63 protein-coding genes, 1 other RNA gene and 1 other annotated feature (2 of these 65 cut by a window edge) are annotated in these 57,671 nt (G+C 37.5%); of the genes, 11 read left to right on the forward strand and 53 right to left on the reverse strand.

What is annotated here, in order from left to right; translation table 11 throughout:
• From hrcA to gpr, 5 genes are all read right to left on the reverse strand, one after another.
• Positions 1–801, reverse strand: partial view of a heat-inducible transcriptional repressor HrcA gene (hrcA, locus tag ACK3CR_RS22390; protein ID WP_019391422.1) — the 5' portion only. Its footprint begins 231 nt before the window's first position; 801 of the gene's 1,032 nt are visible here — the first part of the coding sequence; it begins with the start codon at positions 799–801; the stop codon falls past the left edge of the window.
• A gap of 85 nt (positions 802–886) precedes the next feature.
• Complete coding sequence (hemW, locus tag ACK3CR_RS22395; RefSeq protein WP_243517575.1) at positions 887–2,026, reverse strand: radical SAM family heme chaperone HemW; 1,140 nt, start codon at positions 2,024–2,026, stop codon at positions 887–889.
• A 71-nt stretch (positions 2,027–2,097) separates the two neighbouring features.
• On the reverse strand, positions 2,098–3,927 hold the full coding sequence (gene lepA / locus ACK3CR_RS22400; protein ID WP_243517572.1) for a translation elongation factor 4: 1,830 nt from the start codon (positions 3,925–3,927) through the stop codon (positions 2,098–2,100).
• 105 nt (positions 3,928–4,032) lie between these two features.
• Positions 4,033–4,368, reverse strand: a complete 336-nt coding sequence (locus tag ACK3CR_RS22405) for a YqxA family protein (RefSeq protein WP_019391419.1) — start codon at positions 4,366–4,368, stop codon at positions 4,033–4,035.
• Between the two features lie 179 nt (positions 4,369–4,547).
• Entirely contained in the window at positions 4,548–5,672 is a 1,125-nt protein-coding gene (gene gpr, locus ACK3CR_RS22410) for a GPR endopeptidase (protein WP_243517569.1), read from the reverse strand.
• Between the two features lie 244 nt (positions 5,673–5,916).
• Between gpr and rpsT the strand changes: the two genes are divergently transcribed.
• Positions 5,917–6,183 carry a 30S ribosomal protein S20 gene (gene rpsT / locus ACK3CR_RS22415; RefSeq protein WP_061802041.1) on the forward strand — a complete coding sequence of 89 codons (267 nt, stop codon included), beginning with the start codon at positions 5,917–5,919 and terminating at the stop codon, positions 6,181–6,183.
• Positions 6,184–6,221: 38 nt separating this feature from the next.
• Here rpsT and holA read toward each other — a convergent pair whose 3' ends face one another.
• Entirely contained in the window at positions 6,222–7,220 is a 999-nt protein-coding gene (gene holA, locus ACK3CR_RS22420) for a DNA polymerase III subunit delta (RefSeq protein ID WP_488976124.1), read from the reverse strand.
• A gap of 312 nt (positions 7,221–7,532) precedes the next feature.
• On the opposite strand from holA, the gene ACK3CR_RS22425 reads away from it, so the two are divergent.
• Positions 7,533–7,667 carry a YqzM family protein gene (locus ACK3CR_RS22425; protein WP_019391415.1) on the forward strand — a complete coding sequence of 45 codons (135 nt, stop codon included), beginning with the start codon at positions 7,533–7,535 and terminating at the stop codon, positions 7,665–7,667.
• An 84-nt stretch (positions 7,668–7,751) separates the two neighbouring features.
• Here the strand turns inward: ACK3CR_RS22425 and ACK3CR_RS22430 are convergent, their stop codons facing one another.
• The 4 genes from ACK3CR_RS22430 to ACK3CR_RS22445 all read right to left on the reverse strand — a co-directional run bounded on the left by ACK3CR_RS22430 (position 7,752) and on the right by ACK3CR_RS22445 (position 11,383).
• Positions 7,752–8,003, reverse strand: coding sequence for a ComEC/Rec2 family competence protein (locus ACK3CR_RS22430; RefSeq protein WP_488976125.1), 252 nt, complete (start codon positions 8,001–8,003; stop codon positions 7,752–7,754).
• A gap of 17 nt (positions 8,004–8,020) precedes the next feature.
• Entirely contained in the window at positions 8,021–10,051 is a 2,031-nt protein-coding gene (locus tag ACK3CR_RS22435; protein ID WP_488976126.1) for a DNA internalization-related competence protein ComEC/Rec2, read from the reverse strand.
• 63 nt (positions 10,052–10,114) lie between these two features.
• Entirely contained in the window at positions 10,115–10,669 is a 555-nt protein-coding gene (locus ACK3CR_RS22440; protein WP_243517560.1) for a ComE operon protein 2, read from the reverse strand.
• A gap of 99 nt (positions 10,670–10,768) precedes the next feature.
• Positions 10,769–11,383 (reverse strand): helix-hairpin-helix domain-containing protein, encoded by a 615-nt coding sequence (locus ACK3CR_RS22445; RefSeq protein WP_243517556.1) that lies wholly within the window; start codon positions 11,381–11,383, stop codon positions 10,769–10,771.
• 89 nt (positions 11,384–11,472) lie between these two features.
• Between ACK3CR_RS22445 and comER the strand changes: the two genes are divergently transcribed.
• Positions 11,473–12,294 (forward strand): late competence protein ComER, encoded by an 822-nt coding sequence (gene comER, locus ACK3CR_RS22450; protein WP_243517554.1) that lies wholly within the window; start codon positions 11,473–11,475, stop codon positions 12,292–12,294.
• Positions 12,295–12,366: 72 nt separating this feature from the next.
• On the opposite strand, the gene ACK3CR_RS22455 is transcribed toward comER, so the two are convergent.
• From ACK3CR_RS22455 to ACK3CR_RS22490, 8 genes are read right to left on the reverse strand one after another with little or no spacing between them, the layout of a single operon-like run.
• Positions 12,367–13,110, reverse strand: coding sequence for a class I SAM-dependent DNA methyltransferase (locus tag ACK3CR_RS22455; protein ID WP_243517552.1), 744 nt, complete (start codon positions 13,108–13,110; stop codon positions 12,367–12,369).
• Positions 13,110–13,463, reverse strand: a complete 354-nt coding sequence (gene rsfS / locus ACK3CR_RS22460) for a ribosome silencing factor (RefSeq protein WP_019391409.1) — start codon at positions 13,461–13,463, stop codon at positions 13,110–13,112. Before rsfS ends, ACK3CR_RS22455 begins: the two co-directional genes overlap by 1 nt.
• Positions 13,464–13,476: 13 nt before the next feature.
• Complete coding sequence (yqeK, locus tag ACK3CR_RS22465; RefSeq protein WP_243517549.1) at positions 13,477–14,031, reverse strand: bis(5'-nucleosyl)-tetraphosphatase (symmetrical) YqeK; 555 nt, start codon at positions 14,029–14,031, stop codon at positions 13,477–13,479.
• A complete protein-coding gene (locus ACK3CR_RS22470) occupies positions 14,021–14,590 on the reverse strand; it encodes a nicotinate-nucleotide adenylyltransferase (protein WP_243517545.1) in 570 nt (189 codons plus the stop codon). The genes yqeK and ACK3CR_RS22470 overlap by 11 nt, the downstream gene beginning before the upstream one ends.
• Before the next feature lie 21 nt (positions 14,591–14,611).
• Positions 14,612–14,902 carry a ribosome assembly RNA-binding protein YhbY gene (gene yhbY, locus ACK3CR_RS22475; RefSeq protein WP_019391406.1) on the reverse strand — a complete coding sequence of 97 codons (291 nt, stop codon included), beginning with the start codon at positions 14,900–14,902 and terminating at the stop codon, positions 14,612–14,614.
• Between the two features lie 21 nt (positions 14,903–14,923).
• Positions 14,924–15,766: a shikimate dehydrogenase gene (gene aroE, locus ACK3CR_RS22480; RefSeq protein ID WP_488976127.1), complete on the reverse strand. Its 843-nt coding sequence runs from the start codon at positions 15,764–15,766 to the stop codon at positions 14,924–14,926.
• 22 nt (positions 15,767–15,788) lie between these two features.
• Positions 15,789–16,880: a ribosome biogenesis GTPase YqeH gene (yqeH, locus tag ACK3CR_RS22485; RefSeq protein ID WP_206765278.1), complete on the reverse strand. Its 1,092-nt coding sequence runs from the start codon at positions 16,878–16,880 to the stop codon at positions 15,789–15,791.
• Between the two features lie 19 nt (positions 16,881–16,899).
• Positions 16,900–17,415 (reverse strand): YqeG family HAD IIIA-type phosphatase, encoded by a 516-nt coding sequence (locus ACK3CR_RS22490; RefSeq protein WP_019391403.1) that lies wholly within the window; start codon positions 17,413–17,415, stop codon positions 16,900–16,902.
• A 458-nt stretch (positions 17,416–17,873) separates the two neighbouring features.
• On the opposite strand from ACK3CR_RS22490, the gene ACK3CR_RS22495 reads away from it, so the two are divergent.
• Complete coding sequence (locus tag ACK3CR_RS22495) at positions 17,874–18,014, forward strand: sporulation histidine kinase inhibitor Sda (protein ID WP_019391402.1); 141 nt, start codon at positions 17,874–17,876, stop codon at positions 18,012–18,014.
• Between the two features lie 9 nt (positions 18,015–18,023).
• Here ACK3CR_RS22495 and ACK3CR_RS22500 read toward each other — a convergent pair whose 3' ends face one another.
• Positions 18,024–18,806, reverse strand: a complete 783-nt coding sequence (locus ACK3CR_RS22500; protein WP_243517537.1) for a phosphatidylserine decarboxylase — start codon at positions 18,804–18,806, stop codon at positions 18,024–18,026.
• 125 nt (positions 18,807–18,931) lie between these two features.
• Between ACK3CR_RS22500 and pssA the strand changes: the two genes are divergently transcribed.
• Complete coding sequence (gene pssA, locus ACK3CR_RS22505) at positions 18,932–19,471, forward strand: CDP-diacylglycerol--serine O-phosphatidyltransferase (protein ID WP_243517533.1); 540 nt, start codon at positions 18,932–18,934, stop codon at positions 19,469–19,471.
• Between the two features lie 81 nt (positions 19,472–19,552).
• Here the strand turns inward: pssA and ACK3CR_RS22510 are convergent, their stop codons facing one another.
• Both ACK3CR_RS22510 and ACK3CR_RS22515 read right to left on the reverse strand, forming a co-directional pair.
• Entirely contained in the window at positions 19,553–19,711 is a 159-nt protein-coding gene (locus ACK3CR_RS22510) for a hypothetical protein (RefSeq protein ID WP_488976128.1), read from the reverse strand.
• A gap of 77 nt (positions 19,712–19,788) precedes the next feature.
• A complete protein-coding gene (locus ACK3CR_RS22515) occupies positions 19,789–20,367 on the reverse strand; it encodes an MOSC domain-containing protein (RefSeq protein WP_430237774.1) in 579 nt (192 codons plus the stop codon).
• A gap of 352 nt (positions 20,368–20,719) precedes the next feature.
• On the opposite strand from ACK3CR_RS22515, the gene sigK reads away from it, so the two are divergent.
• Positions 20,720–21,448 (forward strand): RNA polymerase sporulation sigma factor SigK, encoded by a 729-nt coding sequence (sigK, locus tag ACK3CR_RS22520; RefSeq protein ID WP_488976221.1) that lies wholly within the window; start codon positions 20,720–20,722, stop codon positions 21,446–21,448.
• A gap of 15 nt (positions 21,449–21,463) precedes the next feature.
• On the opposite strand, the gene ACK3CR_RS22525 is transcribed toward sigK, so the two are convergent.
• Positions 21,464–21,694: a YrhC family protein gene (locus ACK3CR_RS22525; RefSeq protein WP_243517526.1), complete on the reverse strand. Its 231-nt coding sequence runs from the start codon at positions 21,692–21,694 to the stop codon at positions 21,464–21,466.
• A 95-nt stretch (positions 21,695–21,789) separates the two neighbouring features.
• On the reverse strand, positions 21,790–22,482 hold the full coding sequence (gene mtnN / locus ACK3CR_RS22530) for a 5'-methylthioadenosine/S-adenosylhomocysteine nucleosidase (protein ID WP_061802058.1): 693 nt from the start codon (positions 22,480–22,482) through the stop codon (positions 21,790–21,792).
• A 136-nt stretch (positions 22,483–22,618) separates the two neighbouring features.
• Here mtnN and ACK3CR_RS22535 point away from each other — a divergent pair, with 136 nt between their 5' ends.
• Positions 22,619–22,828, forward strand: coding sequence for a DUF2536 family protein (locus ACK3CR_RS22535; RefSeq protein ID WP_019391394.1), 210 nt, complete (start codon positions 22,619–22,621; stop codon positions 22,826–22,828).
• Positions 22,829–22,855: 27 nt separating this feature from the next.
• Here ACK3CR_RS22535 and ACK3CR_RS22540 read toward each other — a convergent pair whose 3' ends face one another.
• The 15 genes from ACK3CR_RS22540 to ACK3CR_RS22610 form a co-directional block, all read right to left on the reverse strand.
• The gene (locus tag ACK3CR_RS22540) at positions 22,856–23,599 is read right to left on the reverse strand and encodes a YrrS family protein (RefSeq protein ID WP_243517519.1); all 744 of its coding nucleotides are present in this window, start codon (positions 23,597–23,599) and stop codon (positions 22,856–22,858) included.
• 100 nt (positions 23,600–23,699) lie between these two features.
• Positions 23,700–25,454 (reverse strand): peptidoglycan D,D-transpeptidase FtsI family protein, encoded by a 1,755-nt coding sequence (locus ACK3CR_RS22545; RefSeq protein WP_328122447.1) that lies wholly within the window; start codon positions 25,452–25,454, stop codon positions 23,700–23,702.
• Positions 25,455–25,511: 57 nt separating this feature from the next.
• A complete protein-coding gene (greA, locus tag ACK3CR_RS22550) occupies positions 25,512–25,985 on the reverse strand; it encodes a transcription elongation factor GreA (protein ID WP_019391391.1) in 474 nt (157 codons plus the stop codon).
• Between the two features lie 190 nt (positions 25,986–26,175).
• Positions 26,176–26,811 (reverse strand): uridine kinase, encoded by a 636-nt coding sequence (gene udk, locus ACK3CR_RS22555; protein WP_019391390.1) that lies wholly within the window; start codon positions 26,809–26,811, stop codon positions 26,176–26,178.
• A 1-nt stretch (position 26,812) separates the two neighbouring features.
• Positions 26,813–28,075, reverse strand: coding sequence for a peptidase U32 family protein (locus ACK3CR_RS22560; protein ID WP_243517514.1), 1,263 nt, complete (start codon positions 28,073–28,075; stop codon positions 26,813–26,815).
• A gap of 17 nt (positions 28,076–28,092) precedes the next feature.
• On the reverse strand, positions 28,093–29,022 hold the full coding sequence (locus tag ACK3CR_RS22565; protein WP_243517511.1) for a peptidase U32 family protein: 930 nt from the start codon (positions 29,020–29,022) through the stop codon (positions 28,093–28,095).
• A 5-nt stretch (positions 29,023–29,027) separates the two neighbouring features.
• Positions 29,028–29,669, reverse strand: a complete 642-nt coding sequence (locus ACK3CR_RS22570; protein ID WP_243517508.1) for an O-methyltransferase — start codon at positions 29,667–29,669, stop codon at positions 29,028–29,030.
• 156 nt (positions 29,670–29,825) lie between these two features.
• The gene (gene mltG, locus ACK3CR_RS22575) at positions 29,826–30,920 is read right to left on the reverse strand and encodes an endolytic transglycosylase MltG (RefSeq protein ID WP_243520709.1); all 1,095 of its coding nucleotides are present in this window, start codon (positions 30,918–30,920) and stop codon (positions 29,826–29,828) included.
• A 233-nt stretch (positions 30,921–31,153) separates the two neighbouring features.
• Positions 31,154–31,432: a DUF1292 domain-containing protein gene (locus ACK3CR_RS22580; protein ID WP_019391385.1), complete on the reverse strand. Its 279-nt coding sequence runs from the start codon at positions 31,430–31,432 to the stop codon at positions 31,154–31,156.
• Between the two features lie 21 nt (positions 31,433–31,453).
• Positions 31,454–31,873 (reverse strand): Holliday junction resolvase RuvX, encoded by a 420-nt coding sequence (gene ruvX / locus ACK3CR_RS22585; protein WP_061802065.1) that lies wholly within the window; start codon positions 31,871–31,873, stop codon positions 31,454–31,456.
• A 1-nt stretch (position 31,874) separates the two neighbouring features.
• On the reverse strand, positions 31,875–32,144 hold the full coding sequence (locus ACK3CR_RS22590) for an IreB family regulatory phosphoprotein (protein ID WP_019391383.1): 270 nt from the start codon (positions 32,142–32,144) through the stop codon (positions 31,875–31,877).
• Positions 32,145–32,221: 77 nt separating this feature from the next.
• On the reverse strand, positions 32,222–34,852 hold the full coding sequence (gene alaS, locus ACK3CR_RS22595; protein ID WP_488976129.1) for an alanine--tRNA ligase: 2,631 nt from the start codon (positions 34,850–34,852) through the stop codon (positions 32,222–32,224).
• Positions 34,853–35,179: 327 nt separating this feature from the next.
• Positions 35,180–36,244 carry an AI-2E family transporter gene (locus ACK3CR_RS22600; RefSeq protein ID WP_328122450.1) on the reverse strand — a complete coding sequence of 355 codons (1,065 nt, stop codon included), beginning with the start codon at positions 36,242–36,244 and terminating at the stop codon, positions 35,180–35,182.
• A gap of 95 nt (positions 36,245–36,339) precedes the next feature.
• Positions 36,340–36,480, reverse strand: coding sequence for a YrzQ family protein (locus ACK3CR_RS22605; protein WP_019391380.1), 141 nt, complete (start codon positions 36,478–36,480; stop codon positions 36,340–36,342).
• A 15-nt stretch (positions 36,481–36,495) separates the two neighbouring features.
• Positions 36,496–36,687: a hypothetical protein gene (locus tag ACK3CR_RS22610; protein ID WP_040056833.1), complete on the reverse strand. Its 192-nt coding sequence runs from the start codon at positions 36,685–36,687 to the stop codon at positions 36,496–36,498.
• Between the two features lie 304 nt (positions 36,688–36,991).
• Between ACK3CR_RS22610 and ACK3CR_RS22615 the strand changes: the two genes are divergently transcribed.
• On the forward strand, positions 36,992–37,720 hold the full coding sequence (locus ACK3CR_RS22615) for a ZIP family metal transporter (protein WP_328122451.1): 729 nt from the start codon (positions 36,992–36,994) through the stop codon (positions 37,718–37,720).
• Between the two features lie 41 nt (positions 37,721–37,761).
• On the opposite strand, the gene recD2 is transcribed toward ACK3CR_RS22615, so the two are convergent.
• From recD2 to cymR, 5 genes are all read right to left on the reverse strand, one after another.
• Positions 37,762–40,125: an SF1B family DNA helicase RecD2 gene (recD2, locus tag ACK3CR_RS22620; RefSeq protein WP_243517494.1), complete on the reverse strand. Its 2,364-nt coding sequence runs from the start codon at positions 40,123–40,125 to the stop codon at positions 37,762–37,764.
• Between the two features lie 14 nt (positions 40,126–40,139).
• Positions 40,140–40,796 (reverse strand): tetratricopeptide repeat protein, encoded by a 657-nt coding sequence (locus tag ACK3CR_RS22625; protein ID WP_243517492.1) that lies wholly within the window; start codon positions 40,794–40,796, stop codon positions 40,140–40,142.
• 103 nt (positions 40,797–40,899) lie between these two features.
• The gene (mnmA, locus tag ACK3CR_RS22630) at positions 40,900–42,012 is read right to left on the reverse strand and encodes a tRNA 2-thiouridine(34) synthase MnmA (protein ID WP_243517490.1); all 1,113 of its coding nucleotides are present in this window, start codon (positions 42,010–42,012) and stop codon (positions 40,900–40,902) included.
• A gap of 17 nt (positions 42,013–42,029) precedes the next feature.
• On the reverse strand, positions 42,030–43,172 hold the full coding sequence (locus ACK3CR_RS22635) for a cysteine desulfurase family protein (protein ID WP_328122454.1): 1,143 nt from the start codon (positions 43,170–43,172) through the stop codon (positions 42,030–42,032).
• Positions 43,173–43,200: 28 nt separating this feature from the next.
• Positions 43,201–43,620: a cysteine metabolism transcriptional regulator CymR gene (cymR, locus tag ACK3CR_RS22640; protein ID WP_019391373.1), complete on the reverse strand. Its 420-nt coding sequence runs from the start codon at positions 43,618–43,620 to the stop codon at positions 43,201–43,203.
• Positions 43,621–43,884: 264 nt separating this feature from the next.
• Here cymR and ACK3CR_RS22645 point away from each other — a divergent pair, with 264 nt between their 5' ends.
• Positions 43,885–45,162, forward strand: a complete 1,278-nt coding sequence (locus ACK3CR_RS22645) for a replication-associated recombination protein A (protein WP_328122455.1) — start codon at positions 43,885–43,887, stop codon at positions 45,160–45,162.
• 13 nt (positions 45,163–45,175) lie between these two features.
• Positions 45,176–46,030 (forward strand): SDR family oxidoreductase, encoded by an 855-nt coding sequence (locus ACK3CR_RS22650; protein WP_243517482.1) that lies wholly within the window; start codon positions 45,176–45,178, stop codon positions 46,028–46,030.
• 19 nt (positions 46,031–46,049) lie between these two features.
• On the opposite strand, the gene ACK3CR_RS22655 is transcribed toward ACK3CR_RS22650, so the two are convergent.
• The 5 genes from ACK3CR_RS22655 to ACK3CR_RS22675 form a co-directional block, all read right to left on the reverse strand.
• Positions 46,050–46,814, reverse strand: a complete 765-nt coding sequence (locus tag ACK3CR_RS22655; protein ID WP_243517479.1) for a tRNA threonylcarbamoyladenosine dehydratase — start codon at positions 46,812–46,814, stop codon at positions 46,050–46,052.
• A gap of 116 nt (positions 46,815–46,930) precedes the next feature.
• A non-coding RNA gene (gene ssrS / locus ACK3CR_RS22660) (6S RNA) lies at positions 46,931–47,115 on the reverse strand.
• A gap of 58 nt (positions 47,116–47,173) precedes the next feature.
• On the reverse strand, positions 47,174–48,946 hold the full coding sequence (gene aspS / locus ACK3CR_RS22665; protein ID WP_243517477.1) for an aspartate--tRNA ligase: 1,773 nt from the start codon (positions 48,944–48,946) through the stop codon (positions 47,174–47,176).
• 11 nt (positions 48,947–48,957) lie between these two features.
• Positions 48,958–50,229, reverse strand: a complete 1,272-nt coding sequence (gene hisS / locus ACK3CR_RS22670; RefSeq protein ID WP_019391368.1) for a histidine--tRNA ligase — start codon at positions 50,227–50,229, stop codon at positions 48,958–48,960.
• A 56-nt stretch (positions 50,230–50,285) separates the two neighbouring features.
• Positions 50,286–50,518 (reverse strand) — a binding site (T-box leader).
• Positions 50,519–50,597: 79 nt separating this feature from the next.
• Positions 50,598–50,765 (reverse strand): hypothetical protein, encoded by a 168-nt coding sequence (locus ACK3CR_RS22675; RefSeq protein WP_019391367.1) that lies wholly within the window; start codon positions 50,763–50,765, stop codon positions 50,598–50,600.
• A 115-nt stretch (positions 50,766–50,880) separates the two neighbouring features.
• Between ACK3CR_RS22675 and ACK3CR_RS22680 the strand changes: the two genes are divergently transcribed.
• Entirely contained in the window at positions 50,881–51,747 is an 867-nt protein-coding gene (locus ACK3CR_RS22680) for an N-acetylmuramoyl-L-alanine amidase family protein (RefSeq protein ID WP_243517474.1), read from the forward strand.
• 21 nt (positions 51,748–51,768) lie between these two features.
• Here the strand turns inward: ACK3CR_RS22680 and dtd are convergent, their stop codons facing one another.
• The 5 genes from dtd to secDF all read right to left on the reverse strand — a co-directional run.
• Positions 51,769–52,215, reverse strand: a complete 447-nt coding sequence (gene dtd, locus ACK3CR_RS22685; RefSeq protein ID WP_243517472.1) for a D-aminoacyl-tRNA deacylase — start codon at positions 52,213–52,215, stop codon at positions 51,769–51,771.
• A gap of 15 nt (positions 52,216–52,230) precedes the next feature.
• Positions 52,231–54,438: a RelA/SpoT family protein gene (locus ACK3CR_RS22690; RefSeq protein WP_243517468.1), complete on the reverse strand. Its 2,208-nt coding sequence runs from the start codon at positions 54,436–54,438 to the stop codon at positions 52,231–52,233.
• 187 nt (positions 54,439–54,625) lie between these two features.
• Complete coding sequence (locus tag ACK3CR_RS22695; RefSeq protein ID WP_019391363.1) at positions 54,626–55,147, reverse strand: adenine phosphoribosyltransferase; 522 nt, start codon at positions 55,145–55,147, stop codon at positions 54,626–54,628.
• Positions 55,147–57,504 (reverse strand): single-stranded-DNA-specific exonuclease RecJ, encoded by a 2,358-nt coding sequence (recJ, locus tag ACK3CR_RS22700; RefSeq protein WP_488976130.1) that lies wholly within the window; start codon positions 57,502–57,504, stop codon positions 55,147–55,149. Before recJ ends, ACK3CR_RS22695 begins: the two co-directional genes overlap by 1 nt.
• A 111-nt stretch (positions 57,505–57,615) precedes the next feature.
• On the reverse strand, positions 57,616–57,671 hold the end of the coding sequence (gene secDF, locus ACK3CR_RS22705; protein WP_243517463.1) for a protein translocase subunit SecDF. It continues 2,182 nt past the right edge of the window; the window shows 56 of its 2,238 coding nt (coding positions 2,183–2,238); its start codon lies off the right edge, out of view; it ends in the stop codon at positions 57,616–57,618.

The following is a 57,671-nucleotide window of genomic DNA, read 5'->3' on the forward strand; positions in this document are numbered from 1 at the left end:
TAAAGGATAAAAAGGATCTCCTTTTTCCATCACTTCAAGCAGAGAACGCATTTTAGACACATCGTGAAATTCAGGCTGTGTCAAAATATTAGTTTTGCCCCCAATATAAATCTTTTGAGAACTTGGAAACGTTAAAATACCATCAAGCATTTCGATTGTTTCTTCGTAGTTTTCCAAGTGCGATTTTAACAGAGTAGCAACTTCTTTGTAAATCTTATCATGCAATTCACTAATTGGAACATCAACAAGTCGTTCATTTAAAATATTTACCATCTTTTCTAAATCGCTTGAGTGAACAGCAGAAGGTAATGTAATAGTTTTACTTTCTACATATCCTGTATCCGTTACAATAATTGCAACAGCCATTCCTTCTGAAAGAGGTAAAATCTGGAGCTGACGCACTTTGTGACTCACTGCACTAGGTCCTAAAGCAATGGACGTTAAATTCGTCATCTCTGAAAGAATTGTTGCTGCATTTTGAACTACTTTTTCAAGTTCAAAAACTTGCTCAGCAAAGAGCGATTTAACAACTTTCATCTCTGATCCTGTTAAAAGCTGTGGAGACAGCAGATGATCAACATAATAGCGATAGCCCTTCTCACTTGGAACCCGCCCAGATGAGCTGTGGGTCTTTTCAATAAATCCAAGCTCCTCTAAGTCAGCCATTTCATTACGAATCGTTGCAGAACTAAATTGAATAGTATCTTTCTTAGAAAGAGTTCTTGATCCAATTGGCTGAGCAGACTGAACAAAGTCATCAACAATTGCTTGTAGAATCAATAATTGACGCATTGTAAGCACTTGACATCACCTCTGTTAGCACTCTAGTTAGATGAGTGCTAAATCTATTATTAAGTTACCAAATCAGATTGGGGCTGTCAATAATTTAGATAACACCAATAAATTGTGAAAAAACTTCGTTACCAAGAAGTTTTCCTTGACGAGTCAGAAATACGCGTTGTTCATCTTCTTCAAGAAGCCCTCTCTTTTTCAAATCTTCAATCTGTTCATGGAAAATGCTATCCATTGAACGAGAAAACTTTGTTTCGAAAATGGCTTTGTTCACGCCCTCACCTTTTCTTAACCCAAGAAACATTTCTTCTTCCATCTTTTCAGCTTGTGTTACTTTATGCTCTTCAATATAAGCATGTCCTTTTTCTTCCACAGCATGAATATATTTTTTTAAAGGTCCTGCATTTGCTCGGCGTACCTCATTCATATACCCATGTGCACCAGCACCTATTCCGAAATATTCGTTATTCTCCCAATACGTTAAATTATGTTTGCTTTCAAAGCCCTTTTTCGCAAAATTACTAATTTCGTATTGCTCATATCCTTCACTTGCTAGTGTATCCATTAAGTATTCATACATTTCGGCTTCTTTTTCTTGAGGAAGCAAGTGAAGCTTTCCTTTTCGATGCAAATTATAGAATACAGTCTTCGGTTCTACAATAAGTGAGTAAGAAGAGATGTGAGGAACATTAAGTGAAACGGCTTTTTCAATAGACTGCTTAAAGTCTTCCATTGTTTGACCTGGTAAGTTATACATGAGATCAATACTTATATTATGAAACCCATGCTCTTTTGCTTGTGCAATTACTTGTTCAACCTGACTGTTAGTATGCACACGCCCAATTTTTTTTAAAAGCTCTTCGTTAAATGTTTGTACCCCGATGCTTAATCTATTTACTCCATACTTTTTCATCAGTTGAAGCTTTTCTACTGTTAATTCATTTGGATTTGCCTCAAATGTATACTCTGTTTCTTCATCAAACGGTAAGTATTTTTTTACTCCTTGTAAAAATACTTCAAGCTGCTCTCCTGTTAAAGCCGTTGGTGTTCCTCCTCCAACAAAGATCGTTTTAAAATAATCTGTTGGAAAGTTTTCCATTGTTTTTTGCATCTCTTTATTTACAGCTTCTAAATATTGTTCAACAGGCTGATTTTCAAAAAAGACTTTATTAAAATCACAGTAGTGACAAATGTGATGACAAAATGGAATATGCAAGTATGCAGCGTGAATCATACGGTTTCACCTCTTTATATGATTAAAACATAGCGAATACCGCAGAGCAGGCTCTGCGGTATTCGTCTTTCTTATTTATCGTCTTCGTCCATTTGAAGTACAGCCATGAAAGCTTCTTGTGGTACTTCAACAGATCCGATTTGTTTCATTCTCTTCTTACCTTCTTTTTGTTTCTCTAACAGCTTACGCTTACGAGAAATATCTCCTCCGTAACATTTAGACAATACGTTTTTACGAATTGCTTTAATGTTTGAACGAGCTACAATCTTTTGACCAATGGCAGCTTGAATTGGAACTTCAAACTGCTGGCGAGGAATTAATTTTTTTAGTTTTTCAACGATGACTTTTCCACGTTCATATGCAAAGTCTCTATGCACGATAAAGGATAGAGCATCAACATTTTCACCGTTTAACAAAATATCCATCTTCACAAGCTTAGATTCTTTATATCCAATCAACTCATAGTCAAATGAAGCATAACCTTTTGTATTTGACTTAAGCTGATCAAAGAAATCATAAACAATTTCAGAAAGTGGAATTTCATATACAACGTTCACTCGGTTTTCGTCCAAGTATTGCATATCAATGAAATCACCACGTTTACGTTGACAAAGTTCCATAACTGGACCAACATAATCGTTCGGGACCATAATTGTCGCTTTCACATAAGGCTCTTCAACATGATTGATTTTCTGCGCATCAGGCATATTAGATGGATTGTCAATGATTAAACGCTCATCACTTGTTGTATGCACTTCATAAATTACGCTTGGCGCTGTTGTAATTAAATCAATGTTAAATTCACGCTCAATACGCTCCTGAATGATCTCCATATGAAGAAGTCCTAAAAATCCACATCGGAAACCAAACCCTAACGCTTGTGATGTTTCAGGCTCAAATTCTAGCGCTGAGTCATTTAATTCAAGCTTCTCAAGTGCATCACGAAGGTCGTTGTATCTTGCAGAATCAACAGGATAAAGCCCACAGAACACCATTGGCTTTAAGCGACGGTAACCTGGCAGAGGTTCCGATGCCCCGTTTTTCACGTGAGTAATCGTATCCCCTACGCGTGTATCTCCTACATTTTTAATGGCTGCTGTCAAGAATCCTACGTCTCCAACGCTTAGCTCATCTTTTGCAATAGGTTTTGGATTAAAAACTCCAAGCTCTGTTACTTCAAATTCCTTGCCTGTTGCCATCATTTTAATTTTGTCTCCTACTTTAACAGAACCTTCTACGATTCGGATGTAGGCCACAACCCCTCTGTAGGGATCGTATAATGAATCAAAGATAAGAGCTTGTAACGGACCGAACGGATCTCCTGTTGGTGCAGGAACTTTTTTAACGATTTCTTCTAAAATTTCTTCGATTCCGATTCCCGCTTTTGCGGAAGCAAGAACAGCTTCTGATGCATCTAAACCAATTACATCTTCTACTTCTTGGCGAACGCGCTCAGGCTCTGCACTTGGCAAATCAATTTTATTAATAACAGGTAAAATTTCAAGATCGTTATCAAGTGCTAAATAAACGTTCGCTAACGTTTGAGCTTCAATTCCCTGTGCTGCATCTACAACAAGAATGGCCCCTTCACAAGCAGCTAGGCTTCGCGATACTTCATATGTAAAATCGACGTGTCCAGGCGTGTCGATTAAATGGAAGATATACTCCTCACCATCGCTAGCTTTATATGTTAACTGAACGGCATTCAACTTAATTGTAATCCCGCGTTCACGTTCTAAATCCATTGAATCTAAAAGTTGTTGCTTCATTTCACGCTGTGACAGCGCATTCGTTTTCTCTAGAATCCGGTCTGCTAGCGTCGATTTTCCATGATCAATATGAGCAATAATGGAAAAGTTTCGAATGCGTGACTGACGCTCTAGCTTTGCTTGTTTATCCATACGTATCCACACTCCTACTAAACTACACAATACACTAGCATAAATTATAACAGTGTATTGGTAAAGATTCAATCTTATTCAACGTAGGGTGCACTGTTTTGCATCTTATACAATTCCATCAATAAAATTAAAAAAGGCATCAACTCCGCCTTTTACCATTTTTGATAGATGCTGACCTGTAGAAGAAAAGATGTTGAATGCTTTTCGTTCTTCAAGCATTCTTTGCTTCTCTTCAATGTCAAGAAGCTCTACATTCTCTCCTAACACTTCGGCTTCTGCATATCCTCGGTCGTTTTTCTCTACGGTTAAAGCGTTTGAGAAGTTAGGATCATCATAGCCCTTCATTTTGATAAGCCCTTCATTAGACACCTGCATTCCAACTAATACTCCAAAAGCAAGCAAAAGCGTGATAAAAAAACATTTTATAAAAAAACGAAACATTTTTTCGCCTCCACTTTTTTGATTTACTTTCCATTATGACTAATCAACGGTTTTTTCATACAAAAGCATGAGAGGATAGCAGGGTGTTATCACCTTAAACATACCAAAATGTTCTACTCTCTCATTTTCTCTATCATAACTATGTGAGAAATAGAAAGAGTAGAACATCTCATAGATTTTTAATGGGTATACGAGCCGAAGTTTTCTTGATCAATCTTTTCATGTAAAGCTGCATTCAGTCCACCTGCTAATACATTAGCCATTGATCCAATAAAAGAATCTACTTCCTTTGGCGTGACCATTAAATTGTGCCCAAGTGGGGAAAGAACTTCATGAATAAGGCGACGCTTCTCTTCTTCTTCAAGTGTCCCTACAACTCCCATATACGTTTGTCGTTCTTGTTCACTTGGCAAATCTTCATCTGTTAATGTTCTTTTTTCTCCAAATGTCATACCAGCTGGAACGAGCGATTTAGACGGTTTTCCTTGTTCACTTTGTTCGCGCCCTAAATGCTTCAGGATAAAATCAATTGTATCGCTTGTAATAGAAACAGCATCAACAACCGTTGGAATGCCGATTGCAATTACAGGAATACCAAGCGTCTCATAGCTAAGCTCTTTTCGTTTGTTGCCAACCCCAGAGCCTGGATGAATCCCGCTATCAGCAATCTGAATGGTTGCATTCACTCTTTCAAGCGAACGTGCAGCAAGTGCATCAATAGCCACAACAAAATCAGGATTTACCTTTTTTATAACTCCATCAATAATGTCGCTTGTTTCAATTCCCGTCACTCCCATTACTCCTGGAGTTAGCGCACTTACTGATCTAAATCCTTCTTCAACACTTTCAGGCTCGATTTTGAATAAGTGACGCGTAATGACGAGGTTTTCTGTTACAAGAGGACCAAGCGCATCAGGAGTAACATTTCGGTTTCCTAAACCAACGATAAGACAGCTCATTTCCTTTGTGACTCCAATTCCTTCTAAGAAATGATGAAACTCTTTAGCAAATACCCTCTCTATTTCTTCCTGAAGTTCTGTATCTTGATTACGAATTCCAACTGTTTCAAGTGTCAAATATTGCCCTTTCTTCTTTCCCATTTTTTCAGCGCCTTCTTCTGTAATCTCTACAGAGGTAATTTTCACGCCGCCATCTTCTCTTTCTTTGATAATAACTCCTTCTATTGCACCTTCACTTTCTTTAACATTTGCTTTTGTTTCTCGTTCTTGAACAAGCATCTCATGTTCTTCAATAGCTAAATCCGTTCTGACTCCATATTTACTTAAATCTAATTTTTCGCTCACTTTTTTTCCTCCTTCTTGCGAATCATACGGATAGTTTCACCTATTAGAATCTGTTCATGCACTTCTCCTCCTTTTTTAAGACACCCTTTTTACAGTTTGAAACCCTTTTTTAAATAAATTTCTTTCTTTCCATTTTTCTTTCTATTGCATTCTAATGCGGTGTTTGATAGAATATCACTTGTTCTTATTGCAATAACATCGAGCGGTTAAACCTCGATTTTTATCTTTCTAGGAGGTGAAAAGATTGGCTAATATCAAATCTGCTATTAAACGTGTTAAAACAAACGACGCTCGTCGTGTTCATAATGCACAAATTAAATCTGCTATGCGTACTGCAGTGAAAAACTTCGAAGCTCTTGTTACTAACCAAGACGCTGACAACGCTAAAGCTGCTTATGCAACAGCATCTAAAAAAATTGACAAAGCTGCACGTAAAGGAATCATCCATAAAAACGCGGCTGCTCGTCAAAAATCTCGTCTAGCAAAACAATTAAACAGCATCTCTGCATAATTGTAAAAAAACCCCCAACATTCGTGTTGGGGGTTTTTTTAGGCTTCATATTTTTTCATAAACAAAAGCTCAAGTAAAAGAGCTTTATCCATTTTTCCCGTTTTCATCTCGAAATCAGCTCGTGCTAAATCTTTTAACAAATTCAGAAGATGATCTGTAGAGAAGCTTCGACCTTGTCCAATAGCTAATTTAACTCGGAAAGGATGAACTTTTAAAGCTTGACTAATTTGTTTTTGGCCGTAGCCTTGATTCGATAAGCGCTTTGAGTGATAAACAAGTCGGATTTGCGATACAAGCAAAGCCAAAATCTTAATTGGCTCCTCATTATTACGAAGTAAATCTCTGTAAATTGTAATAGTGTCAACAGTTCGCCCATGAATGAATGCTTCAACTAGCGCGAATACATTTTGTTCAAGCGACTTTGAAACAAGCTGATGAACAAGCTCTTCTGTAATTTCCTCCCCATATAAGAGGAGTTTTGCAAGCTCCATATGTACAATTGTTAGCTTCATCCCTGTTAGCTCTATAAATTCCGCAAGAGCTTCATCCGTTATGGTTAGTCCAGCCTGTGCTACTTCTGCTTTAACCCAGTTTTTAAGCTCACCTTCTGTTAATTCATTTGCTTCAAGATGAGTGCTTTTCGTTTTTAGCTTCTTCGTTACTTTCTTTCGCTCGTCCAATTTCTCGTAAGGTGCTACGATAATAAGAACACTGAACGGGGCAGGTTCTTCTAAATAGCGGATAAGAACATCTACATTATGCTCAATTTTTTGCTTTTCAGCTGTCAAAAAGGTCGCATTTTCTGCTATAACCACTCTTTTTTCTCCTAAAAAAGGCAATGTTTCCGCATCTTCTATAACCGTTTCAATTGGTGTTTCCTCTAAATCAAATGAGGCTAAATTAAATTCCTGTTCTTCCTCTGTAAGTGTTTTTTCAATGATTTTCTGCTTTGCATCCTTCAATAAGAAGGAATTAACTCCCTGTAGCAAATAAACCGGTGATAGTGAATTTATTTCTTTTAGTTCTTGTACTTTCACACTTTTGTCTCCCTTATTTTCTACGTCTCCTTCTATCTTAGCTTTGTCCTTTTAAATTGACAACTGTTACAATATTCTTGCATAAACTAAGTGAGAGCACCTCAAAAAGGTGCTCTCAAATCTATAGTAAACATTAACCGAAAAGCCCTAGGTTACTTTTTAGTTAATGAGAATTCTTACTACATATCATGACCTTTTGCAGGGAAAGTATTTGTGACAACTCTTTCTAAACGTGGAAGCTCGGTATGTGAGAAAGGTGTAGATTTTTTCCAATTTAATGTTTATACTTAAATTAAATTAGGAGGGGGTACAATGAATAAATTTGAACAAAGTGTTCAAAGTAAACGAAATGACGCTGTTGATTCAGCTGTTGGTTTTGTTGTTTCTTTCGGCTTCTTTGCAACCATATTTATTATTGGCACTCTAATTGATTACTTTGCATCTTAAAAATTGAAAACGCTTCTATTTCTAAAACATCTCAAGCCGTTGTAAATGTACAGCGGCTTGAGGCTTTTTATATTGTACTACATACTATGGTAAAGTCATCTGAAACGTTCCAGCTTTCCTTGAAAAACGGTAAATAAGTGCACCTTGTTTATCTGTTCTAAAAATTTTCACATGATTTTGTTCTAAGCGTTCTAAAACTTCATGATGCGGGTGATTATAACGGTTATCTTCTCCTGCTGAAACTAGTCCGTAAGAAGGTTGTATCTCCTCTAGAAAAAAGGCTGATGTTGAAGTTTTGCTACCATGATGTCCGACTTTTAGAACATCAATTTCCAAAGCGGGGAACGTTTCTATTAATTTTGCTCTCCTTCCTCACCTAAATCTCCTGTAAAGAGCCAACGGTGATTTCCGAATACTGTATATATAACGATTGACTGCTCATTTGTGTCCTCCTCCATTCCAAAAGGAGCAAGCACATTAAAAGTATGTTCTCCTTCTTTCCAAACATCACCACTTCCTACAAGAGTTAATGGAGTACCTCTCTTCATAGTTTCTCTTACCAATTCTTGTTCAAGCTCTGAAAACAATTTTTTCTTTCCAAGAACAAGCTCTTTTACGTCTACAAGATCTAACAATTCTAACGCGCTTCCTCCATGATCATGATCTCCGTGCGTTATGATAAGTTTAGTAATTGAAGTAATACCCTTTGATTTTAAGTATGGATGAACAATGTCTTTTCCGACGCTAAATGTTGTTTGGCGCTTCTCCCATTCTTCTTGTTGAAATGAAATTGAGCCCCCTGTATCAATTAAATAAACGGCTTTGCGAAATGGAAGCTGAATTAAAATGCTGTCTCCTTGCCCAACATCAATGACAGAAACCTCTCCGTTTGGATTCATGTAAGGCATAAAACAGTAAAAACTTAAACAAATTACAAGAAGTAATGAAGAAGGTAGGATATCTTTTAATCTTTGTGCTTTTTCAATTTGAAAGCAAACGTAAAAGATAACTACATAAAGAAGACAAAACTGCCATGCATTCAGCTTTCCTGTTGTAATGATCGAAAAATGAACATTCCCTGCACTGCGAAGCAGTTCTGTACTCCATTCCACAAAGAAGAGAGTAACGGTTTCAACAGCTTGAGGAATAACAGGCACTATTCCACTTGTAAAAAAAAGAAAAAGACTTGCTGGCAGCAGTATAAAAGAGAAAAAAGGTACAAAAAAAAGATTTAAGAAAAAACTAAAAAGCGAAAATTCATAGAAATGATAAAGTAAAAGAGGAATGGAAGCGAGCTGAGCTATGAGAGATAGAGCAATAATCTGCCATAGAAAGTGAGAGGATTTGGAGATAATACGATGTGATAATAATATAAAAAAGGTAACAACAAAAGATAATTGGAAACCTGCATTAAATACAGCATATGGGGAATTCATTGTAAGGGCTAGAAAACAGAGAGCTAGAACATCCACTCCGCTCAGCTTACGTCTCCATCCTGTTATATATAAAAAGAGCACAATCATACTCATCACAACTGATCTTACAACAGATGGAGAAGCTCCTGTTAAGATACTATATATTGGTAAAGTAAAAAGGAGACAGAGCGCACTATGCTCTCTTGTTAAACCGAGACGAAGTAAAATTAAAAAGGCTCCCCCAACTAAAAGGCCAACATGCAAACCTGAAATGGCCAAAAGGTGTACAACTCCTTGGGCTTCATATAACATAATTGTTTCTTCATTAAAGTCTTCCCGACTCCCGAAAATAAGTGCATTAACGAATGCATTAAGAGGTGTGCTAATATGTGTGTTCATACGTTGGATTCCTGATTGTCTTAGCCCAGTAAAAAACATCGTTCTTTGTTGATACTGACATTCTTTGATGTCGCTTACAGTCATTGTCCAATGGATTCTTTGAAAATACAAATATTCTCTATAATTAAAAAGGCCTGGATTTCGATTTTGCTTCGGAATTTCTAATGCACCTTCTACCCTACAATTCATTCCTACCCTTAACTGTTTTAGTAATTTTTGCTCCTGTTCATTTCTTATTTTGTAATAAGACTGAACTGTTTCACCTTGTTCTGTTTGAAAAGAAAAAGAAAGAACATTACCGTTTATGCGAGGAATAGAAGAAAGCTTTCCATTGAAAGTCGTCTGATGAGGAGAAAGAACAGAGTTATTTCTACTTTCAGTATAGAAGTAATAAAAAATAGTAAGAAAAAAAGCGAGGAAACAAATCACAGCAGTCGTGGAGCTTGTTCTTTTTATAACAAAGATACTAACCATTATAAACACTATATAAAGGGTGATTTCATTATAAAAATGGCTAATAAAAAGAGCTAGACTTACAAACAACGATACATAAATCCACTGTCCTTTCACAAAAACTCCTTTCTTTTAAAAAGGAGGAGCAAAACGCTCTCTCCTCCTTTTATCAAAGTTATATTAAAATTTTGCCGCAAAAAGTTTTTTTGCTTTTTCAAGTAGCTCTTTTTGTTCCTTTTCATCAGCTTTTTGCAATAACTGTTGAATAAATGCTAGCTGCTCGTCGTTATAACTATTTAATGAGCTCGTATCAAATTCTACCTTTTCAGTTTTTACACCTGACTGTTCAAAAAGCTCGACAGCATGAGGGTGGTTTTTGTAATCATTTGCGTAATACACCGTGCTGATGCCAGCTTGAATAATTCCTTTACAACAGTTTAGACAAGGAAAATGTGTTACATAAATATCTGCTCCCTCTGTCTTCACTCCAAATTTTGCACATTGAATGATAGCGTTCATTTCGGCATGAATCGTTCGTACACAGTGACCGTCTATAACGTAGCATCCTTCATCAACACAATGAACCCCACCGCTAATTGATCCGTTATATCCGCCTGCAATAATGCGCGTATCTCTAACAATTGTTGCCCCAACAGACAAGCGCTCACAGGTGCTTCTAGAGGCTAATAAGTGGCTTTGAGCCATAAAGTATTGATGCCATGAAATTCGTTCCATCTCTTTCCCTACTTTCTCGTTATACAAGTTCTTTCTATAAGTGTAGCGAGAAAAGTTGAGAAACGTCAACAGCCTTTTCAATTGTTGATATACTTCTCGTTATACAGTAATTTGTTCTTTAATTTTTTCAAATGATTTCTCTCCAAATCCACTAACATTCATAATGTCTTCAGGAGCTTTAAATGGACCATTTTCTTCTCTATAAGCAATAATTGCCTCTGCTTTTGAAGGGCCCACACCGTTTAACTTTTGCAATTCTTCACTTTGAGCATTGTTGATGTTGATAAGGGCGCTCTCCTCTGTATCAGTTCCTCCAACCGGAATAGAAGTTAATTCTTTCTCACCTTCAGAAGGTACGTAAACAACCATTTCGTCAGCTACTTTTTGAGCTAGATTAACAGCTGTTACTTCTGCATTTTTTGTAAATCCACCTGCTTTATTAATGGCATCATCAATTCTTTCTCCATTTTCCATTGTATAGATACCTGGGTTTTGCACGCTCCCTTTTACATCAATTACAATCGGAAGTTCAGCTTCCTCTTTCTTTTGATGCTCTTCATTTTTCTCTTCTTTCGAAAACACTAGGCTTTCACTGCCTGTTGCTGGTTTTTTCGCTTCTTTGTCTCCACCTAACACAATAGACAACAAGAGAAGCAGGCAAACAAGACCTCCACAAATAGCAGACAACCATTTATGGGTTCGTAACCATTCCATTGAGTCCACTCCTTTTTAATACATATTCATAAGACAAGGGATGATCACATATCGTTTAGGAGATAAAGTTTTGAAGGAGAGATGAAGTGATGAATATCGGATTTATCGGAACAGGAAACATGGGGCGTATTTTAATCGAGTCTTTTATTGAGTCAAACGCTGCAAATCCTTCTGACATTACCATTACAAATCGAACTCGTGCAAAAGCCGAAAGTTTACAAAAGAGCTATCCTTCCTTACATGTAGCTTCAGATGCTTCAGAAGTCATTCATAAATCAAATATTATTTTTCTATGTGTGAAACCATTGGATATTCACCCCCTTTTAGAAAAAGTACGTCCATTATTAAAGCCACATCATTGTCTTATATCTATTACAAGCCCTATTTCTGTTAAACAGCTTGAGGAGCTTGTAGACTGCCAAGTAGCTCGGATTATTCCAAGCATTACAAATCGAGCGTTCAGCGGTGTTTCTCTTGTCACGTATGGCGAAAGTTGTAAACAGCATTATCGCTTATTTTTAGATCACTTATTATCAAAAATATCGACACCTTTATCAATTGAAAATAATATTACTCGTGTTTCATCTGATATTGTAAGCTGTGGTCCTGCTTTCTTTAGTTATTTACTGCAGAGATTTATCGACTCTGCTGTTGAAGAAACAGAAATTACAAAAGATCAAGCAACAAAAATGATTAGTGAAATGGTTGTGGGGTTTGGGAAGTTGTTAGAAACAAATCTCTATACATTACCAACTCTTCAAGAGAAAGTATGTGTAAAAGGCGGCGTTACTGGCGAAGGAATCAAAGTGCTTGAGGAACATGTTGGGAAGATGTTCAATAAGGTATTTCAACAAACACACGCAAAATACGATGAAGATTTAGAAAAAGTCGGCTATCAATTCAATAAATAATTCGCTCTTTAAAGTAAAACTCCTTCTAAAAATAAAAAACCTACCAACAATAAGTTGGTAGGTTTTTCTCATTTACTTCTTAAAAGAAAAGAAAAGACGTTCACTTTCTTCAGAAGGCGGGCAATTTTTAAAATCACTGCTTACTTCCATAGAGGTGAAACCAGCTTCTTTTCCCCACTGCATATATTGAGAAATGGAAAATGTGCGCTGATAGTGTTCTTCTTCAAAGCGCTCATATGCCTGTTTATTCTCATTCCAAGCAAAAAAAGTGAGCTCATGAACGACAGAGTGAGGATATTCTCCTTCAAAACTGTTCCAAATGTAAGCATTCTCTATTCCATCATAAGCAAATGTTTGACCAATAAAAAGCTCGTCTATTTTAAAGATAGAATGAACGTCGAAAAGAAGAAGTCCTCCCTCTTCAAGGTGACTATACGCTTGCTTAAACGTTTGTCTTACACGTTCTTCATCTTGTAAATAATTAAGAGAATCACAATAAATTACAATACAGTTAAACATTTGACCGAGATCTAACTCGCTCATATCTTGTTGGAAAAGCTCCGGTTTAATGCTATGTTTTTCTAGTTTTTCCTTAGCCATCATAAGCATCTCATCTGAGAGATCCACGCCAACTGCATATAGCCCATGCTTTGCAAATTGAAGTAGCATAGACCCTGTTCCACACCCTAAATCTAAGATTTTTGGGGATTGTAATCCTGCTTTACTTATTTCGCTTTTCGTATATTCCACCCATTTATCATAAGGAGCATCGCTCATTAGCTCATCATAGATAGAAGCAAAGCGCTCATAACTCATTATTTTGATTCTTCTCCAAGAGAAACAAGCGGTGCATCGCCCCAAAGGCGCTCTAGATTATAATAGCCGCGTTCATCTTTATGGAAGACATGAGCTACAACATCTCCTAAATCAATTAAAATCCAGCGAGCTTCGTTAAATCCTTCAAGACGCTTTACTTCAATTTCATGCTCGTTTGCTTGTTCTTTAATTTCTCGCGCAATTGCTTGAACTTGACGATCTGAATTTCCGTGACAGATCATAAAGTAGTCAGCAACAAGGGAAATTCCTTTCATATCTAAAGCTATTACGTCTTCAGCTCTTTTGTCATCTGCTGCTTTCGCAACAAGGGATAGTAGTTCTAGTTCTTTCATATCAATGACCTCCTCATTGTACTACACTATTGTATGTGTTAATTGTCATTGGGTAGATTGGCTGTTTGCGTCCAATTAGAAATACAATGGTATTTCTAAGACATAAAAACAAAGCTTCATCCAAGCTGTTCTCAGCAGACTGTCTTACTTCCTCAACACCAGGGAAACTACGGCCTGGTTCAATGTAATCCGCAACATATACAATCTTCTCGAGCATTGTCATGTTTGGACGTCCATACGTGTGATACTCAATAGCACGTAAAACAGCTTCATCTTCTATTCCCACTTCTTTTTGAACAAGATAAGCACCAACTGGCGCATGCCAAAGTGAGTGATGATGCTCTAATAAATCTTTACTCATATTTTGCTCTATAATAATTTCTTTCATTTCATCTTTAGGACGAAACTTTGCGTAATCATGAAAAATAGCTGCAAGTTCAGCCTTCTTTACATCCTCCCCATATTTCTCAGCAAGCTTAATGGCTGTTTCCATTACGCCAACTGTATGAGTATAGCGAGCTTCGTTCAGCTGTGCTTTTACGATTTCTAACGCTTCTTTACGATTCATACAACCCCTGCTCCTCTATGTAGTTTCGGACATTTTCTGGAACAAAATAGCGAATGCTCTTCTGCTTCTCGTATTTCTCGCGAATAAGGCTTGATGAAATCTCAATTTGAGGAACGTCCGCTTCTAAAATAGAATATGGTGTGCTTATCGTATGATGAGGTCTTTTCACCCCTATAAATGTGACGAGCTCTAGCAGTTCCTCAATGTTATACCACTTTGGCAAGTATTCAACCATATCTCCACCAATAATAAAATAAAACTGTTCGTCTCGATACCGGTCTTTTAAAAGCTTCATTGTCTCAAAAGTATAGGACGTTCCTTCTTTTTCAAACTCAATCGGCTGCAATTTAAAACAAGGATTGTCTTCAATTGCTAGCTCAGTCATTCTCAAGCGGTGTTTTGAATCTGTAACCTTCTTTTTTTCTTTATGAGGAGGGGAGTATGAAGGCATAAACCATACCTCATCAAGCTGGTATTGTTCTAATGCCTCATTGGCAATAATAAGATGCCCTAGATGCGGCGGATTAAAAGTCCCTCCTAATATTCCCACTTTTTTCATACTCGCTACCTCCTTTCATCTTTATGGTAAAGAAATTTGTTTGTTTTCTGTTGATTCCTTATAAAGAACAATCGTATTTCCAATCACTTGTACAAGCTCAGCATGTGTACCTTTGCTTAGCTTGTCTGCTACTGTATCACGATCTTCCAAACAGTTTTGAAGAACACTTACCTTTAAAAGCTCACGCGCTTCTAAAGCATCTTCAATTTGAGTAATCATATTATCATTAACACCACTTTTTCCTACTTGAAAAATAGGGTTAAGATGGTGTGCTTTTGAACGTAAAAAACGTTTTTGTTTCCCAGTTAACATTATATTCCTCCTGTAACATCTTTACTTCTTTTGTAGATGACGTAAAACAACATCTTCCATCACTTTTACATTTGGCTGCACTCCTGTCCACTTTTCAAAAGCAAGTGCACCTTGCATAACAAACATTCCAATACCTGTATGAGCTAAAGCTCCACGTTCTTTAGCTTCACGCAGGAGCTTTGTTTCAAGTGGGTTATATATAATATCACTAACTGTTGCGCCTTTTTTTACATGTTGAAGAGAAAGTGGACTCTCCTCAACGTTTGGACTCATTCCAACAGCAGTCGTATTAATGATAATATCATAACGTCCAAGGTTTTCTTCTGCTTCTGTTATTGACAAAACTGTTCCCTCATTATCAATTGGACAAGAAGTGATAAGCTCTTGTGCTTTAGAAAGCGTGCGATTTGCTATGTCGATGCAATTCGCTTGACCTTTTGCTGCAATAGTAAAGAGAAGTGCTCTTGCTGCACCTCCAGCGCCTAAAATAAGCACACTTTGGTCTTGAAGCGACGGTCGCTCTAAAAATGTTAAAAGCGATTGAAGATAACCATCACCATCTGTATTATACCCAACATAGCGACCATTTTCATTGACAACCGTATTTACGGCTCCAATTTCACGTGCCAATTCATCAATTTCATCAAGGAAATCCATCACTTTCACTTTATATGGAATTGTGACATTAAATCCTTTTATATTTAATGCTTTCAGACCTTTTATTCCTTCTTCAACCTTCTCTGGTGCTATCTCAAACGCATGATAATAACCGTCAATAGAATGATGATCCAGTACAGCATTTTGCATATGTGGAGACAGCGAATGCCCGATTGGATAACCAATAACACTGTAAAGTTCTTTCATACGTACCGTATCCCCCTTGCCCTTAAATTAATGATGGACGAACAAATACACCAACGCCCTTAGGCGCATGAGCAACAATTTTAGCTCCCGGATCGTTTATTGTTACCCAGCCAAGTCCAGAGAAAACAACATCTATTTTTGGCTCTTTAATCGTAAATGAATGTGCAACAAGCTCTGGGAATTCATCAAGCTGCTCACGACGAGGTGGTGTGAGCATTTCTCCTGCGTGATCTTCATATAGCTTGTCTGCTTTCTCAAGCTTTGTACGATGAATATGAAGCTCACTCGGAATATAGCACGTAAAGGAGCGTCTTCCACCGCTCACATAGTCAAAACGAGAAAGCCCACCAAAGAAGAGCGTTTGTTCCTCATTAAGCTGGAATACTTTTGGCTTGATTTCTTTTTTTGGCATAATAATTTTCAAGTCACGTTTATCAACATAGTGAGCCATTTGATGATGGTTAATAATTCCTGGTGTATCATATAGCGTTGAGCCATCATCAAGCGGAATTTCAATTAAGTCAAGCGTTGTTCCTGGATACTGAGATGTTGTAATAACGTTGTCTTCTCCGCTAAATTGTTTTAAGATATTATTAATAAATGTTGACTTTCCAACATTTGTACACCCTACAACATACACATCTTTTCCATTACGATAACGATCAATAATTTGAGCTACATCCTCAACACCTTGTCCTTTTACAGCACTAATTAAGCAAACATCAATAGGTTTTAAGCCATTTTCTTTTGCTTCTTTTTTCATCCAGTTAATTACTTTGTTTTGTTTTACAGACTTCGGAAGCAAGTCAACTTTATTACCAATTAACAATACATCATTATTGCCAACAAAACGCTGCAGCCCAGAAATCCAGCTCCCATTAAAATCAAAAATGTCTACAATTTTAACGATCAGGCCATCTGATTCTCCAATTCCATGAAGGATTTTTAAGAAATCGTCATCTGTTAAGGAAACATCTTGAATTTCATTATAATGTTTCAAACGGAAACAGCGTTGACAAATAATTTGCTCTTTCTCAAGTGCAGATGGCGGCGTGTACCCTAGCTTTTTTGGATCTTCTGTTTGGATATCAACACCGCACCCTACGCAGTACATTTCTTGTTCACTCACCTAATTATTCCTCCCAATTTATCATGCCTTTTTTCTTCATCCATGTTAAAATTCTTCGTTCCATTTGACGGTTAAATTTTGTGAAAAATCCGTCTGTTTGAGCAACTGGAACAACAAGAATGGTATATAATTTCATACGATTTCCACCTAGGACATCTGTCATTAGCTGATCTCCAATTACAACGATTTCATTGCGGTTTACATCCATGTTCCGAATTGCTTTTTTAAATGCTCGTCCCATTGGCTTACGCGCTTTATAAATAAACGGAATGCCAAGCGGATCTGAGAAAAGGCGAACTCGTTTTTCTACATTATTAGAAACAATAGTTACTTGAATATTATGTTGCTGCATGTTTTCAAACCATTCAATAAGTTTTGGAGTTGCATCAGGTCGATCCCATTCGACAAGGGTATTATCTAAATCTGTAATAATCCCTTTAACTCCTCTTTCTTTTAAATCTTCAGGTTTTATTTCAAATACACTTTTCACATGCTGATCTGGCAAAAATAACTTTAACACAGCTTATCACACCTTTAACGACTAGTTCACTTCCATTTTGCTATTATACTCAATATACTGCCCTACTTTAAAGAGCAAATCATCTTTTTCTTCTTATTCCTCCAACTCACAAGACAACTAACAAGAAAACAAACACTTCGACAATATCCATTAATACCCAAAAAACTTTTCGACAAAATTCAAGCTACTTCAAATTTGTGGATAACTTTATTCACACTATACATCCTGTTTTTTCAACAATCTTAAAAGTTACGAACATTATACCCACAACTTATCCACTCTTTTTTGTGGATAACGGAACGATTGTTCTAACATTTAAAACATGATAGATTAAGGTTACACAAATTCACATAACCTACTTATCTATGCCTGAAAACGTTTATATAGAACAACCTAATTTTTTTTAAACGATAAAGTCTTTTTTTGAAAATGCTCTCATACTATAGGAGGTGACAGGAGTGGAAAAGCTGTCAGATAAGGTATTAGTTGAATCATATTGCAAAGCAAATGAATTAAAATTAAGTCCTGAATTTATTAAGCTTATCGAAAAAGAAATTGAAAGACGTTCTCTTCATGCTAAAATCAAAATTTCTTCCTAAGTTATTACTTCACGATTGAAATCGACCGAGCGTTTGGCCAACCTTTACTTTTTGACCTTTTTGAATCGATTCATCTGTTACAAAAGAATCTTTTTCAAAAAGTAAAATGACAGTTGAGCCGAATGAAAAATACGCAATTTCGTCTCCTTTGTTAATAGACTTCTCATCATGAGTCATTGTAATGCTATTTACAAACATTGCGCCAACTTTTACTAATAAAAAACGATGCTCATTGTAAGCAAGTTCTGTTAACTTGCGATAATTTTTCACTAACGGTGCTTTGCCGTATTTTAAACCAAGCTGATTTACTGGATATGACTTATTTCCAAGAGTCCATGTCTTAATAATATTAGCATCAGCCGGACTATGAATTCGATGATAGTCACTCGGACTCAAATATAGGATAAAATAAGTACCGCCTATATACTTTTGCAGTTCGTACTCATTTCCAACAAGCTCTTTTACAGAATACGGCTTTTCTTTTACAATCATTTCTGTCTTATGTGTTAAAGTACCGTATTGTTCGATTTCCCCATCTACAGGACTAATAATCACCTCTTTTTGTAAAGAAAATGGGCGAGCTTGATCTTTTAGCTTTCTAGTAAAAAGTTCGTGTAGCGTTCCGTATTCACTAAGTTCCTTGCTCATTTCTTCCTGTTTAACATTATAAAGTTTTGCATATGATCGAATGAATTTTCTGCTAAATGGAGAGCACGAAAAACGCTCTATTAACTTTGAAGTAAAAGGTTTATTTGTTAATTCTATAAAAGATTGATAAAGGATTTTTTTCATAAATTTCCTCTCTATCACAATTTTTCCCACTGTTTTTCTTTACTATCCTACTTTTTAGATTTACAATAATTTTATCTGTATAATTTCTTTATTTTTATGAGTCAGCTCTTTAAGGAGTGAAAAATTTGTTTTTATTAGATTATCTTGATCATACTTTTAAAAAGCTTAAGACCCATTCTGCAAATTGTTTAACGTTAATAAATCTGTCTTTAGGAACTTTTGCTCTTATCTCTATTTTTCATCATGAATTTCGATTAAGCTTGTTTCTCATTTTTCTTGCGGCATTTGCTGACAGATTTGACGGCATGGTTGCTCGGAAATTTGGTGTTGAATCTGAATTTGGTAAACAACTAGACTCCATGTGTGACATTATTTCATTTGGAATCGCACCAGCTTTACTTGTTTATCAAGGCGTATTACATGAATATGGAACACCTGGCACGCTTTTTACAATTTTTTATGTAGCCTGCAGTGCTATGCGCCTCGCACGCTTTAACATTTCAGAAAACAACGGATATTTTACAGGTCTTCCTATTACAGCAGCAGGCTGTCTAATCACATTTTCTTTTTTGTTTCACAAAATGATTCCAGGGCACCTTTTCATGTTTCTCGTAGTGATTTTATCCGTTCTAATGATTAGTAACTTCAAACTTAAAAAAGTATAACACAACTTAGCGTACAATGTTTATTTGTTTCTTACAATAATGAATAAATAAAAAAGAAGTGGCATAAACACCACTTCTTTTTTATTTCCAAAAGTATCCAAAACAATAGAATCCACCGAAAATAAGCAAAATGACTACAAGAATGATAATCAAGGCAAAAGCCCAGCCCCCGCCTCCGTAGCCTCCTCCATATGGAGTATAACTACCACAGTATGGCGAGCACCCTCCATACCCATACATGTACATTCACCTCTTTATTTTATACTATGTACAGGAATGGAGTTCGTGTAGGCATATATGTATATTTTGGCTCTACTCTAATTTGAAAGTTCAACTTTCCCTTTAAAAGGTTCATAAGAATGAATAACTGCCTTGTCTCCCTTTTTTATTATGCCTGGTTTTTCTACAATACAAACGATTCCTCTTCTATCATAAGCCATTTTTACAAATTTCCCGGCTATCTTTTTTTCGGGATATTGACTCTGAATAACCTTTCCTGGATGGATACAAGGATGATTGATCCCTTCACAAAGTAAAGCTGCTCCGCTAGGAAAAACAATGCGGCTTCCTTCTTTTAAAAGTGTAAAATCATCGATTCCTTCAACAATAAGGTTTGCTCCAAGCCATTCAGGAAGCACTTCCTCAATTTTCAATAATTGCGCCACTTCCGCACATTCTTCAGCTGAAACGATAGAAATTTGTCTTCGATTAAAGATCTCTGTTCCCTTTTCATACATTGGCTCTCTTTCTCCAGCTTTCTTCGTTAAACCAAAATGAAGATCCCCAGGAATTCCTCCAAATTCCACCTGTACTTCTGCTCGTTCTTCCGTAATAAATGATCCCTTCTCTGTTGCCATAAAAACCCCTAGAACTTTTGCTTCTATTTTTTGAAACATCGTACCCTTCCTTCCAAAGTATGGTATAAGTTTCTCTGTATTTATTATAATCATGATTGATCCCTTAATCATAGAACATTATACAAAATTTATTAACTAGCTTATACCATATTACGTTCTCTTTTTAAAATTACGTATAAATTATGGACACTTTTTAACTATACTCATACTCTAAACTATTACTTTAACCTTATTTTTCTATTTTAAACGCTTTTTCACTTTTTTTTCTAGGCATATCTCTTTAGAGAGTTCCAAGCCTCTTAAAAGGACATTGTACAGACACAAACTAGGCTCCTGTCACATATAAATAAAGTATCGTTACAATGGTGGTAATTTCTACGGAGGTGGTATGATGCCCGGCTTTTTTACGACTTTAGGTTACTTTGTTAAAGAGCTCGTTTTCCTTGTTTCCTACGTTAAGAACAACGCTTTTCCACAACCTCTCTCGCCGCAAGAGGAAAAAAAATACTTACTGCTTATGGAGCAAGGGGACGCACATGCTCGCAATATGTTAATTGAACATAACTTACGTCTTGTGGCACACATAGTAAAGAAATTTGAAAATACAGGAGAAGACTCAGAAGATCTTATCTCTATTGGAACAATCGGGCTTATTAAAGCAATTGAGAGCTATTCACAAGGCAAAGGAACGAAACTTGCGACATATGCTGCTAGATGTATTGAAAATGAAATCTTAATGCATCTCCGTGCTCTAAAGAAAACGAAGAAAGATGTTTCTCTTCATGACCCAATCGGGCAAGATAAGGAAGGAAACGAAATTTCTTTAATTGATGTTTTAAAATCTGAAGCAGACGACGTAATTGAAACGATTCAGCTTAATATAGAACTTGAAAAGATTCGTGAATATATCGATATTCTGGACGACAGAGAGCGAGAAGTGATTGTTGGACGGTTCGGACTTGATTTAAAGAAAGAGAAAACACAGCGAGAAATTGCAAAAGAGCTCGGAATTTCAAGGAGTTATGTATCACGAATTGAGAAGAGAGCTCTAATGAAGATGTTTCATGAATTTTATCGTGCCGAAAAAGAAAAGAAGAAAAAGAAAAACAGCCTTGATTAATTTCAAGGCTGTTTTTTATTCTTCTAAAGAGCTACGCAGTTTTTTGACTTTGTAACTAAATAGAAAAGAAACGAGTAGAAGCACAAAAGTTCCACTCATCATAATTGTCATTGTGCCACCATGGTGTTCATGATTGCTAATTAAAGTGCCAATATATAAGAATCCGCTCAATGCGAGTAAAATATAAATAAAACGTGTATAATCTTCAATTTTCGCTCGTACTTGACGTGCTGTATTTGTTTTCAAATCAAATCACCCCACGTAATTTCTCTATTTCTACTATAACATAGAATATACGTGTGAAATGATAGCAATATCCACCACTGTTGGCAACTTTGACATTAGATTTTTTCAACCATTCTCAAAATAAGGTCTGCAGAGTTTTTCGCTGCTTTTGGTAAATACTGATCAAATGAAATATTTGATTCTTTTCCAGCAATATCTGAAAGAGAACGAATAATAACAAACGGTGCTCCGAACTGATGACAAACTTGAGCAACAGCGGCAGCTTCCATTTCAGCTGCTTGAAGCGCTGGAAATTTAGAACGCACAAACTCTACGCGATCAGCATCGTTCATAAATGAGTCTCCTGTTGCAATAAGTCCTGTAACAATCTTCATGCCTTGGATTTCTTCCGCACTTTTCTCTGCTACAGCAACAAGCTTCTCATCTGGTAAAAATGCTGCGGGCATATTTGGCACTTGACCATATTCATAGTTGAAGATGGTTACATCTACATCATGATGGCGAACTTCTGAAGAAATAACAACGTCTCCAACGTTTAGCTCTGGATTGAAACCACCAGCAGAGCCTGTATTAATAATATAATCAGGCTTGAATCTTTCAAGTAAAACAGCTGTTGATAAAGCTGCGGTTACTTTTCCAATACCTGATTTTAGTAAGATAATTTCTTTTCCTTCATATTTTCCTGTTGTATATTCACAGCCTGCAATAACCGTTACATCGCGGTCTGTTAATTTTTCTCGTAAGATTGTCACTTCTTCTTCCATTGCTCCAATAATTGCGATTTTCATTTTTTGACCTCTTTCCTTCAACAAATTTTGCATATAGTGCTTATTCTAACATTATAAAGAGGAAGTCGCTATATTTCTTCCTAAAACACATGCTAAAATAAAGAAACGTACTGACCAAACAGGAGGTGAAGAGTGGATGGGGTTACAGCTACAAATGATTCAAGATAAAGTCGAATTTTTTGAGGAGACAAGCATCGAAAAACTCGAATCAAAAATCAATGAGCAAATTGAAAATAATCGAGCTATTTTTCTAGAAGTACATCATGTTGGACATCAAACAATCGTTCACCCTGAGACAGGTGCTCGCCTTTATACAGCAGTTGTTCATTTTAAATTTAAAAAATAGCGCAGGAATACTCCTGCGCTATTTCTATTAGTTTACTTTTTCTGTTCCAATGGGCTGCCAGCCTTCACCTTCAACCCAGCGGATTTGAACTTTATATTGTTCACCAGTTGATTTGGATTTAATTGTTGCTTGTGATTCACTTCCAACAGTTCCACCAGGATTACGTCCTAACCAAAGAACTGTCATATCATCTGTTGAAACACCTGTTGCTCCACTTACAGCTTGAAGCTGTGCATTCCAATCAGAAGAACCTTTGTCATATGATGCTGTATGACTTCCTGCTTCTTTTTCTTTATTTTCTTTAATTTCTTCCTTACTTGAATCGGCTGATGAAGAATCTTCTTTTTCGTCTTCGTTATCTTCCTCTTTTGTTGCTGTTTCATCGTCTTCTTTTGAAGATTTTTCTTCTTCTGCATCATTTGATGATTCGTCTTCACCATCGTTTGTTGCTACTTGATCTTCATCTTCACTATCACTTGCTGAAGAATCATCTGTTGCTTCATCTTCACTATCACTTGTTGAAGAATCATCTGATGATTCATTATCTTTATTTTGCTCTGCGTTATCTTCGTCACTATTGCTCTTATCGTTTTGAACGTTTGCTGACTTTTGGTCACTATTCGCTGTAGTACTTTGCTTATCGTCTTTCCCATTCATAAACATTGTTCCAGCAATAAGGACAATTAAGACAGCCACAACAGCAATAAGCACGTTATAAACGCGATTCATTTTACGATTTTTATCGTGTCTTTGTGATCGTCTATTTTCCATTTGTTGCTTTCCTCCATCTTCATTACATAATGAATTATTGTAACATTACATCCCTGCTTCATGAACGGTTTTTAATAAGTTGAAGCATAATTGTAATATTTCATTTACGTTCACTCTGTTGATCGAGCTCATACACATTGTTTACTATATCATAAAATACACCATTTGTTTTAGCCTCTTCATCTTTTACAGATAAATCAACGACCACAAGAGCATACTTTGGATTTTCTCTTGGAAAATAGCCAGCAAACCACTTATTAACAAGCGCTTTTTGATCACTAATTTGTGCAGTACCCGATTTTCCAGCTACTTCATATGGAAGAGAAGCAAAGCGACGTCCTGTTCCTTTCTCTTCCTCTACAACACCAGTAAGAAGCGTTTGAAGCTTTTCAGCCGTTTCTTTCTTAATCCCACCACCTTCTAACTCTTGTTTTGGAAAGGAGAAGAGCGTATTTCCATTTTTATATTGAATCTTATCAACCGCTCTCACTTCATATGCCTTCCCTCCACGTCCAATAGTCGCCATCATGTTTGCAAGCTCTAATGGTGAAGCTTTGACATTCAGCTGTCCGATTGATGTTTGGGAAATCGCATTTGGACTTTTAGTCGTATTATCTGTCCACACCATCCCTTTTTTCTCTTCTGGAAGCTGTGCAAAGTTTTGAAGATGAAACACTTCCCCGCTCCATCCTGCCTTCGTTGTTAATCCTAGCTTTTTAGCATACGTTTCTATCATATGCTCGTCTTTTGCCGTTATGTCTTTTCCAAGCTGTCCAAATGTGGCATTACAGCTTTCTGCAAAACTATCGTGAAAAGATAATGTGCCTTGATCTTTTTGAGCTTTTTTTCCGTAAATATTTGTTGAACAGTTAAATGTTCGGTTTTCCACGTTTGGTAATTGTTCAAGAGCTGCAGCCGCAATAACGGTTTTGAAAACAGATCCAGGGGTATAAGGAATAAGCATACGGTTATAAACTCCACCATCTCCATAAGGCTTGACCTCATTAATCTCAGGGCGGCTTACAAGTGCTTCAACAGTATTATTTTCAATATTCACAAGAACTGCTCCACCTTGCTTCAAACCGCTGCTGTCTACGATTCTCTCCACTGCACTTTGCTTTTCTTTATTGAGCGTTGTTTTCACTTTAACAGGATAAAAAGGATTAGGAGCTCCTGTATACTTTACGTTTAAGCCAAACAAAGGGTTTCCTTGCCGATCTACATGATAGAGAAGCTTCGACTCCTCTTCCTGAATTAAAAATTCATCAAAAGCTGACTGCAGTCCTGTAATACCAACAGACGTTTGAGTAGAAAGTTCGCCTTCTTTTAGTCTCTCATCATAACGTTCGACAAGGAGATCTCTGTTTTGTCCTGTTAAACCAATTAAATGTTCTGCAAAATGTCCTCCGTCATCCTTTTGAAGAGGAACAGCAAAAAGGCCAGGAATCTTTAAACTATTGATGCTTTTCATTTCAGTTTCTGTGATTTCTTTCTCAATGACAACAGGCTCACTTGCTTTGTTTAACTTGTCTTTGAGCGCATATTCAGACATACCAACAAAGGACGCCACCTTATCACTTGGCCACTTCAATTCTTTTAAAAAAGGAAACATAACAAGAGATAATGAAGAATGGTGTGTAAGCGGCTCTCCATTTTGATCTACAAATTTCCCTCTTCCATCATCAATTACCATTTCTTGAGTACGCTGTCTTACACTTGCTTCTATTAAATTAATATGATGACGTGAAAAAGATTCTGTTTGAATAAGCTGTATTTGTGCAAGACGTGCTACAAGAATAAGCATAAAACATAAAAGGATAAAAGCTAATTTTTTCATTCGTTTATATGGTTTCATAAAAAAACACCTCGTTACAATTGTCGACGAGGTGTTCTTATTTCAATCATTTTTTTATTAATTTACAGCTGTAATCTTAACAAGCATCTCTCCACCTGGTGTTTGAACAAGAACTTCATCACCAATGTGTTTGCCCATAAGCGCTTTTGCAATTGGAGAATCGTTAGAAATGCGGCCTTCAAATGGATCTGCTTCTGCGCTTCCTACAATTGTATATTGTTCTTCATCTCCATCAGGTTGCTCTACAAATGTAATCGTTTTACCAAGAGAGACTGTTGAAGAATTTTCGTCTCCTTCAATAATCTTAGCGTTACGAATCATTGTTTCAAGAGTTGAAATACGACCTTCAACGAAAGCTTGCTCATCTTTTGCAGCATCGTACTCTGAGTTCTCTGAAAGATCTCCAAAACTACGTGCAATTTTAATTCTCTCTACAACTTCTTTACGTTTTACTGTTTTCAGTTGCTCTAACTCCGCCTCAAGCTTTTCTTTCCCTTCTTGAGTCATTGGATATTCTTTTTCCGTTGCCATAACTCTTCACTCCTTCATATATAAGCGTGTCTCTACTTTGTAAAGAGATGCTTGTAAATAAACAGGCTATGTACTATAAGAAAGAAAATTTGTGAAATGGCGCCTATTAGGCGCCATTCTTCATTCTTATCGTTTATCATATGCATCTTCTCTATACAAATACGTTTTAAATGTTATCTACCATATCGTATTATAAAATAGCATTTTGTTCAAGAATTGTTTGAATCTTAGTACACATCAAATCAATTGCGACATGGTTTTGTCCACCTTCTGGCACAATGATATCTGCATATCGTTTTGTTGGTTCTATGAACTGGTTGTGCATTGGACGAACAACTTGTACGTATTGATCAATAACAGATTCCAGTGAGCGACCACGTTCTTTAATGTCACGTAGAAGACGACGCACAATTCGTAAATCCGCATCAGTGTCAACATAAAGTTTAATATCCATTAAGTCACGCAGGCGGTCATCTTCTAGTACAAGAATTCCTTCTACAATAATTACATCTTTTGGTTCTTCAATAATGATTTCTTCAGAACGAGTATGCATTGTATAGTCATATACAGGCTTTTCAATACTCTCGTAGCGAAGAAGACTTTCAAGCTGTTCTACTAAAAGATCATTATCAAAAGCAAGTGGATGATCATAATTGGTTTGCAAACGCTGCTCAAGCGGTACACTGCTTTGATCCTTATAATAGAAGTCTTGTTCTAAAAGCATAATAGAATGCCCTTGAAAATGTTCATAAATTGCTTTTGTTACGGTCGTCTTGCCTGAGCCTGAGCCTCCTGCAATTCCAATAACAACTGGTTTTTTCCCCATTTTAAATCTCCTTCCGCATCATGTTGTATGGGTAAAGGGGTTGTTCTACTTTAAATTGAACAATTTGCAATGGGTGTCTAGCTGCATCAAGCTCATTGCCTTTTTCATCCCAAATTTGCTCTACAACTGTTGTAAATGTCCCAATCTCTGGTCCAAAAAACTCGACTTCTTGTCCACGTTTGAAGAAATTACGTTGTTGCAAAGTCACCATTTTCGTTTCTTCATTATAATCAAGCACAAGTCCACAGAAATCATGTGTTGTTGTTTTGCTATGCTCTCCAAACATTTGCTCTTCGTGTCCTGGTACGCCTTCAAAGAAAGCTGTTGCTGTCTCTCTATTTGCACATTTATTAAGCTCTCTTAGCCATTCTTCTTGAATTGTAAAATTGTCAGGGTCTGCACAGTAAGCATCAATAACTTTGCGATAAACTGTTACAACGGTTGCAACGTAGTGAATAGATTTCATACGTCCTTCAATTTTCAAACTATCGATGCCCATCTCAATCATTTTAGGGATAGATTGAATTAAATTCAAGTCTTTTGGACTCATTGCAAATGGAGCATCTCCCTCGTTAAACAAAGGAGCTTCTTCGTTATTTTCATCCATTTCGAATAAGCCATAGTCCCAGCGACATGACTGACAGCAACCACCACGGTTTGAATCCCGCGCTGTCATATGATTGCTTAATACACATCGACCAGAATAAGCAATACACATTGCACCGTGGATAAACGATTCAATTTCAATATCTACTTTTTCTTTCATCTCACGAATTTCTTCTGCACTTGTTTCCCGAGCAAGTACAACGCGCTCTAATCCTTCTTCTTTCCAAAACTGGACAGCTTTCCAGTTAGCAAGCGACTGCTGGGTACTTAAATGTACTTCAAGTGATGGAGCTACCCTACGACAGGTTTCAATAATGAGTGGATCAGCAACGATAATACCTGCTACTCCTGCTTTTTCAAGACCTTCTAGATACTCTTCAAGACCATCGATATTCTCATTATGTGCATAAATATTTGTTGTAACATAGATGCGTGCTCCATATTTCCGTGCAAAAGCCGCCCCTTCAGCCATTTCTTCCATTGAGAAGTTATCTGCATTTGAACGGAGGCCGTATTCACGTCCACCGATAAAAACCGCGTCTGCTCCGTAATGAACGGCTACTTTTAATTTTTCTAAATTCCCCGCTGGAGCAAGCAGTTCCGGTTTTTTAGTAATAACGCGTTTTCCATCTACAACCTCGGATACTTTAATTGCCATTCCCTCTTCACTCCTCTTTAATAAACGGTTTCTTTAAAGAAAAATCCTGTATCAAGCATACGATTTTTCGGCTGAATTGCTTCTAATTCTTCTAATAATGTTTCCTTAATGTCTTCATATTTCTCTCGATTTTCAACACATAAGTCAATAGCTTGACGATATTTCTTTGTAACGTCTACAAGGTAATCGATAGATTTTAAAATCCCGTCAATTTTAAATGAATCAACGCCTGCATCTATCATTTCTTCAAGTTCATCAATAATACAAACATCATTTGGACTCATAATATGTGTTCCATTTTCATCTTCAAAAATCGGATACTTATTTCCACGTTCTTTATCTAACAAAAACATATTTTTAGTATCTTTTCGATTTTCAATTTCCATCGCTTTTTCTTGATACAAGAAATAGTGACCTAAAAGCGGGCGTTTTGATTGGAACATGCATGTCATTCCATGAACCTGAACTTCGATTTCTACATCTGCATTTTCTTTAATTTCCACAATAGCATCCATGTTTAGTTCTCGCGCCAAAACAGCACGTTTTGAGCCTTTGCGTCCCCAATAGTTACAAACATACCAGTTTGTTCCTGTTGTTTCCGTACTCCAATGAAGAGTCATAGTTGGAGCTACTTCACGTGCTGTCATTAAGACAGCTGGATCACCATAAACAATGGCATCAACACCTGCATCTTGTAAAAACAAAATATAGTTTTTTAATTCATCTACTTTGTCATTATGAAAAATAGCATTCATAGCTACGTACACTTTCTTATGAAGCCGATGAGCAACGTTGATAGCTTCTACAACGTCTTCACGCTTAAATTCTCCTGCTAAGCGTAAACCGTAACGAGCCTCCCCAATTAAAAAAGCATCCGCTCCTGCTAAAGCTAATTTCTCAATGTCCCCAACACATGTGGGAGTAAGTAAAATCTCCGGTTTCTTCACATGTTTCACCTCTTTTGTGTACTAATTGCGATCCCATCTCCAATTGGTAATATTGCCGTTTGGAAATCTGAATGACCCATTAACCATTCATTATAGTCATTTATCTTCTTAATCAAACTTCGCTTACGACGTGTTTCAGCTTGGATCTCTCCTGTTACATATCCTTTAAAGAGCACGTTATCACTGACAACAATTCCTCGTTCAGAAAGCATTGGTGTATAAGCGTCAAAGAAACGCTTATATTGACCTTTGGCCGCATCGATAAAAATGACATCATAAGGTGCTTTGGCGTTTGCTTTTTCCACAGCTTCTAAAGCATCACCAAAGATAAGGGTAATATTTTCTTGTTGATCTGATTGAGCTAAAAAGCGCTTTGCTTGCTTGTATCGCTCTTCATTACGTTCTATTGTTACAACCTCTGCTCCAAGCTCTTTTGCCATTCTTAAAGACGAATAGCCAATTGCTGTGCCAATTTCTAAAATGCGTTTTGGCTGATAAAGGCGTAAAACTTGCAGAAGAGACTCAATGCTAACAAGCTCCATAATTGGAACGTGATTTTCTAAAGCGTACTGCTCCATTTCTAGGAACAAATCATCTCTTTTTGGAACTAGATTTTCAATATAAGCGTTTATTTCATGAGAAAGCACTTGTCTTTCCTCCGATCATTTCAGTCCTGTTGATTGATATAGAACTACAATTCTAATATTATAAAGGTTTTCCCCTATAGAGTAAACCTTTATACTACGAAAATAATCTTTCTCACAAAAAAGGCTGTGAAAGATTCACAACCTTTTTTGTCATATTTATTTTTGAAAACGTTCTTCTGTAATATGCTTTTCTTTTTCCTTGTTATGTTCTTCAAGCGTTTTTGTAAAGATGACCTCTCCACTTTCTGTTGCTAAGAAATATACATAATCCGTTTGTTCAGGAGATAAAGCAGCCTCAATCGATTCTTTCCCAGCGTTTGCAATTGGTCCCGGTGTTAAACCTTTTACCTTATACGTATTGTAAGGTGAGTCCACTTCCAAATCTTTATAAAGTACTCGATCTTTATGACTTCCTAGTGAGTAAAGAACAGTTGGATCTGTTTGAAGACGCATATCTTTTTCCAGTCGATTATAAAATACGCTCGCTATCTTTTTACGATCGGTTTGGTCTGTTGCTTCTTCTTCGACAAGAGATGCCATTGTTAATATTTTATGAACCGTCGTTTTTTGTTTTTTAATCTCTGGTTGATATGGAGCAATCACATTGTTTGTTTTTTCAATCATTGCTTCTAGAATTTCCTCTAATGGAACATCTTTCTTATAAAAAGAGTATGTAGCAGGATATAAATAGCCTTCTAGAGGATGCTTAATCTTTGCGTTATCAATCTCAGATGTAATTAAATCCGGATATTTCTTTTTCATATTGTTAATGAAAGCTTTATCATCTAACTTTTGCTCTATTTCCTCTTTTGAGAACTTCGTTCCTTTTGAAATAAGAGTAGAAATTTCATCAAGCTGACGACCTTCTGGAACAGTAATTTTAACAGTTGCTTTGTTTGATACTTTTCCTTCTTGCAGGCGATTAATCATCTCTTTTGGACTCATTGCCTTTGTGAACTCATAGTTGCCTGCTTGGAAGTCATTTAAGTTAGAAAACTTAGCATAGTAGCGAAACACAGTAGCGTTTTTTATTAAATCTTTATCTTCTAGCGTGTGAGCAATTGTAGAAACTGTTGAGCCTGTTGGCACAGACACAATAATTTCTTTCTTGTTTTCTTCGTCTACAGGGCTTAGAGCTGAGTGAATATAAATATAAAGCCCAAGCGCTAAACCAACGAATAAAACAAATAAAATCGACAATACCCACAAAACCGCTTTGCGCACTTTTTTAGCTTCATTTTGTTGCTGCATTAACGTTTGTGAAAAATCAATCGGTTTATTTTTTCGTGCCAATCGTCACTCCTCCCTTTCCGCGATTAATTATACTACATCTTTAACTATTTTTCGCCAATATCAGACAAAAAACACCTCTCCCTTCTTGCATAATTTTTCTTTATGCTTAAATTTACTCTGTGCTGCTCAAGATACAAATTATGGCATATAAAAAAGTCGCTTCCTAAGCTTAGGAAGCGACTTTTACTTTTTTACTCTTCTTCTGAATCAAGTGCATATAGCACTTCTTCAAGCATGTTCCATTCTTCTTCAGTTTCGATTGGCTGAAGTTCGCCATCTTCGCCTTCTCCATTTGGAATGAAGCTAGATGCATGAACGATTACTTCGCCTTCTTCTTCTGATTGAGCAATTGGTGAATAAAGAACGTACGCTTTGTTGAACTGATCAGAGTGGAATGTTGTAATAACCTCACAAAGCTGCTCGTCTCCATTTTCGTCAATTACTGTGATATGTTGTTCTCCGTGATCCATTTTGTCACCTCATTATGTTTTTTAAAATTGCTTGCTATCTAAATAACCTTGCAGAATAACGACAGCTGCCATCTTATCAATTACTTGTTTACGCTTTTTACGGCTTACATCAGCAGAGATAAGCATGCGCTGTGCAGCCATTGTTGAAAGACGCTCGTCCCACATTTCAACTTCAAGGTCAAATGTTGATTTTAGCTTTTCTGCGAAGGAAAGGCAAGCTTCACCTCTTGGACCAATTGTATTATTCATATTTTTAGGTAATCCAACGATAATTTTGCTTACCTCATGTTCTTTAATAAGTTCTTCCAAGCGTGGCAATGCTTTGTTCAGTTGGTTTTCTGGGAACTTAATTGTTTCAATCCCCTGAGCTGTCCATCCCATTGCATCACTTGCTGCCACACCAATTGTTCTTGTACCAACGTCTAATCCTAATGTTCGCAATTTACGCTTCCTCTCGGTGGTTCTTTAAATAGGATTTCACAAGCTCTTCAATTAATTCATCTCGTTCAAGCTTGCGAATGATGTTACGTGCATCCTTATGTCTTGGAATGTAAGCTGGGTCCCCAGATAGCAAATAACCGACAATTTGATTAATTGGGTTGTAGCCTTTTTCTTTTAGTGCCTCATAAACCGTAAAAAGCACTTCATTTACGTTTGTGTCTACTGGGTCTTCATGAAAATCAAATTTCATCGTTCGATCAAATGAACTCATTTTTTCCACCTCACTCATCGTCAACAAAAGAAACAGTTTTAATGCTTATTTTCATTGTACACGAAAAGTACTATGAATTAAACGGATTTTATCCACTGTTTCGCTGCGGACAAAGCATCTTGAATTTTACTTGGGTCTTTCCCGCCTGCCTGAGCCATGTCTGGGCGTCCACCACCGCCGCCACCGCATACAGCAGCAACTTCTTTAACAAGCTTACCAGCATGATAGCCGTTCGAAATTAAGTCTTTTGTAACTCCTGCAATAATATTTACTTTTTCATTTTGGGCAGAAGCTAAGACTACAATACCTGTCCCAATTTTGTTCTTCAAGTCATCTACCATCGTACGCAAGTTATTCATGTCTGCTCCATTAACGCTATGAGCAATCACTTTCACACCGTTTACTTCTTCCACTTCATTGATTAAGTTCCCTGCTTCAATGTTTCCAAGCTTCGCTGCAAGAGATTCGTTTTCACGCTGTAGTGTACGAATTTCGTCTTTTAGTCCTTCTACACGCGTTACAACATCTCGAGGATTTGCTTTTAGCACACTTGCTGCTTGATGTAACAGTGATACTTGCTCATTCATCACTTTATAAGCAGCTTGACCTGTTACAGCTTCAATACGACGTGTTCCTGCTCCAATTCCTGACTCTGAAACAATTTTGAAAATACCGATGGAAGAAGTGTTCTCAACATGACAACCGCCGCAAAGTTCAAGACTATAATCGCCAACTTGAACAACGCGTACAATATCACCATACTTCTCTCCGAATAAAGCCATTGCTCCCATTTTCTTCGCTTCATTAAGCGATTTGTTTGAAATAGTTACAGGAATACTTTCCCATACTTTTTCATTAACAATTGTTTCAATTTTTTCAATCTCTTCAGGTTGAATTTGACCAAAGTGTGTAAAGTCAAAACGAAGACGATCTTGTGTTACAAGAGAACCTGCTTGGTTTACGTGCTCACCTAATACATCTTTTAATGCTTGATGAAGAAGATGTGTTGCTGTATGGTTTTTCACGATACTGTTGCGTTTATCAGTCGAAATTTCTGCTAAAACGGCTTGACCTTTTCTTAGTGTTCCTTCTACAACTTCTACTGTGTGAAGGTTTTGTCCATTTGGCGCTTTTTGAACATCTTTGACAAGAGCTTTTACACCTTCTCCTGTGATTGTTCCTTTGTCAGCTACTTGTCCACCGCTTTCTGCATAAAATGGCGTTTCATTTAGCATTATTTGAACTTCGCCACTTGATGCTTCCTCCACAAGTTCACCATCTTGAATAATAACTGATACAGCTGTATGAAGGCTTTCTTGACTATAACCAACAAACGTACTTTCTTCTTTAACATCCCCAAGAAGTGCATCTTGAACTTTCATTGAGCCCACATCTTGACGTGCTTCACGCGCTCTTGTACGTTGTGCTTCCATTTCCGCTTTGAAGCCTTCATAATCGATTGTCATGTTATGTTCTTCAGCATATTCTTCTGTAAGCTCAATTGGGAAACCATATGTGTCATAAAGACGGAACGCATCTTCACCAGAAATGACTGTACTATCTTTTTCTTTTTCTTTAGCAATGACGTCATTTAAGATTGCTAATCCTTCATGAAGTGTTTCATGGAAACGATCTTCTTCTGTTTTCATCACTTTTTGAATGAATTCGCTTTTTTCCTTTACTTCTGGATAGAAATCAACCATAATTTCAGCAACTGTTGGAACAAGCTCATACATGAATGGACGGTTAATATTAATTTGTTTTGCATAACGGACAGCACGGCGTAATAAACGACGTAATACATAACCACGGCCTTCATTTGATGGAAGAGCTCCATCTCCAACAGCAAATGCTACAGTACGAACGTGGTCTGCAACTACTTTGAACGCTACATCATGATCTGTATTCTCACCGTATTTCAAACCTGAAATCTGTTCTGTTGCATTAATGATTGGCGTGAATAAATCAGTCTCAAAGTTTGTTTTTGTTTCTTGAATGATTGAGCACATACGCTCAAGACCCATACCTGTATCAATATTTTTCTTTGGAAGTGGTGTGTATGTGCCATCTGGATTGTGATTAAATTGAGAGAACACAAGGTTCCATACTTCTAAGTAACGCTCGTTTTCTCCACCTGGATATAGTTCTGGATCACTTTCATCATTACCATATTCTGGTCCGCGGTCATAGAAAATTTCCGTATTTGGTCCACTAGGGCCTTCTCCAATATCCCAGAAGTTCCCTTCTAAACGAATGATGCGCTCTTCAGGTACTCCAATTTTATCTTTCCAGTAATCAAAAGCTTCATGGTCTTCAGGGTGAACTGTTACAGAAAGCTTTTCTGGCTGGAATCCAATCCAGTTTTCACTTGTTAGAAACTCCCATGCCCATTCAATTGCTTCTTCTTTAAAGTATTCCCCAATTGAGAAATTACCTAACATTTCAAAGAAAGTATGGTGACGTGCTGTTTTCCCTACATTTTCAATATCGTTTGTACGGATTGCTTTTTGGGCATTACAAATGCGAGGGTTATCTGGAATAACGCGACCATCAAAATATTTCTTTAAAGTAGCAACCCCACTGTTGATCCAAAGCAGCGTCGGATCCTCGTGCGGCACAAGTGATGCACTTGGTTCAACGCTGTGTCCCTTCTCTTTAAAAAAGTCTAAAAACATTTGGCGAACTTCAGCTGAACTTAGCTTTTTCATGCTAATTCCTCCTTGTATACTATGTAAATGAAAACACAAAAAAAGCCCTAATCCCTCATTAATAGCAGGGACGAGAGCATTACTCGCGGTACCACCCTGATTACGAACTCTTTCGTTCGTCACCTCGATAGAGCACTAACGTAGCCTGCACGATAGGTTTATAAGCCTACACTCCGGATTAGCTTTCTGCTACTCTTCGCTTGGAACATTTTACAGCCTTGAATATTCCTCTCTTTGTAAGCGGGCTTTAGCATACTCTTTCCATCATCGTTTTGTTATATATTATAACCATTATGGCGCTATTATAGACAACTTTCCATGTGGTTGTCAATCACTTGGAGAGGGGGATCTCATATAAGTGATTGTTACTTTCAATATAGCTAATAGCGGGACAGCTAAAATTAATCCTAATACCCCTCCAATTTCTCCTCCAAGTAAAAGAGCGAGCATAATAAGAAGCGGATGAATATGCAAGGATTTCCCAACAATAAGAGGAGACAATACATTGCCTTCTAAAAATTGAAGCACGAAGATAATAATAACTACAATTATGACCATTTTCACTGAGATCGTAAGAGCAATAACGGCAGATGGAATCGCTCCAATGACAGGTCCGAAATATGGAATAATGTTTGTAACACCAATAATTGTCCCAAGAAAAAAGGGGTACGGCATATGAAAAATCCATAAAAGGATTGTTGCACATGCTCCAATAATAAAACAGACAAGAAATTGACCTCTTAAATAACTCCCTAGGGAATGATCTACATCTTTAAGAAAACTCTTTCCTTTATCTCTCCATTTTACAGGAGTGAGGATAAAAACAAAGTGCTTTATTTTATCAAAGTCTTTCAACATATAAAAAGCAATAAAAGGGATGAGGATGAGAAGAAAAAACATACTAAAAGCAGAGCGAATACTGTCTGCAATTCGATTTAATATCCCTTCAAGCATTTTTTCTGTATCATCAATTGCTCCCTCAATTTTTGTATGAATACCGTCTGGTAAGGAAGATGTATGGTAATGAACTTCACTTACCCATTCCTTGTATGTTCCTACAAAAAGAGGAAGCTGGTCGCCCACTTCCATTACCTGAACAAGAAAAAGTGGAATTCCCTTATAAAGTCCATATCCAACCCCTCCAAAAAAGAGCAAGTAAATAATAAAAAGAGCAAGAGGTCTTTGAATCCCGCTTTTATGCAATTTCTCGACTGTGGGATGAAGCAAATATGTAATAAGCGCTGCTACAATAAATGGAGACAGTACTTTTAATAACATAAATAAAATTGGCAGCCATATATGTTGTAATTTAAAAAAGATAAACAACGTTAAAAATAGTAGTAATAAAACACTTAATCGATAAAGCCAGCGAAAAGATACAGCTTTCATCATATCTTCCCTCCCTTCAAACTATAGTTTTGATTAAATGAAAAAAAACATGCACAAAAGAAAAGCCTTTTGAATCATTTTGATTCAAAAGGCTTTATTTAAGAAAAATTTTTCATAACGCGCTTGCGCATTTTTTTCATATTTCGTTTTGAAAAAAGATCGCTTTGACCATCTGTAACACGATTATATGCATATAAGCCAACACCTAAAGCAAGGACAGAAGAAAAAACTTTGTTCATGTCGACTCCTCCAAATTAAAAATTAATTGTTCGATCTTCATCTGAAAACAAGTCATCGAGTGAACTTAAGCTCCCGTCTTCTTCAACTTGATGTGTATTAATTTTCCCTTTTGAAATTGTCATCTCAATGAAGCAGCCCCAGCAGTAATATTGATTGACTCCAATTTTCCCAACATCAATACTTTGACAATTTGGACAGCGTAACAATGTACAACACCTCTTTGTTCGTTTATAAGTGTTATCCATTGTTTCCACCATAATGGAAAAACATACTACATAACAGAAGAACCTGAACACCTAAGTTATTTCTTCGATTACATTTAGGTTATGGAACTTGGGTAAAATCATGTACTGTAACCTTTTCCATTCATATAGATTATTTCGTTATGTTTTAATGGTACAAGGGTAACCTAAAAAATAAAAATGTACTTGTTCTATTTCTTTTAGCACTCTCTAGCCGTTTATCTCTAAAATTACAGGGTATTCGTACATTGAGGGGAGGTCAATTTATATGTGGAATGCAGCAATGTGGGGCGGAATTTCAGGTTCTGCAGTTTTAATCGGCGCGCTAGCTGCGATGCTTCTTCCTATTCAAAAAAAGATAATTGGTTATATTATGGCCTTCGGGACAGGTGTCTTAATTGGAGCTGCGGCATATGAGCTTCTCGGTGAGTCCCTCAATAGCGGTGGAGTGCTTCCGACAAGCATTGGGTTTATAGCAGGAGCTGTTACTTTTACTTTTTTCAATTATATGGTTTCCCGAAAAGGAGCCGCAGAACGAAAACGATCAGAACAAAATGCAGCTACAAGCGGCGGTATTGCTATCTTTATCGGAACCATTATGGATGCAATACCAGAATCCATTATGATTGGAGCAAGTCTTTTAGAGGGACCCTCTGTAAGTTTTCTGCTCGTTATTGCCATCTTTATTAGCAATATTCCTGAAGGGCTTTCAAGCACAGCAGGCATGAAAGATAACGGATACTCCAAGCGGAAAATCTTAATTTTATGGATTGCCGTTCTTGCCATTTCCACCTTTGCTTCATGGTCAGGATATTTCTTTCTTGATGGTGCTTCTGAAGCTGTTATGGCTAGTATTGCCGCATTTGCCGGAGGCGGAATTATTGCAATGGTCGCTTCAACAATGATGCCTGAAGCATATGATGATAGCGGTTCAACAACAGGACTTATTACTTCGCTTGGGCTACTCGTGTCCCTTTTATTAAATAATTTTTCATAAAAAAGTCCACAAAGAAGTTTCCCCTTCCTTGTGGACTTTTTTCAATCTGCTTCCATAAAATCATATGGGGTAACATTTTCCATCCCAATCATTGCATCTTTCATGAAAGGAGCTTCATTCTCATCCCACTCTTGCTCGTCTGCTTTTAAGAACGAAGCTAAAGTTGTTTGTCTTTTACCATCATCAGCTCGACTTATTCCAATTTTCAATGCTTCTTCTTCACCACATAGAATAAGAAACTGTTTACTTCTAGTAATAGCTGTATAAATTAGATTGCGTTTTAACATTCTATAATAGCTTCTTACAACAGGCAGTACAACAATTGGAAATTCGCTTCCTTGGGATTTATGAATAGAGCAGCAATAGGCATGAGTAATTTGGTTAAAATCTGCTTTTGTATATGATACTTCATTTCCATCAAAAGAAATAACAAGCATATCTTGTTTTTCTGTATTTTCTTTTGCGTAAAAAACAGATACAATTTCTCCGATATCTCCATTAAATACATTGCTTTCTGGCTGGTTCACAAGTTGCAATACTTTATCTCCAACGCGATATGAAACACTTCCATACTGAATTTCTCGTCTTTTATGTGACGAAGGGTTAAAAAGCTCTTGAAGGGCCACATTAAGATGATCAATTCCTGCATTTCCTTTATACATAGGAGCTAATACTTGAATATCCCGAGCTGTAAACCCCTTTTTAATCGCATTCTGACATACTTGTTTGACAACTTCGGTAATTTGTCCTTGATGACAGGTTAGAAAGGAGCGATCTCCTTGTGGCTTGCGAATATCATCAGGCATTTTTCCATCTTTAATCATATGAGCAAGCTCAATAATTGAAGACCCTTCCTCTTGTCTGTAAATATCGACAAGCCGAACAACGGGTACAATATCTGATGTTAGCAAGTCTGTTAATACTTGCCCAGGACCAACTGATGGAAGCTGATCTTCATCTCCAACAAGAACTACTTGCATATCTTCTGGAAGAGCACGGAAAAGCTGATGAGCGAGCCACGTATCTACCATTGAGACTTCATCAACAATGAGAAGACGCCCTTTAATTGGATCTTCTTCATCATGATCAAATCCTTCTTGTCCATTCCATTTTAAAAGTCGATGAATTGTAACAGCAGGTAACCCTGTTGCTTCGCTCATCCGCTTTGCGGCTCTACCTGTTGGTGCTACAAGAAGAACGGGAAAAGGTTCATCTTTTTTATAGCTAGTTGGATCAAGAGAGCAGCCATGAAGCTCAGCATACAGTTCAACAATTCCTTTAATAACCGTTGTTTTTCCTGTTCCAGGGCCTCCTGTGAGAACCATCATTGGTGACATCAGCGCTTTTTGAATTGCTTCACGCTGAGAGGGCGCATATTGGATGTCTAAGCGTTCTTCAAGTTCACCAAGCGCTAGGAGAAACTCCGACTCTGGGAATTGATCTTCATACTGAGTTTGAGCTAAAAGATCCTCAATAACGTTCACTATTCCTTTTTCCGCATAATACAGGGATGGAATGTAGATTCTTTCTTCTTTTACAAAAAGCTTCTTTTCTTTTGTTAATGCTGCGAGACCTTGCTCTAAATCCTCTACCTTGATTTCCTCATCTGAACGTAGAAGTTCAACAGTCCAATCAAAAAGCTGTGTTTGAGATAGATATGTATGCCCATCTTGTACACATTGTTTTTCAACTACAAAAGCAAGTCCCGCTCGAATACGATCTGGATGAGCTCCTTTAATGCCAAGTTTCCCCCCAAGCTCATCTGCCCGTTTAAAGCCAATCCCGTCAATATCCTCCACAAGCTGGTACGGATTTTCATTAATAATTTGCAGTGCTTCATGCTTATATGTTTGGAAAATTTTCATGGAAAGCTGAGGACCAAATCCATATTGAGAAAGCTTGATCATAACATCTTCTAAACCGCGATTTTCGACAAGCGCTTCATAAAGAGCATCAGCTTTTTCACTTGAAAGATTTGCTACACCTCGCAAATTCTCACGATCTTGAAGAATCCGTAAAATAGCTTGGTCTCCTAGTGTATCCACAATTTTTTCAGCTGTTTTCTTTCCGATTCCTTTAAATAGGTCACTTGAAAGATAAGAGATAACGCCTTCTCTTGAATGTGGAAGCTCTTTTTGAAACATATCCGCTTGAAACTGCCATCCAAAACGTGGATGTTCTTTTAACTGCCCATAAAATGTATATCGTTCTCCTTCATGTAAAGGAGGCAGATAACCTGTGACAGTAAGGCTGTCATCACTAATATGAACATTCGTTTCTCCAACCGAGATTTTAGCTACCGTATATAAGTTATCCTCATTATGAAAAATAGTTGCTGAAATCTTCCCCTTCACAAATGGACGGTCATCACTCTTGTCTACAACATTTTTTAACTCTTCCTGCATGGTACACACCCCCTCTATTCGGACTGTGTTAAAATTCGTTTTGCATTGCCTGCAAGCAGGTGACCTTCATCAATTTCAAGCGCCCGGTCCAGCATTTCTAATGCCTTTTCTCCATCTTCTTTATAGGCATAACCAACACCTAAGTTATAGTAAGCATCAGCATGGTTTTTGTCTTTTTCAATAACACTTAAAAATTGTTGGATTGCCTCATCTACCATTTCAAGACGTGCTAAGCACAAACCATATTGAAATTTTGCTTCTATATCTTCTTCGTTTAATTCAACTGCTCTCTGTAAATACGGAAGCGCCAGTTTCACTTGATCTTCATTCATGAATGTTAAACCAAGCATAAAGTGAACATCACTTGAATCTACCCCTTTTTGAAGCGCTTTTTGAAACTCTACACGTGCTTTTTGGAACTGTTCGCCTTCAAAATAAATCGTTCCTGCCCCGTAATGTGCTGTTCCTGCTGTTTCATCAAGCTCAAGTGCTTTATCAAAAAAACGCAAAGCTCGCTCATTTTCTCCAACAGCTCCAAGCAAGTTACCAAAATTAATATAAGAAACCGCGTTTCCTGGTTCTTTTTCAATTGCTTCTGTAAAAGCTTTAGCTGCTTCCTCTAGCTTACCTTCTTGCATATATTGAATTCCTTTTGCATTTAAATCGCTCACTATTTTTCACTCCAAATAAAATTTATGTAAATACCTATAGTTTCTAAATCCATATGTCTATCATACACAATAGCCCTAGCCTTTAAAAGGCTAGGGCTTGTTGTTATACGTAAGTTAGTCGTTCACTTTCTTTGTACACTTCATCAATTGTTGCACCACCGAGACACTCGTCTCCATTGTAGAGTACAACAGCCTGTCCTGGCGTTATTGCACGAACAGGCTCATCAAACACGACGCGAATATGATTTTCATCAATCTTTTCCACTTTTACTCCATAATCGTTTTGACGATAGCGGAATTTCGCCGTACATGTTAACTCATCACCCATTTCCTTATCACTTACCCAACTGACATTTGTGGCAATAAGAGAATGAGAGTAAAGAAGATCATTATGAAAGCCTTGATCAACATAAAGAATATTTTTCTCAAGATCTTTTCCAACAACAAACCAAGGTTCGCCGCTTCCACCAATACCTAAACCTTGACGTTGGCCAATTGTATAATACATTAATCCGTCATGTTTGCCTTTTACTTCCCCGCTTAATGTACGCATTTCACCAGGCTGGGCTGGTAAATATTGACCTAAGAACTCTTTAAAGTTACGCTCTCCAATGAAACAAATACCTGTGCTATCTTTCTTCGTTGCTGTTGCAAGCTCAGCTTCTTTTGCAATTTCGCGCACCCGTGATTTTTCAAGTTCACCAATTGGAAATAGCACTTTTGAAAGCTGCTCTTGTGTAAGCTGATTCAAAAAGTACGTTTGGTCTTTGTTTTCATCAATGCCTCGCAACATTTTGTATTCCCCATCACGATAAGCAACGCGCGCATAGTGACCTGTTGCTAAATAATCTGCTCCAAGGGTCATTGCGTGATCAAGGAAAGCTTTAAATTTAATTTCCTTATTACACATAACATCAGGGTTTGGTGTACGCCCTGCTTTATATTCTTCTAAAAAGTACGTAAATACTTTGTCCCAATACTGTTTTTCAAAGTTAACCGCATAATATGGAATGCCAATTTGATTACAAACTCGAATGACGTCATTGTAATCTTCTGTTGCTGTGCAAACTCCAAATTCGTCTGTGTCATCCCAGTTTTTCATAAAAATGCCAATGACATCATAGCCTTGCTCTTTTAAAAGAAGAGCCGCAACAGAAGAATCAACGCCACCGCTCATTCCAACGACAACACGGGTATCTTTTGGTGCTTTATTCATTTTTTTCTCTTCCTCCGTTATATTTTTAATCTCTTTACTATAGCAGCTGTCTCATACGCTGCGCGAGCAATTTGCTCAGTTGTATTTCCAAGCCCAAAGCTAAATCGGACTGAAGAGGTAACGCGTTCTGAACCTTTTCCAAATAGTGACACTAGAACATGCGAAGGTTCAATCGATCCTGCCGTACATGCTGAACCACTCGAAGCTGAAATTCCTGCTAAATCAAGATTAACAAGCAAGGACTCAATATTTACTCCTTCAAATGACACATTTAAAATATGAGGCAATGAAAATTGTGGATTTCCGTTCACTTCAAACTGTACCTCTTCTTTTACAAGCGTATCAATAAACAATCTTTTCCATTCATTATACTGCTCTGTTCGTCTTTCTAACGTGTCCATCGCAATTTTCACTGCTTCTGCAAATCCAACAATACTTGGAACATTTTCTGTACCAGCTCTTCGCTTACGCTCTTGTTCCCCACCATATAAAAGTGGTGTAAAAGAAACGCTATTTCTGACATATAAAAAGCCAAGCCCTTTTGGCCCATTAATTTTATGAGAAGAAACCGACAGTAAATCCACACCAAGCTCATCTACTCGAAAAGGAACAACACCATAGGCTTGTACTGCATCAGTATGGAAAAAAGCTTGATGGTTTTTCAGTAGAGCTCCAATAGCTTCAACAGGCTCCATTGTCCCTACCTCATTATTTCCCATCATAATCGACACAAGAATAGTTTCATCTGTAAGCGCTGCTTTAATGTCTTCAATGCTTACTCTTCCTTTATTATCAACAGGCAAGTAAGTTACACGAAACCCTTGCTTTTCAAGATATTCACAGGCATGGAGAACAGCATGGTGCTCAATTTCTGTTGTAATAATGTGCATCCCTTTATCTTTGTTATGCAAAGCTGTACCAATAATAGCAAGGTTGTCCGCTTCCGTTCCACCGCTTGTAAAGATAATCTCATCTGGTTTTGCTCCAATGCTACTTGCCATTGTTTGGCGTGATTCATCAAGCAAATGCCTACTTTCTCTTCCAAATGAATGAATGCTTGAAGGATTCCCAAACGTTGTTTGCATAGTTTCCGTTACGACTTTAATGACAGAAGGATGAAGAGGCGATGTTGCCGCATGATCGATATAAATTTTTTCCACTCCGGTTCACTCCCTTAAAAACAGTTTCCTAAATATAAAACATATAGGCGTCATTATCGCCATCTTCGCTGTGATTTGCTAAATCTTCAAGCGTTGTGTTTTCAAGCACTTCTTTCACAGCATCACGAATTCGTAACCATAACTCTCGCTTTGCTGGCTCTTCCTGTTCAATTCCTTCTACAGGGCTAATTGGTCCTTCAAGAACGGAAATAATATCTCCAGCTGTAATATCTCCTGGCTCCTTGGCGAGTAAATAGCCACCGTACGCTCCGCGAATACTTTTCACAAGTCGCGCATTGCGAAGAGGGGAAATAAGTTGCTCTAGATAGTGCTCTGATAAGTCATGTGCTTTTGCAATACTTTTTAACGAGATTGGACCTTCACCATGATTTTTTGCTAATTCAATCATAATTGTTAAGCCGTAACGTCCTTTTGTTGAAATTTTCAAATTCAGCACCCCTTCATAATTCACTAATGTATATACACTTGTTCTTTTTATCTATAAACGATTCACATCTTTAACTAAAAAACGACATAAACAAACTAATATGATTAAGCTAATGTAATATGTTAATGTAAATAATATATTTTATACTATTTCATTATAGCCTTCAACCTTTGACATTATAGCATATTATGAAGATATCGTGCATGTTTTAGACCCTTATATGAGAAGGGATCAAAATACATTTTAATTAGGAGAGATTGTTTGATGAATCACAACCCATTAGCTTACAGAATGCGCCCTTCTTCCATTGACGAAGTAATTGGACAAGAACAGCTTGTTGGAGAAGGGAAAATCATTCGTCGTATGGTTGAAGCAAATCAGCTTCGTTCCATGATTCTTTATGGCCCCCCTGGAACAGGGAAAACAACGATTGCTACAGCAATAGCTCGAAGTACTAAAAAGCCATTTCGACAGCTTAATGCCGTTGTACACGCAAAAAAAGACCTAGCCATTGTAGCAGAAGAAGCTAAAATGTCTGGAAGTGTCATTTTACTTCTTGATGAAGTCCATAGACTTGATAAAGGAAAGCAAGATTACTTACTTCCTTTTTTAGAGAACGGACAGATTATTTTAATTGGAGCAACAACAAGCAATCCATATCATGCTATAAATCCAGCAATAAGAAGCCGCTGTCAAATCTTTGAGGTTACACCGCTTTCTTCACAAGAAATCAAACTTGCCGTAACACGAGCAATTGAAGATAAAGAAAAAGGCCTTGGTAAAGAGAAAATTATGATTACTGATGAAGCATTGGAACATTTTGCAACAGCTTCAAATGGCGATGTTCGAGCAACCCTTTCAGCACTTGAACTCGCTGCTCTCTCAACAAAACAGAATGAACAAGGAGAAATTGAGATTACCCTTGATGTTGCAGAAGAGTGCCTTCAAAAAAAAGCGCTCGTTCACGATAAAGATGGGGACGCTCACTATGATGTTTTGTCTGCTTTTCAGAAATCTATTCGAGGCAGTGATGTAAACGCAGCTCTTCATTATCTAGCTCGTCTTATTGTGGCAGGTGATTTAGAAAGCTTAAACAGAAGATTACTCGTTATTGCTTATGAAGATGTTGGACTTGCCAATCCACAGGCAGGAGCACGCACCCTTTCCGCCATTGAAGCATCTGAGCGGCTCGGTTTTCCAGAAGCACGCATCCCGCTTGCAAATGCTGTTGTTGACTTGTGTCTTTCTCCTAAATCAAACTCTGCTTACAAAGCACTCGATAAGGCGATTGAGGATGTAAAAAACGGAAAAAGCGGGGAAATTCCTCTCCATCTAAAAGATGCGCATTATAAAGGAGCTGGAAAACTCGGCCGTGGCGTTGAATACAAGTATCCTCATGATGCTCAATCTGGTTGGGTAAATCAGCAATACTTGCCTGATTCACTTATTAGAGCACAGTATTATAAACCAAAGCATACCGGAAAATATGAGCAAGCTTTGAGTCAAGTGTATGCTAATATTAATAATAAATTGAATAAGTAAGAAGGAGATGGATATGAAAAGAAAGATAGCCGTTGTAACAGGTGCAAATTCTGGCATGGGACTTTCAACAACAATTGGTTTAGCAAAAGAAAACATACATGTTGTGATGGCTTGTCGCAATCAACAGCGCGGAGAAGAAGCGCTTCGACTAGCAAAGGAAAAAAGCGGCGTTTCTCATATCGAACTTTTACTTTGTGATTTGGAAGACTTTGATAGTATATCCCACTTTGTCGAACAGTTTACAAACAAATGGGATGTACTAGATGTTCTTGTAAACAATGCTGGCGTTGTTTCTCTGAAAAGAAAAGTAACAAAAGAAGGATATGAAGCACAGCTTGGCGTTAATCATCTTGGACATTTTCTGTTGACCCTTCTTCTTTTAGATTCTTTAAAAGCTGCTCAAAAAGCAAGGATTGTTAATGTCTCCTCTGGTGCCCATAAATGGGGACGAATTCACTTTGAAGATATGAATTTAGAAGCTAATTACAGTGTTATGAAAGGATACGGGCAGTCTAAACTCGCCAATATCTTATTTACAAAAGAGCTAGCTAAACGTCTCTCACATACTGATATTACAGTAAATTCTCTTCACCCGGGAGCAGTGAGCACAAACTTAGGGATTAACCGCTCTACTGGATTTGGAAAAAGCGTTTATAAAGTATTAAATCCTTTCTTTCAATCTCCTGATAAAGGAGCAGAGACAGCTCTCTATCTTGCTAAAAGTGCTGAAGTTGATGACGTAACAGGAGGCTACTTTTATAAACAGAAACCTGCCCGTGTTTCAAAAAGAGCTAAAGATCCTTATCTAGCCCAGCTCCTTTGGGAGTGGAGTGAAGAAGAACTCTCTAAAAAAGGATATAAAAAATAAGCCAGGGGAATCCCCTGGCTTATTCGTCACCAACGCGCTTAATTTTAATATCTTTTAAAAGATCGTTAATAACATGTCCTCCCATAATGAGCCCTGCTACAGATGGAACAAAAGCATTTGAAGAAGGTGGCATTTGGGCCTTACGAATCTTCGCGTCTTCTTTTCCTACATATTTTTTCACTTCATCACGGATAACAATTGGTCTTTCGTCTGAAAAGACAACTTTAATACCTTTATGAATTCGTTCTTTTCGTAAACGTGTGCGAATGACTTTTGCCATTGGATCTGTATGTGTTTTTGAAATGTCTGCAATACGGAATCTTGTTGGATCTGTTTTATTTGCAGCTCCCATGCTTGAAATGATCGGAATGTCTCGTTTTAAGCACTCTTTCATAAGATGAATTTTATATGAAATGGTATCAGAGGCATCGATAACATAATCCAAATTATGAGCAAAAAACTCTTCGTATGTTTCCTCTGTATAAAACATTTTCAAACTCACGACTTCGCATTCTTTATTAATGTCGTGAATACGTGCCGCCATTAAGTCTACCTTTGGTTGCCCTACTGTTGACAAGAGCGCATGAATTTGGCGGTTAACGTTTGTAATGTCCACATCGTCCTTATCCACAAGTACGATTTTTCCAACTCCTGTACGTGCTAATGCCTCAGCTGCAAATGACCCAACGCCACCAACACCAAGTACAGCAACAGTGCTGTTTTTTAATGTTTCTAGTCCTTCTTTTCCAATTGCTAATTCATTACGAGAAAACTGGTGTAGCATGTATTTCACACTCCGTTATTTATATTAGTCAAGTTAGCAGTGTTATTATAACATCTTGCCCAATTCATGAGAAAACCCTATGCAACTAAATTGCATAGGGTTGAATAGGTTAAGTTACATGTCCCAATCGTGCCGTCCTTAAGTTCCTAAGTTTTGAACCCGCTCTCGGCAGGTGGGTGCTCTGATCTAACCTTTGTACGTCCTTATGAAAGGCATGTACTCCAGTTAAAAACTTCAAGCTCCCTAATGTATAGCTGTTCGGTCAAAACAACAGGCAATGAGACGAACACATCAGGACTGTTAATGTATTAGTATAGTATCACATAGAATGACCCTTTGCAAGAGTTGACGCTCGCAAATTAGTCTTCTTTTTTAGCGGTACTTTTTAACGATAATTCCTCAAGCTGTGCTTCATTGACAGGTCCTGGAGCATTTGTTAATGGACAGCTTGCACTTGTTGTTTTCGGAAAAGCAATTGTATCACGCAAGTTTGTGCGTCCTGCTAGAAGCATAACAAGGCGATCAAGACCAAGTGCAATTCCACCATGTGGAGGTGTTCCATATTCGAAAGCTTCCATCAAGAAACCGAACTGTTCTTGTGCATCTTCTTCTTTCATTCCAAGTGCCTTGAACATCTTCTCTTGAATGTCTCGTTCATAAATTCGAAGTGATCCTCCGCCAAGCTCATATCCATTTAGAACAAGGTCATATGCTTGTGCTTTTACTTCTTCAGGAGCTGTTTCAAGTTTCTCCACGTCTTCACGAACAGGCATTGTAAATGGATGATGCGCTGCAAAATAGCGTCCTTCTTCTTCATCATACTCAAGAAGTGGCCAATCTGTTACCCAAAGGAAATTGAATTTGCTTTCATCAATAAGCTCAAGGTCTTTTCCTAGTTTTAGACGGAGAGCACCGAGTGCACTTGCCACAACAGATGATTTGTCAGCAACAAACAGCAATAAATCTCCTTGTTCTGCTTCAGCTAGTTTGATGATTTGTTCTTTTTCTTCATCACTGAAGAATTTAGCAATTGGCCCTTTAATTTCATCTTCTACTTTTAGCCATGCAAGACCTTTTGCACCGTAGCGGGCTGCATACTCTGTTAAGCCATCAATGTCTTTACGAGAATATTTAGAAGCTGCTCCTTTTACATTAAGAGCTTTTACAGCTCCGCCATTTTCAATTGCACTCTTAAATACTTTAAAACCACAATCTGCAGCAAGCTCACCCATATTAATGAACTCCATCTCAAAGCGCGTATCAGGTTTGTCAGAACCAAAACGATTCATTGCTTCTTCATATGAAAGACGAGGGAATGGTGTTGGAATATCAAGTCCTTTTACTTCCTTCATCACTTTCTTCATCATTTGTTCACCAAGTTCGATAATGTCGTTGATTTCTAGGAATGACATTTCAATATCCACTTGTGTGAATTCTGGCTGACGATCTGCACGTAAGTCTTCATCTCGGAAACAGCGCGCAATTTGGTAATAGCGCTCAATGCCGCCAACCATTAGAAGCTGTTTAAAAAGCTGTGGAGACTGTGGCAGTGCATAAAATTCACCAGGATGCACGCGACTTGGAACAAGGTAGCTTCGCGCTCCTTCAGGTGTATCATTTGTAAGCATTGGTGTTTCAACATCTAAGAAACCTTGATCATCTAAAAATGAACGTATAGCTTTTGTTGTTTGATGACGCATTTTGAACGTTTCAAACATAACAGGACGACGAAGGTCTAAATAACGATATTTTAATCGAACATCTTCTGAAACTTCCACTTTGTTATCAATTGCAAAAGGAGGTGTTTTAGATTTGTTAATAACTTCAACATTTTGAACGTGAACTTCGATTTTTCCTGTTGCAAGGTTCTCGTTTACTGTGTTGGCTGCACGTGCAACAACTTCACCTTCTACATGTAGGACAAACTCGCTTCGGATGCCTTCAGCCGTTTGAAGCGCTTCTTTCGAAAGATCTGGATTAAATACAACTTGTACAATCCCCGTGCGGTCGCGTAAATCAATAAAAATTAGCCCACCTAAGTCACGGCGCGTTTGTACCCAACCTTTTAAGTGTACTTTTTCGCCAATAGCTTTTTCAGTTACTTCTCCGCAAAAGTATGATCTTTTTGTCATCTTAATTCCCCCTATAATAATTTTTCTTTCACATATGAAACAAATGACGAAAGCGAAACTTCTTCTTGTTCACCTGTTTCCATGTTCTTTACATTGATAACATTTTGCTCGAGCTCATCGTCTCCAAGGACTGCAACATATTTTGCACTAAGTCGATCAGCTGCTTTAAATTGTGCTTTCACTTTTTTATCTTGATAGTCTTTCTCCGCTGCAACTCCGCTTAGGCGAAGATCATTTACAAGTGAAACAGACTTATCTTTTGCTTTATCGCCAAGTGTAACAACGTAGCAATCAATACCTTGCTCGATTGGAAGTTCAACAGATTCTGCTTCAAGAGCTGCTAGAAGACGCTCAATACTTAGAGCAAATCCAATCCCAGGAGCTTCAGGTCCCCCAATTTGCTCGGATAAACCGTTGTAACGACCTCCTCCACATAGCGTTGTAATAGCGCCAAAGCCTTCTGCTTCGCTCATTACTTCAAATGCTGTGTGATTGTAATAGTCCAGGCCTCTAACAAGATTTGCATCTACCTCAAACGGAATATGTAAGTCTGTTAAGTATTGCTGCACTTTTTCAAAATATTCTTTTGAGTAATCATTTAGATAATCAAGAATAGATGGAGCTGTCTTCATAAGCTCATGATTGCGATCTTTCTTACAATCAAGAATACGAAGTGGGTTTGTTTCAAGACGATTTTGACAGTCTGAACAAAACTCGTTAATTCTTGGTTTGAAGTGATTAATAAGCGCATCTCTATGAGCCATTCTACTTTCTGTATCTCCAAGGCTATTTAAAACAAGCTTCAGTTTCTTCAATCCAAGCGATTGATAGAAATTCATCACAAGCGACAATACTTCTGCATCAATGCTTGGATCATTGCTTCCGATTGCTTCTACTCCAAACTGAACAAACTGACGGAAACGACCTGCCTGTGGACGCTCATAGCGAAACATTGGACCAGTATAGAAAAGTTTAATCGGTTGTGTTGGATTTCCAAACATTTTGTTCTCTACAAATGAGCGTACAACAGCTGCTGTACCTTCTGGTCTTAGCGTAATGCTGCGTCCACCTCTATCTTCAAACGTATACATTTCTTTTTGAACAACATCTGTTGTATCCCCTACTCCGCGTTTAAACAATTCTGTATGTTCAAACATTGGCGTACGAATTTCTTGATAACGAAACGCACGGCAAATTTCTCTTGCTTTCTGTTCAATATACTGCCATTTCTCAACTGTTCCTGGCAGAATATCTTGGGTTCCTCTTGGGATATCAATGCTCATTTTTGTTCCTCCTTTATAAAATCCATAAAAAAAATACCTTCAACCCCCTACATATATGTAGGGACGAAAGTATTTTCGTGGTACCACCCTAGTTGAAGCCATATTGGGCTCCCACTCTATTTTATAACGCAAAAATTATGCGTTCATCTCCTACTAAGAATAACTCTTTTCAAAGTGAAACCTCAGAAGTGTTCGTTCACTATACAGCAAGTAAAAATGCTTTCAGCCCAAGGCATTTTCTCTCTTTTCTTGTGGGATTATAGCTACTTTTCTCCATCAACGGCAATATATAATATTGTTTTTTCGTAAACTAGCAATTGTCTTCTATATTACGAAGGAACAGGAAGATTGTCAAGAACCTTTCAATTTTATGAGCGCTCTAAATGGCTTTTTAACTTCTGAATTTCTCGTGATGTGACTCCAAACTCCATTCCTACGTAAAGTGGGTTATTTTCAAGTGATTTCTCATGATAATTAATATCGTGTAATGACTGATGATATCCAAACTTCCGCTCTCCATGTTCGCTAAATTTCATCAAACCCCTCTTTTCTATGTCGAATAAATACTCTTTCTATTTTCCCTTTTTTAACAGGAATTTATACAAATGAAAAGAATATGATGTGGAGTTTAAAAAATGGAGGCGTGTTTGATTGAGTAAATTAAGACGACTGTTTCTTTTAGCTCTTATTCTTGGTGTTTGCTCCTTGACGCTAAACGTTGAAAAGCCAATTGAGGCACAAAGTGAATTTTTAACGGTTAATGCAAGTACACTTAACGTTCGAAGTGGACCAAGCACAGATCATTCCATTGTAACTGTTGTTCACAATGGAGATATCTTATCACTTATTAAACGTGATATAAGCTGGTCGTACGTTCAACTTTTGAATGGAAAGAAAGGATGGGTATCAAATGTTTATTTAAAAGAAATGACACCTCTTCTTGACGGGAAAGCTCAAGCATCAACATCACCTGCTATTCCGTATGACTCTCTTTCAGGTAAAACCATTATTATCGATCCTGGTCATGGTGGAGATGACAGAGGAACAACGGGGAAATTTGGGACATATGAAAAAACGCTTAATCTCAACACAGCTCTTCTTTTAAAACAGACACTTGAAACTCATGGGGCTCATGTTATTCTAACTAGAACAAGTGACAAAACAGTATCTTTAAAAGAACGCGTTGCTTTAGCTAATCGAAATGAAGCAGACTTATTTGTTAGTCTACACTACAATAGCCATAAGAATCCTTCTATTAACGGGCTTATTACGTACTATTATGAAAGTCCAAGTGCAGCTCATACAATCCATAAAGGGATTGTAAAAAATTCCCCATTAAAAGATGGAAAGACACGCTTTGGTGATTACTTTGTACTTCGAGAAAATGAGCATCCTTCCATTCTGCTTGAACTAGGCTTTTTGAGTAATGGGAAAGAAGAAGAAACGATTACTTCCTCTGATTTTCAAAGAAAAATGGCCTCCTCTATTTCAGAAGGACTAGCAGCTTATTTTCATTAAAAAAGACAAATAGGATTTTTCCTATTTGTCTTTACTTTCTAAAATAAGTGTTACAGGTCCATCATTTGTAAATGAAACGTCCATCATTGCTCCAAACGTTCCCGTTTCTACAATGATTTCTTTTTCTCTAAGTGCTCCATTAAACTTTTCATAAAGAAGTTCGGCTTTGTCTGGTTTAGCCGCTCCCATAAAGTTTGGACGGCGACCTTTTCGACAATCGCCGTAAAGTGTGAACTGCGAAACAGATAAAATAGCTCCTTCAACATCTAAAAGCGATAAATTCATTTTTTCACTTTCATCTTCAAAAATACGAAGGTTAGGAATTTTTTCAGCTAAGTACTTTACGTCTTCTTCTGTATCTTCATGTGTAACACCAACTAAAAGAACAAGTCCTTTACTTATTGCTCCAACTGTCGTACCTTCTACTGTTACTTTAGCATCTTTTGCTCGCTGTAATACTACTTTCATCCCGAAACTCCTTGTTTAATGCATAATCCGACGAACAGAGTAGATGTCTGGAATATGCTTAATTTTTTCAACTACTTTATGAAGATGACTAATGTTTGTAATCGCCAGTGACATATGAATACTTGCCATCTTATTACGATCAGACTTGCCAGAAACGGCGGAAATATTTGTTTTGCTATCATTTACAGTTTGAAGTACTTCATTTAATAAGCCTGCGCGATCATAACCTGAAATTTCAATCTCAACATTAAATTCGCGGCCTTCTTTGATATCTGATTCCCATTCAACAGGAATGAGTCGCTCTTGTGCTTCTTCTACGTGCACGTTCGGACAGTCGTCACGGTGTACAGAGACACCTCGGCCTTTTGTAATAAACCCAACAATCTCATCCCCTGGAACAGGATTACAGCACTTTGAAATCCGGACAAGCAAATTGTCGACGCCTTTTACCCGTACACCCGAATCGCGTCTTTTCTTCTTTTGAACTTTGCTCGTTCTGTTCACTTCTTCAACGGTTTCTTTCAAAGCTGCTTCTTGCTGCTCTAAATCACGTTGTTTACGCCATTTGTCCGTGAGTCGATTAGCAACTTGTAAAGCCGTAATTCCATTATATCCAACAGCTGCGTACATATCTTCTTCATTTGAAAAATTGAATTTTTCTGTAACGCGCTTTAAGTTCTCAGCTGTTAGCACTTCTTTCAAGTCAAATTCCATTTGACGAATTTCTTTTTCAACAAGCTCGCGGCCTTTTTCAATATTTTCTTCACGCTGCTGCTTCTTGAAAAACTGGCGAATTTTATTTTTAGCTTGTGTTGTTTTAGCAAGCTTAAGCCAGTCTTGGCTTGGCCCATAAGAATGCTTAGATGTTAAAATCTCGATAATATCGCCTGTTTTCAGCTGATAATCAAGCGTCACCATCTTACCATTTACTTTAGCACCAATCGTTTTGTTCCCAATCTCTGAGTGAATTCGATAAGAAAAGTCAATTGGAACAGACCCTGAAGGAAGCTCAATGACGTCTCCTTTTGGTGTGAAAATATATACCATATCAGCAAAAAGGTCCAGCTTTAGAGATTCCATGAATTCTTCTGCATTTGTTGATTCATTTTGAAACTCTAAGATTTCTCTAAACCATGTTAATTTCTCTTCAAACGAAGAGCCTTCACCAACTGATTTACCTTCCTTGTATGCCCAGTGTGCAGCAATCCCGTACTCAGCAATATTATGCATTTCACTCGTACGAATTTGCACCTCTAGTGGATCACCTTTTGGTCCAATAACAGTTGTATGCAAAGACTGATACATATTTGGTTTCGGCATGGCAATATAATCTTTAAACCGTCCTGGCATTGGTTTATAACATGTATGAATAATACCTAACACAGCATAACAGTCTTTGATGCTGTTAACGATAATGCGGACAGCCAATAGATCATATATTTCATTAAACTGTTTATTTTGAAGCGCCATTTTTCGGTAAATTGAGTAAATATGCTTTGGACGCCCAGAAATTTCAGCTTTAATCTTCACATCTTCAACTTGTCCGCGAACTTCACCAATAACTTCTTCTAAATATTCTTCACGTTCTGCACGTTTCTTTTTCATCAAGTTTACAATACGATAGTACTGTTGCGGATTTAGGTAGCGAAGAGACGTATCTTCTAACTCCCATTTGATTTTTGAAATCCCTAATCGATGAGCAAGCGGTGCAAAAATCTCCAGCGTTTCATTAGAAATGCGGCGCTGTTTTTCTTGTGGAAGGTGCTTCAACGTTCTCATATTATGAAGACGGTCTGCAAGCTTAATTAAAATGACGCGGATATCCTGCGCCATTGCTACAAACATTTTGCGATGATTCTCTGCTTGCTGTTCTTCTTTCGATTTATATTTAATTTTCCCAAGCTTTGTTACGCCATCAACAAGCATTGCAACTTCTGCTGTAAAAGCTTTTTCAATTTCTTCAAGAGTAACTTCTGTATCTTCTACAACATCATGTAAAAAGCCAGCCGCTACTGTTGACGGATCCATGTCTAAATCGACGAGAATACCCGCTACTTGGATCGGATGAATAATATAAGGCTCACCTGATTTTCGATACTGATGCTGATGAGCCTCTTTTGCAAATTGGTATGCTTTTTCAACAAATAGTAAGTCTTCACCTACTAAATATTTTGCTGCATTGTCAATGACTTGTTCCGCTGTTAGCACTTGTTCATTTGCCATGCAATCACCTTTTTATTTTAAACTTTTGACAACGGTTAGAAGATGTTTTACGCCTTCTCTCTTTTTGAGCGCCACATTTCTACCTAAACTGACAATTTGATTAATATTGTAACTATTATCATCAAAATTTTCAAAGATGTAAAGTCATTAAAGAAAAAAAGAGCACCAAGGGGCACTCTTTTCTTATTTATTCACCAGAATATTGCATTAAAGTGAATACATCATAACCGTCTAACTTCTTACGGCCATCTAGGTACGTTAACTCAATTAAGAAAGCAATCCCTGCTACAACCCCACCTAGTTGCTCAATAAGTTTGATTGTTGCCTCGATTGTACCTCCTGTTGCTAAAAGGTCATCTGTAATTAGGACACGCTGTCCAGGCTTAATAGCATCTTTATGCATTGTTAAAACGTCATTTCCGTATTCTAAGCCATAATCAACTTTAACAACTTCACGAGGAAGTTTTCCTTCTTTACGAACAGGAACAAATCCTTTGCCCATTGCATATGACACAGGGCATCCAATGATAAAACCGCGAGCTTCAGGCCCCACGATCACATCAATTTCTTTCTCTTTTGCATATTTGACGATCTCGTCTGTTGCTGCACGATACACGTCGCCATTGTCCATAAGTGTTGTAATATCCTTAAACTGAATACCTTTCTTTGGGTAATCAGGGACAATGGTAATATATTTTTTGAAATCCATTAGCTTATTTCCTCCTCATTGATCACAGAGCTTTTTCTAAAATGCTCAAAAAGCTCCTTCAATTCACCGTAGGAACGGTAAATTAACTCTTTTTCCACTTTTAGTTGTTCTTGTTTTGTCTTATAAGTGACAGACTCTATTAAATCACGTTTTGGTGTATGTTGCACTAAAGAAATCACACCATTTTCTATTGTAGCAAATTCCAGCTCAAAAAACACCTGTGACATAAAGTCAATCGTTTCCTTTGTCCATCCTTTATGAAGGGCAAGATCTTGTTTATATCGTTTAAGATCAAACGGTCCTTTTTTCAAAAGGAAGCCGTAATACCATTTAAAATGGTCTCGGGTTGGGACTGTATTTAAGAAATGATCTTCCTCTGTTAAAAATAGCATATACACTCGAGCTGGTTTACATCCGCTCATTAATGTTTTTAAAGTCGCTAATGAAGGAGGAACATCCAATAAAACAATGTCTCCTTCATAACCTTGTAGCTCGTTGGTAGACTTTTCCGAGTTGATAAGTCTCACTTGATTAATATATGAAGAAAACTCTTCTTTTTGAACCGTCTTTTCGTTAAATGCAACAAGAAGCATATCACTTGTAATATAGTCGGCTAAAAATGTTGACACTTTCCGAACTCCTCTTACATCAAAAAGCTGCCATTCTTCCACTGAAGCGTCTTCAAGCATGATTTGTGGCTTGCGACGATTGTTCCATTCGTTGATGGTAAGCTCTCCTACTAGAGAAACATGAGCAAGCGGCGATATTCTATCATGAAGATATCCAAGGCCAAATCCAACTCCGTCAAGCGAGCAATCTGAATCTCCTACAACAACTTTCAGATGAGTTTTATCCGCTCCAATTTTGCGCATTGAGGAAATCGGGACATCCTTAATAAGAACTTTTGGTTTTGGATTGCTAACACCAAAAGGGGCAAGCTTATTTAATTCCTCAATAGAATCTGTTGTAATTTCGTCAAGGGAAGCATTCACATCAATATTTACTGCTGGAATAAAGTCTTCTTTGCTGAGGAGCTCGTGACCGAATTTGTTCATCTTTTCGCGTAAAAGGGGGACATTCTCTAATGCTAAGGTCATTCCAGCTGCCATCGGATGTCCTCCAAAATGCGGTAAAATATCACGGCACTTTGATAAGTTAGCAAAAAGATCGAACCCTTCGATGCTTCTTGCAGAGCCTTTAGCAATTTTCCCCTCTTCATCTATACCAAGCACAATTGTTGGGCGATAAAACTCATTTACAAGCCTTGAAGCAACAATACCAATAACACCAGGGTTCCATCCTTCTTTTGCAAGTACAAGAACTGTATTCTCCTCTGGAGGAAACTGTGTTTTCACCATTTCAATCGCTTGATCTGTAATCTCTTTTACGATATTTCTCCGTTCTTGATTGCATTGATCAATTTCTTCTGCAAGGCTTTCTGCTTCTTCTTGATCTGTCGTCATTAAAAGGTGCACAGCTGGATCCGCTTGGTCTAGACGTCCAATAGCATTAATACGAGGACCAATGGCAAATCCAATCGTTTCTTCTGTAATTTCCTTCTGGTTCACCCCACAAACGTTCAAAAGAGCTTTCATTCCTGGGCGATTTGTATGCCTTAGATAGTGAAGCCCCTTTTGAACGATGTAGCGATTTTCATCTTGCAAAGGAACTAAATCTGCTACAGTTCCAATTGCTGCAAGCTCTACAAGGGCAGGGCTTATTTCCCCTAAAAGAGCTTGACCAATTTTCAAGGCAACTCCTACTCCCGCTAGCTCTTTAAAAGGATACCGTTCAGAAAGTTTTGGGTGAATAATAGCAAAAGCTTTTGGAAGCTCTGGGCCTGGTTCATGATGATCTGTAATAATAAGATCAAAACCGCACTCTTCGGCAACGTCTGCTTCGTTTACACCTGAGATTCCTGTATCAACCGTGATAACGAGCGTATATCCTTGCTCACCAATATGCCGAAAAGCTCCTTCATTTGGGCCATATCCTTCTGTAAAACGATTTGGAATATAAAAATCAACGTGAGCTCCAAGCGTTCTAAGCGCTGTTAACATAACAGAGGTACTACTTACTCCGTCCGCATCGTAATCTCCATAAATCATAATTTTCTCTTCATCCCGAATAGCGCGCTGAATGCGTTCAACAACAATGTCCATATCTTTTAAAAGATATGGATCATGCATATTTTCATCTGTTAAATATAAAAAGTGTCTTGCTTCGTCTACTGTTGTAATATCTCTATTTATCAAAAGAGAGGCAACAAGTGGTGAAACAGAGAGCTGACTTGCTAACTCCTCTGCCTTTGCAACATCTGTTTCCTGTACTCTCCATCGCTTTTTTGAATGTAACATTTCCTTTTCACCCCTTAACCTCATACATTATACTAGAGGAAAGAGAGTCCGGCAATGAACGACTTCGAAAGCAAAAAAAGAGCTAAGGAAAATTCCTTAGCTCTTTTTCTATTAAAGAGTGTCTTCTTTTTCTATACTCTTTTTTGGACCTTTTTTCATTTCTTTTT

The sequence above is a fragment of the Priestia sp. TRM10 genome, from assembly GCF_057808375.1.

Bases quoted from the DNA above. Each gene is read 5' to 3' on its own strand.
- mltG (WP_243520709.1), bottom strand. From the start codon at position 30,920: ATGCAGCAACAAAATGAAGCTAAAAAAGTGCGCAAAGCGGTTTTGTGG.
- ACK3CR_RS22600 (WP_328122450.1), bottom strand. From the start codon at position 36,244: ATGATGAAAGCTGTATCTTTTCGCTGGCTTTATCGATTAAGTGTTTTA.
- ACK3CR_RS22510 (WP_488976128.1), bottom strand. From the start codon at position 19,711: ATGTATGGGTATGGAGGGTGCTCGCCATACTGTGGTAGTTATACTCCA.
- ACK3CR_RS22445 (WP_243517556.1), bottom strand. From the start codon at position 11,383: ATGGAATGGTTACGAACCCATAAATGGTTGTCTGCTATTTGTGGAGGT.
- ACK3CR_RS22645 (WP_328122455.1), top strand. From the start codon at position 43,885: ATGAATCACAACCCATTAGCTTACAGAATGCGCCCTTCTTCCATTGAC.
- ACK3CR_RS22405 (WP_019391419.1), bottom strand. From the start codon at position 4,368: ATGTTTCGTTTTTTTATAAAATGTTTTTTTATCACGCTTTTGCTTGCT.
- dtd (WP_243517472.1), bottom strand. From the start codon at position 52,215: ATGAAAGTAGTATTACAGCGAGCAAAAGATGCTAAAGTAACAGTAGAA.
- ACK3CR_RS22650 (WP_243517482.1), top strand. From the start codon at position 45,176: ATGAAAAGAAAGATAGCCGTTGTAACAGGTGCAAATTCTGGCATGGGA.
- recD2 (WP_243517494.1), bottom strand. From the start codon at position 40,125: ATGCAGGAAGAGTTAAAAAATGTTGTAGACAAGAGTGATGACCGTCCA.
- ACK3CR_RS22690 (WP_243517468.1), bottom strand. From the start codon at position 54,438: ATGGCAAATGAACAAGTGCTAACAGCGGAACAAGTCATTGACAATGCA.
- alaS (WP_488976129.1), bottom strand. From the start codon at position 34,852: ATGAAAAAGCTAAGTTCAGCTGAAGTTCGCCAAATGTTTTTAGACTTT.
- aroE (WP_488976127.1), bottom strand. From the start codon at position 15,766: ATGAAAGAACTTTACAGTGTTATTGGTTATCCAATCGGGCATTCGCTG.
- yhbY (WP_019391406.1), bottom strand. From the start codon at position 14,902: ATGTTAACTGGGAAACAAAAACGTTTTTTACGTTCAAAAGCACACCAT.
- ACK3CR_RS22695 (WP_019391363.1), bottom strand. From the start codon at position 55,147: ATGGATTTCAAAAAATATATTACCATTGTCCCTGATTACCCAAAGAAA.
- ACK3CR_RS22535 (WP_019391394.1), top strand. From the start codon at position 22,619: ATGGGGTTACAGCTACAAATGATTCAAGATAAAGTCGAATTTTTTGAG.
- hisS (WP_019391368.1), bottom strand. From the start codon at position 50,229: ATGAGCATTGATATCCCAAGAGGAACCCAAGATATTCTGCCAGGAACA.
- ACK3CR_RS22675 (WP_019391367.1), bottom strand. From the start codon at position 50,765: ATGAAATTTAGCGAACATGGAGAGCGGAAGTTTGGATATCATCAGTCA.
- rsfS (WP_019391409.1), bottom strand. From the start codon at position 13,463: ATGAAAGAACTAGAACTACTATCCCTTGTTGCGAAAGCAGCAGATGAC.
- ACK3CR_RS22655 (WP_243517479.1), bottom strand. From the start codon at position 46,814: ATGCTACACCAGTTTTCTCGTAATGAATTAGCAATTGGAAAAGAAGGA.
- comER (WP_243517554.1), top strand. From the start codon at position 11,473: ATGAATATCGGATTTATCGGAACAGGAAACATGGGGCGTATTTTAATC.
- ACK3CR_RS22580 (WP_019391385.1), bottom strand. From the start codon at position 31,432: ATGGATCACGGAGAACAACATATCACAGTAATTGACGAAAATGGAGAC.
- aspS (WP_243517477.1), bottom strand. From the start codon at position 48,946: ATGACAAAAAGATCATACTTTTGCGGAGAAGTAACTGAAAAAGCTATT.
- yqeH (WP_206765278.1), bottom strand. From the start codon at position 16,880: ATGTACTGCGTAGGGTGCGGTGTTGATATCCAAACAGAAGATCCAAAA.
- ACK3CR_RS22615 (WP_328122451.1), top strand. From the start codon at position 36,992: ATGTGGAATGCAGCAATGTGGGGCGGAATTTCAGGTTCTGCAGTTTTA.
- ACK3CR_RS22500 (WP_243517537.1), bottom strand. From the start codon at position 18,806: ATGAAAAAAATCCTTTATCAATCTTTTATAGAATTAACAAATAAACCT.
- hemW (WP_243517575.1), bottom strand. From the start codon at position 2,026: ATGATTCACGCTGCATACTTGCATATTCCATTTTGTCATCACATTTGT.
- yqeK (WP_243517549.1), bottom strand. From the start codon at position 14,031: ATGAATCGTAAAGAAGCGTTAGAAATCGTAAAAGCACAGCTGAACGAA.
- ACK3CR_RS22470 (WP_243517545.1), bottom strand. From the start codon at position 14,590: ATGAAAAAAGTGGGAATATTAGGAGGGACTTTTAATCCGCCGCATCTA.
- ACK3CR_RS22545 (WP_328122447.1), bottom strand. From the start codon at position 25,454: ATGAAACCATATAAACGAATGAAAAAATTAGCTTTTATCCTTTTATGT.
- ACK3CR_RS22455 (WP_243517552.1), bottom strand. From the start codon at position 13,110: ATGAGTTATGAGCGCTTTGCTTCTATCTATGATGAGCTAATGAGCGAT.
- ACK3CR_RS22425 (WP_019391415.1), top strand. From the start codon at position 7,533: ATGAATAAATTTGAACAAAGTGTTCAAAGTAAACGAAATGACGCTGTT.
- ACK3CR_RS22540 (WP_243517519.1), bottom strand. From the start codon at position 23,599: ATGGAAAATAGACGATCACAAAGACACGATAAAAATCGTAAAATGAAT.
- sigK (WP_488976221.1), top strand. From the start codon at position 20,720: ATGCCCGGCTTTTTTACGACTTTAGGTTACTTTGTTAAAGAGCTCGTT.
- recJ (WP_488976130.1), bottom strand. From the start codon at position 57,504: ATGTTACATTCAAAAAAGCGATGGAGAGTACAGGAAACAGATGTTGCA.
- udk (WP_019391390.1), bottom strand. From the start codon at position 26,811: ATGGGGAAAAAACCAGTTGTTATTGGAATTGCAGGAGGCTCAGGCTCA.
- ACK3CR_RS22515 (WP_430237774.1), bottom strand. From the start codon at position 20,367: ATGTTTCAAAAAATAGAAGCAAAAGTTCTAGGGGTTTTTATGGCAACA.
- ACK3CR_RS22590 (WP_019391383.1), bottom strand. From the start codon at position 32,144: ATGAGTTCATTTGATCGAACGATGAAATTTGATTTTCATGAAGACCCA.
- mnmA (WP_243517490.1), bottom strand. From the start codon at position 42,012: ATGAATAAAGCACCAAAAGATACCCGTGTTGTCGTTGGAATGAGCGGT.
- greA (WP_019391391.1), bottom strand. From the start codon at position 25,985: ATGGCAACGGAAAAAGAATATCCAATGACTCAAGAAGGGAAAGAAAAG.
- lepA (WP_243517572.1), bottom strand. From the start codon at position 3,927: ATGGATAAACAAGCAAAGCTAGAGCGTCAGTCACGCATTCGAAACTTT.
- ACK3CR_RS22440 (WP_243517560.1), bottom strand. From the start codon at position 10,669: ATGGAACGAATTTCATGGCATCAATACTTTATGGCTCAAAGCCACTTA.
- ACK3CR_RS22605 (WP_019391380.1), bottom strand. From the start codon at position 36,480: ATGAACAAAGTTTTTTCTTCTGTCCTTGCTTTAGGTGTTGGCTTATAT.
- mtnN (WP_061802058.1), bottom strand. From the start codon at position 22,482: ATGAAAATCGCAATTATTGGAGCAATGGAAGAAGAAGTGACAATCTTA.
- ACK3CR_RS22560 (WP_243517514.1), bottom strand. From the start codon at position 28,075: ATGGCAATTAAAGTATCCGAGGTTGTAGATGGAAAACGCGTTATTACT.